The sequence below is a fragment of the Pseudomonas putida genome, from assembly GCF_028682175.1.
Lineage (GTDB): Bacteria > Pseudomonadota > Gammaproteobacteria > Pseudomonadales > Pseudomonadaceae > Aquipseudomonas > Aquipseudomonas putida_AD.
In genome coordinates this window covers 1-42,075 of sequence record NZ_JANHKS010000047.1, presented here as the reverse complement: position 1 = coordinate 42,075, position 42,075 = coordinate 1, and the positions used below count along the sequence as shown (strand labels likewise).

The 42,075-nt window shown below is 62.1% G+C and carries 37 protein-coding genes; 21 read left to right on the top strand and 16 right to left on the bottom strand.

Going from position 1 to position 42,075, the window contains the following annotated elements; translation table 11 throughout:
- Positions 1 to 36: 36 nt before the first annotated feature.
- The 4 genes from NPS29_RS23715 to NPS29_RS23700 all read right to left on the bottom strand — a co-directional run bounded on the left by NPS29_RS23715 (position 37) and on the right by NPS29_RS23700 (position 4,099).
- Complete coding sequence (locus NPS29_RS23715) at positions 37 to 1,068, bottom strand: AbrB family transcriptional regulator (RefSeq protein ID WP_274135542.1); 1,032 nt, start codon at positions 1,066 to 1,068, stop codon at positions 37 to 39.
- A complete protein-coding gene (locus NPS29_RS23710) occupies positions 1,061 to 2,575 on the bottom strand; it encodes a tripartite tricarboxylate transporter permease (protein ID WP_274135541.1) in 1,515 nt (504 codons plus the stop codon). The genes NPS29_RS23715 and NPS29_RS23710 overlap by 8 nt, the downstream gene beginning before the upstream one ends.
- 1 nt (position 2,576) lies before the next feature.
- Positions 2,577 to 3,035 carry a tripartite tricarboxylate transporter TctB family protein gene (locus NPS29_RS23705; RefSeq protein ID WP_274135540.1) on the bottom strand — a complete coding sequence of 153 codons (459 nt, stop codon included), beginning with the start codon at positions 3,033 to 3,035 and terminating at the stop codon, positions 2,577 to 2,579.
- A 77-nt stretch (positions 3,036 to 3,112) separates the two neighbouring features.
- Entirely contained in the window at positions 3,113 to 4,099 is a 987-nt protein-coding gene (locus NPS29_RS23700; RefSeq protein ID WP_274135544.1) for a Bug family tripartite tricarboxylate transporter substrate binding protein, read from the bottom strand.
- A 437-nt stretch (positions 4,100 to 4,536) separates the two neighbouring features.
- On the opposite strand from NPS29_RS23700, the gene NPS29_RS23695 reads away from it, so the two are divergent.
- Positions 4,537 to 5,208, top strand: coding sequence for a response regulator (locus NPS29_RS23695; protein ID WP_274135539.1), 672 nt, complete (start codon positions 4,537 to 4,539; stop codon positions 5,206 to 5,208).
- Positions 5,201 to 6,613, top strand: coding sequence for a sensor histidine kinase (locus NPS29_RS23690; RefSeq protein ID WP_274135538.1), 1,413 nt, complete (start codon positions 5,201 to 5,203; stop codon positions 6,611 to 6,613). Before NPS29_RS23695 ends, NPS29_RS23690 begins: the two co-directional genes overlap by 8 nt.
- 579 nt (positions 6,614 to 7,192) lie before the next feature.
- Here NPS29_RS23690 and NPS29_RS23685 read toward each other — a convergent pair.
- Complete coding sequence (locus tag NPS29_RS23685; RefSeq protein WP_274135537.1) at positions 7,193 to 8,014, bottom strand: HDOD domain-containing protein; 822 nt, start codon at positions 8,012 to 8,014, stop codon at positions 7,193 to 7,195.
- A 103-nt stretch (positions 8,015 to 8,117) separates the two neighbouring features.
- Positions 8,118 to 9,059, bottom strand: coding sequence for a YgfZ/GcvT domain-containing protein (locus tag NPS29_RS23680; protein WP_274135536.1), 942 nt, complete (start codon positions 9,057 to 9,059; stop codon positions 8,118 to 8,120).
- 134 nt (positions 9,060 to 9,193) lie between these two features.
- On the opposite strand from NPS29_RS23680, the gene NPS29_RS23675 reads away from it, so the two are divergent.
- Both NPS29_RS23675 and NPS29_RS23670 read left to right on the top strand, forming a co-directional pair.
- Complete coding sequence (locus NPS29_RS23675) at positions 9,194 to 9,448, top strand: succinate dehydrogenase assembly factor 2 (RefSeq protein ID WP_274135535.1); 255 nt, start codon at positions 9,194 to 9,196, stop codon at positions 9,446 to 9,448.
- The gene (locus NPS29_RS23670; RefSeq protein WP_274135533.1) at positions 9,432 to 9,899 is read left to right on the top strand and encodes a protein YgfX; all 468 of its coding nucleotides are present in this window, start codon (positions 9,432 to 9,434) and stop codon (positions 9,897 to 9,899) included. Before NPS29_RS23675 ends, NPS29_RS23670 begins: the two co-directional genes overlap by 17 nt.
- Here NPS29_RS23670 and nadB read toward each other — a convergent pair.
- Positions 9,868 to 11,484, bottom strand: a complete 1,617-nt coding sequence (gene nadB / locus NPS29_RS23665; RefSeq protein WP_274135531.1) for an L-aspartate oxidase — start codon at positions 11,482 to 11,484, stop codon at positions 9,868 to 9,870. The two genes, NPS29_RS23670 and nadB, sit on opposite strands and share 32 nt — an antisense overlap.
- Before the next feature lie 581 nt (positions 11,485 to 12,065).
- Here nadB and rpoE point away from each other — a divergent pair.
- From rpoE to pdxJ, 11 genes are all read left to right on the top strand, one after another.
- A complete protein-coding gene (gene rpoE / locus NPS29_RS23660) occupies positions 12,066 to 12,647 on the top strand; it encodes an RNA polymerase sigma factor RpoE (RefSeq protein ID WP_037014368.1) in 582 nt (193 codons plus the stop codon).
- 33 nt (positions 12,648 to 12,680) lie between these two features.
- Complete coding sequence (locus NPS29_RS23655) at positions 12,681 to 13,274, top strand: anti sigma-E factor RseA C-terminal domain-containing protein (RefSeq protein WP_274135527.1); 594 nt, start codon at positions 12,681 to 12,683, stop codon at positions 13,272 to 13,274.
- An 8-nt stretch (positions 13,275 to 13,282) separates the two neighbouring features.
- On the top strand, positions 13,283 to 14,251 hold the full coding sequence (locus NPS29_RS23650; RefSeq protein ID WP_274135526.1) for a MucB/RseB C-terminal domain-containing protein: 969 nt from the start codon (positions 13,283 to 13,285) through the stop codon (positions 14,249 to 14,251).
- A 347-nt stretch (positions 14,252 to 14,598) separates the two neighbouring features.
- Positions 14,599 to 15,999, top strand: a complete 1,401-nt coding sequence (locus tag NPS29_RS23645) for a DegQ family serine endoprotease (RefSeq protein WP_400605181.1) — start codon at positions 14,599 to 14,601, stop codon at positions 15,997 to 15,999.
- Between the two features lie 166 nt (positions 16,000 to 16,165).
- Positions 16,166 to 17,962 (top strand): translation elongation factor 4, encoded by a 1,797-nt coding sequence (lepA, locus tag NPS29_RS23640; protein WP_274135525.1) that lies wholly within the window; start codon positions 16,166 to 16,168, stop codon positions 17,960 to 17,962.
- A gap of 9 nt (positions 17,963 to 17,971) precedes the next feature.
- Complete coding sequence (gene lepB / locus NPS29_RS23635) at positions 17,972 to 18,826, top strand: signal peptidase I (RefSeq protein ID WP_274135523.1); 855 nt, start codon at positions 17,972 to 17,974, stop codon at positions 18,824 to 18,826.
- Between the two features lie 104 nt (positions 18,827 to 18,930).
- Positions 18,931 to 19,308, top strand: coding sequence for a DUF4845 domain-containing protein (locus tag NPS29_RS23630; RefSeq protein WP_274135521.1), 378 nt, complete (start codon positions 18,931 to 18,933; stop codon positions 19,306 to 19,308).
- On the top strand, positions 19,305 to 19,994 hold the full coding sequence (rnc, locus tag NPS29_RS23625; RefSeq protein ID WP_274135519.1) for a ribonuclease III: 690 nt from the start codon (positions 19,305 to 19,307) through the stop codon (positions 19,992 to 19,994). Before NPS29_RS23630 ends, rnc begins: the two co-directional genes overlap by 4 nt.
- Positions 19,987 to 20,889 (top strand): GTPase Era, encoded by a 903-nt coding sequence (gene era, locus NPS29_RS23620; RefSeq protein WP_274135518.1) that lies wholly within the window; start codon positions 19,987 to 19,989, stop codon positions 20,887 to 20,889. The genes rnc and era overlap by 8 nt, the downstream gene beginning before the upstream one ends.
- A gap of 153 nt (positions 20,890 to 21,042) precedes the next feature.
- On the top strand, positions 21,043 to 21,732 hold the full coding sequence (recO, locus tag NPS29_RS23615) for a DNA repair protein RecO (RefSeq protein WP_274135517.1): 690 nt from the start codon (positions 21,043 to 21,045) through the stop codon (positions 21,730 to 21,732).
- A 58-nt stretch (positions 21,733 to 21,790) separates the two neighbouring features.
- On the top strand, positions 21,791 to 22,537 hold the full coding sequence (gene pdxJ / locus NPS29_RS23610; RefSeq protein ID WP_274135515.1) for a pyridoxine 5'-phosphate synthase: 747 nt from the start codon (positions 21,791 to 21,793) through the stop codon (positions 22,535 to 22,537).
- 130 nt (positions 22,538 to 22,667) lie between these two features.
- On the opposite strand, the gene cmoB is transcribed toward pdxJ, so the two are convergent.
- From cmoB to lon, 4 genes are all read right to left on the bottom strand, one after another.
- On the bottom strand, positions 22,668 to 23,627 hold the full coding sequence (cmoB, locus tag NPS29_RS23605) for a tRNA 5-methoxyuridine(34)/uridine 5-oxyacetic acid(34) synthase CmoB (RefSeq protein ID WP_274135513.1): 960 nt from the start codon (positions 23,625 to 23,627) through the stop codon (positions 22,668 to 22,670).
- On the bottom strand, positions 23,624 to 24,367 hold the full coding sequence (cmoA, locus tag NPS29_RS23600) for a carboxy-S-adenosyl-L-methionine synthase CmoA (RefSeq protein WP_274135511.1): 744 nt from the start codon (positions 24,365 to 24,367) through the stop codon (positions 23,624 to 23,626). Before cmoA ends, cmoB begins: the two co-directional genes overlap by 4 nt.
- A gap of 92 nt (positions 24,368 to 24,459) precedes the next feature.
- Positions 24,460 to 24,852 (bottom strand): protease inhibitor I42 family protein, encoded by a 393-nt coding sequence (locus NPS29_RS23595; protein WP_274135509.1) that lies wholly within the window; start codon positions 24,850 to 24,852, stop codon positions 24,460 to 24,462.
- 199 nt (positions 24,853 to 25,051) lie between these two features.
- Positions 25,052 to 27,469: an endopeptidase La gene (gene lon / locus NPS29_RS23590; RefSeq protein ID WP_274135508.1), complete on the bottom strand. Its 2,418-nt coding sequence runs from the start codon at positions 27,467 to 27,469 to the stop codon at positions 25,052 to 25,054.
- Between the two features lie 268 nt (positions 27,470 to 27,737).
- Here lon and NPS29_RS23585 point away from each other — a divergent pair, with 268 nt between their 5' ends.
- The 4 genes from NPS29_RS23585 to NPS29_RS23570 are packed head-to-tail and all read left to right on the top strand — an operon-like array spanning position 27,738 to position 32,092.
- Entirely contained in the window at positions 27,738 to 28,409 is a 672-nt protein-coding gene (locus NPS29_RS23585) for a methylamine utilization protein (RefSeq protein ID WP_274135506.1), read from the top strand.
- Positions 28,406 to 30,757 carry a bifunctional diguanylate cyclase/phosphodiesterase gene (locus NPS29_RS23580; RefSeq protein WP_274135504.1) on the top strand — a complete coding sequence of 784 codons (2,352 nt, stop codon included), beginning with the start codon at positions 28,406 to 28,408 and terminating at the stop codon, positions 30,755 to 30,757. The genes NPS29_RS23585 and NPS29_RS23580 overlap by 4 nt, the downstream gene beginning before the upstream one ends.
- Positions 30,758 to 30,770: 13 nt before the next feature.
- The gene (locus NPS29_RS23575) at positions 30,771 to 31,661 is read left to right on the top strand and encodes a DUF3034 family protein (RefSeq protein WP_274135503.1); all 891 of its coding nucleotides are present in this window, start codon (positions 30,771 to 30,773) and stop codon (positions 31,659 to 31,661) included.
- The gene (locus NPS29_RS23570; RefSeq protein WP_274135501.1) at positions 31,661 to 32,092 is read left to right on the top strand and encodes a group I truncated hemoglobin; all 432 of its coding nucleotides are present in this window, start codon (positions 31,661 to 31,663) and stop codon (positions 32,090 to 32,092) included. The genes NPS29_RS23575 and NPS29_RS23570 overlap by 1 nt, the downstream gene beginning before the upstream one ends.
- An 881-nt stretch (positions 32,093 to 32,973) precedes the next feature.
- Here the strand turns inward: NPS29_RS23570 and NPS29_RS23565 are convergent.
- The 3 genes from NPS29_RS23565 to NPS29_RS23555 all read right to left on the bottom strand — a co-directional run bounded on the left by NPS29_RS23565 (position 32,974) and on the right by NPS29_RS23555 (position 39,325).
- Positions 32,974 to 35,391 (bottom strand): glucose/quinate/shikimate family membrane-bound PQQ-dependent dehydrogenase, encoded by a 2,418-nt coding sequence (locus NPS29_RS23565; protein WP_274135499.1) that lies wholly within the window; start codon positions 35,389 to 35,391, stop codon positions 32,974 to 32,976.
- Positions 35,392 to 35,508: 117 nt separating this feature from the next.
- Complete coding sequence (locus tag NPS29_RS23560; RefSeq protein ID WP_274135497.1) at positions 35,509 to 36,873, bottom strand: carbohydrate porin; 1,365 nt, start codon at positions 36,871 to 36,873, stop codon at positions 35,509 to 35,511.
- Positions 36,874 to 37,294: 421 nt separating this feature from the next.
- Entirely contained in the window at positions 37,295 to 39,325 is a 2,031-nt protein-coding gene (locus NPS29_RS23555; protein ID WP_274135495.1) for a TonB-dependent receptor, read from the bottom strand.
- Positions 39,326 to 39,483: 158 nt separating this feature from the next.
- On the opposite strand from NPS29_RS23555, the gene NPS29_RS23550 reads away from it, so the two are divergent.
- Both NPS29_RS23550 and NPS29_RS23545 read left to right on the top strand, forming a co-directional pair.
- Positions 39,484 to 39,711, top strand: a complete 228-nt coding sequence (locus NPS29_RS23550; protein ID WP_274135493.1) for a VF530 family protein — start codon at positions 39,484 to 39,486, stop codon at positions 39,709 to 39,711.
- 23 nt (positions 39,712 to 39,734) lie between these two features.
- Positions 39,735 to 40,397: a Pr6Pr family membrane protein gene (locus tag NPS29_RS23545; RefSeq protein WP_274135491.1), complete on the top strand. Its 663-nt coding sequence runs from the start codon at positions 39,735 to 39,737 to the stop codon at positions 40,395 to 40,397.
- Between the two features lie 177 nt (positions 40,398 to 40,574).
- Here the strand turns inward: NPS29_RS23545 and NPS29_RS23540 are convergent, their stop codons facing one another.
- Positions 40,575 to 41,345 (bottom strand): siderophore-interacting protein, encoded by a 771-nt coding sequence (locus NPS29_RS23540; protein WP_274135489.1) that lies wholly within the window; start codon positions 41,343 to 41,345, stop codon positions 40,575 to 40,577.
- On the bottom strand, positions 41,342 to 41,935 hold the full coding sequence (locus tag NPS29_RS23535; protein ID WP_274135487.1) for a PadR family transcriptional regulator: 594 nt from the start codon (positions 41,933 to 41,935) through the stop codon (positions 41,342 to 41,344). Before NPS29_RS23535 ends, NPS29_RS23540 begins: the two co-directional genes overlap by 4 nt.
- Positions 41,936 to 42,075: the final 140 nt, after the last annotated feature.

Here is a 42,075-nt window from a genome sequence, read left to right as displayed (position 1 = left end):
CGCCGGCAAGCCGTGCTGCTACGGGTGGGTATTTCGTCAGGTCGGCTGTTTGTTCCAGTACCTGAACAACGGCTCAGCCAGAAACAACACAAACAACAGCCGCATCACCTGCATCGCCGTCACCAACGGCACCGACAACTGCAACACCTCCGCCGTCAGGCTCATCTCGGCGATGCCACCGGGCATCATACCCAGGGTCAGCGAGCGTAGATCCAGGTGCGTTGCAGCGCTGAGGATCCAGGCGCACAGCGCGGCGATGCTCATGGTCAGCGCCGTGCCGATCAGCGTACGGCCCATGAACGACGGCGCGCGGCGAAAGAACGCGCGGTTAAAGTGGCAACCCAGGCCGCTGCCGATCAGCCACTGGCCGATCTGGCTGCCGCCGTTGGGCAGGCCGGTGTGCAGATCGAAACCGACGCTGACCACCGCACTCACCAGCAACGGCCCGAACAGCCACGGGTTGGGCTGTTTCAAGCGTTGCCAGCCCCAGGCAACCAGCGCGCCGAGGGGAAACAACACCGCCAGCCAGGTCCAGTCCACCACAACCGCGTGGGAGGGCGGGGCACCGTTGCCCATCAGGTATTTGAAGATCGCCGGAACGCACAGCACCACCGCCAGCACCCGCAGGCTTTGACCGGCGGCGACGTTGCTGAGGATCGCGCCATTGCGCGCGCCGAGGTTGACCATCTCCCCAGAGCCGCCGGGCATGCTGGAAAAGAACGCCGTGGCGCGGTCTTCGCCGGTGCGCAGCATCAGCCACACGCCGACCACGCTGGAGACGCTGGTCACCAGTGCGCCGATGAAAATCAGGCCAAAGTGCGAAAGGACTTGTTCGATGACGACCGGAGTGAAGTGCAGGCCGATGCCGATGCCGACCACCCATTGGCCGCATTTGCGGCCGCCGGGGATTTCAGCCAGCTGCCACGGGGTGAGGCAGCGGACCAGGATGATCGCCAGCAACGAGCCGACCATCCAGGGCAAGGGCCAGCCGACCTGGCTGGCGAGGTATCCCCCCAGCAGGCCGACCAGCGGTGTTCCCCACCACGTCTTGAAGGGCCGGTCAGACATCGGCCAGTGCGCGACGCTGGACGCTGCGCTTGCGCCAGATGCGGATCAGCGGCAGGACCAGCATGAACGCAGTCACCACCCACACGCCCAGGGTGATCGGGCTGGACCAGAGGATGTCCATCGAGCCGTTGGAGATCGACAGCGCGCGACGCAGGTTCTGTTCCATCAGACCGCCGAGAATGAAGCCCAGCAGGATCGGCGACAGCGGGAAGTCCAGCTTGCGCAGGATGTAACCGAAGATGCCGATGCCGACCATCAGGAATAGGTCGAAGGTGGTGGCGTGAACCGCGTAGACGCCGATCCCGGTGATGATCGCGATCACCGGCACCAGTGCCCAGTTTGGCACGGCGAGGATGCGGGTGAAGATGCGGATCATCGGGATGTTGAGGATCACCAGCATGATGTTGGCGATGAACAACGAGGCGATCAGGCCCCAGACGATGTCCGGTTGCTGTTGGAACAGCAGAGGGCCGGGGGTGATGTTGTACAGCGACAGCGCGCCGATCATCACCGCGGTGGTGCCCGAACCTGGAACGCCCAGGGTCAGCATTGGCACCAGTGCACCGCAGGCGGTCGCGCCGATGGCGGTTTCAGGAGCTGCCAGGCCGCGCATGTCGCCTTGTCCGAATTTTCCGCTCGCGCCTGCGATACGTTTCTCGGTCATGTAGGTCACGGCGCTGGCCAGCGTTGCACCGGCACCCGGCAGCACGCCCATGATGAAGCCCATCAGGCCGCAGCGGATGTTGACGATGAACACCGAGCTGGCTTCCTTGAAGTTGAACATCATGCGCCCGGTGGCTTTCACCGCTTCCTGGCCGCGATGAGTCTTCTCCAGCAACAGCAGGATTTCACTGACCGAGAACAGGCCCAGCACCAGCACCACGAACTGAATGCCGTCGGCCAAGTGGATGTTGTCGCCGGTGAAGCGGTACACGCCGCTGTTGGCGTCGATGCCGATGCTCGACAGGAACAGGCCGATCAGCGCCGCGACGAAGGTCTTGAGCGGTCGGTCACCGGCCATGCCGCCGAGGCAGACAATGGCGAAGACCATCAGCACGAAATACTCCGCCGGCCCGAAGGCAATCGCCCATTTGGCCAGCAGCGGGGCGAACATCACCATGCCGCAGGTGGCGATGAAGGCGCCGATGAACGAACTCCACGCCGACAGCGAAAGGGCCACGCCAGCCAGACCCTGACGAGCCATCGGGTAGCCGTCCAGTGCGGTCATTACAGTGGACGCTTCACCTGGAATGTTGAGCAGGATCGAGCTGATGCGCCCGCCGTACTCGCAGCCCAGGTACACCGCCGCCAGCAGGATCAGCGCCGATTCAGGCGGCAGGCCAAGGGCGAAGGCAATCGGAATCAGCAGCGCCACGCCGTTGATCGGGCCCAGACCCGGCAACAGACCGACGATGGTGCCGATCAGGGTGCCCGAAAGGGCGGTGACCAGGTTGTACGGGGTCAATGCGACGCCGAAGCCCTGGCCGAGGTAACCGAGCGTATCCATATCAGTTCTCCAGAACGTCGAGCAGGCCCAGGGGCAGAGGCACATCCATCACTTTGTCGAAGAGCACGTACAAAAGGATGCTCATCAAGGTGGTGATGACGATGCTCGGTAGCCAGCGGCCGCCGTACAGGCGGGCCATCGGAATGCCGATCAGGATGCTGCTGAGCACGAAGCCCAGAGGTTCGAAGCAACCCGCGAAGATCAGCAGCAGGGCGGTGCAGGCGGCGATCTTGATCAGGGTTTCACGATCCAGCGGCGGCTCGTCTTCGGAGTGCTTGATCGGTGCCGGACGAAACACCATGTACAACAGCGAAATGCCCATAAGCCCCAGCATCAGCAGCGGAAACGCGCGGGGGCCAACAGGTTCGTAGGAAAACGGGGCCTGATAAGGCCAGGCCATCAGTGCCAGGCCGATACAGGCCAGCAGCAGCACGAAGGCGAACAGTCGTTGCAAGACCATAGGAAGCTCCTGGGCAGCGCCTGTTTCAGAGGCGCTGCACCTAGTCGATCAATCGAGAACCGGTTAAGAGGGTTCAATCACTGAATCAGGCCGAATTCCTTGGCCAGCATCTTGTAGTCCGCGACCTGCTTCTTCACGTAGGTGTCCAGCTCAGGGCCGGTCATGGCGAAGGGGAACAGCTCGCGCTGGTCACGCAGCTTGGCGAAATCCTCGGAGGCCAGCAGTTTGTCGAACGAGGCTTTCCACCAGTTGTATTCCTCGTCGGTCACTTTTGGTCCCAGGTAGAAGCCACGCACCACCGGCCAGACGATGTCGTAGCCTTGCTCTTTGGCGGTCGGGATGTTCTTCATTTCCGGCTCGTCCAGGCGCTCCTCGGAGAACACCGCCAGCAGGCGCATGTCGCCGCTGAGGATGTGCGGCATGGAGTCGGAAATGTCGGTGGAACCTACCTGGATGTGGCCGCCGAGCAGGGCCGTGGCGATTTCACCACCGCCTTCCAGGGCCACGTATCGCAGGTCGCGCGGGTTGATACTGGCGGCCTTGGCGATCAGCGCGGTCTGCATCCAGTCCTGGCTGCCGACGGTGCCGCCGGAACCGATCACCACTTTGCTCGGGTCGGCTTTGAGCGCCTTGACCAGATCGTCGAGGCTCTTGTAAGGCGAATCTGCTTTCACAGCGATGGCGCCGTAGCTGGTGCCGACGGCTGCCAGCCAGCGCACCGCGTTTTCATCGAAGCGACCGAACTTGCCTTGCGCCAGGTTCAGCAGCGAGCCGCTGGACCACGCCACCAGGGTGCCTGCATCGGCCGGACGCTGAGCGACCACCGCGTTGTACGCCACCGCGCCCACGCCGCCTGGCATGTAGGTAACGCGCATCGGCTTGCTCAACAGCTTCTCGTTGACCAGCGCGCTCTGCGCCAGCTTGCAGGTCAGGTCGAAGCCGCCGCCGGGGGAGGCCGGGGCGATGCATTCAGGACGGTTGGGTTCTGCGGCCCACAATTGAGTGGCCACCAGCATGCAACTGGCAGCGACGCTGATACGGCGCAACGATAGGTTCATGGTCAGTCTCCGACGGAGTTGTTGTTTTTAAAGGGCGTACGGTCAGGCAGATACGGACGGGAATGCAGACGTGACGACACATCGCGCGCGCAAGCGGCGAAGCGAACTCAAAACAGGACGGGATTCAGACGGCACAAGGGCCTGTGATTGCAGTGATGGCATCACCGATGACTCCGATATTGTTTTTATTGTTGAAAACGCATCGAGGCGTTTTTCGTCACGACCCTGGGGCGTTACGCAGGCCGTGAATGGCGCAATCGTAACGAGTCGTGACCGGATCCTAATCAGTGAAGCTTTCATCAACCTTTCAACTACCTTTCATGAACCTTTCGTCAGCCGCACAGCCGTCGGTTCTGTCTATTCTTTAAATGTTTCAGCCCTTCACAGACGGCGGCGCGTCTGTAAACTCCGCCCCCACCAAACGCCTCAATCGGGAGAAACCGATGCGTGTCCTGCTCGTCGAAGATCATCTGCAACTGGCCGAAAGTGTCGCGCTGGCGCTCAAGGGCAGCGGCCTGACCGTGGACGTGCTGCATGATGGCGTTGCCGCTGACCTGGCTTTGAGCAGCGAAGAATACGCGGTCGCGATTCTTGATGTCGGCCTGCCGCGCATGGACGGTTTCGAGGTGCTGGCGCGTTTGCGTTCCCGGGGCAAGAACACCCCGGTGCTGATGCTCACTGCCCGCAGCGACGTCAAGGACCGGGTCCACGGCCTCAACCTGGGCGCCGACGATTATCTGGCCAAGCCGTTCGAGCTGTCCGAGCTGGAGGCGCGGGTCAAGGCCCTGCTGCGGCGCAGCGTGCTGGGGGGCGAGCGCCAGCAGCGCTGCGGGGCGCTGGTCTATGACCTGGACACCCGCCGCTTCACCTTGGGCGATGACACGCTGACCCTGACGTCCCGCGAGCAGTCGGTGCTTGAAGCGCTGATCGCCCGCCCCGGCCGGGTGATGAGCAAGGAGCAACTGGCCTCGCAGGTGTTCGGCCTGGATGAGGAAGCCAGCGCCGACGCCATCGAGATCTATGTCCACCGCCTGCGCAAGAAGCTCGACGGGCATCCGATCGCCATCGTCACTTTCCGTGGTTTGGGTTACCTCTTGGAAAGCCGGGATGTTTAACCCGTTCCGCGCAGCCGAAAACAGCCTGCGCTGGCGCCTGCTGTGGAATCTGGGCTTGTTGTTGGTGGTGTTGATGATCGCCAGTGGCATGAGCGCCTACTGGAATGGCCGGGAAGCGGCCGATACGGCCTATGACCGCACGCTGCTGGCCTCGGCGCGCACGATTGCCGCAGGCCTGTCCGAGCGCGACGGCACCCTGAGCGCCGACGTGCCCTATGTGGCTCTGGACACCTTTGCTTACGACAGCGCCGGGCGGATCTACTACCAGGTCAACGACATCGACCAGAAGCTGATTTCCGGTTACGAAAATCTTCCCGCGCCGCCATCCGGCACTCCGCGCACTGACGATTACCCCGCGCTGGCCAAGTTCTACAGTGGCCGCTACCTGGGGCAGGACGTGCGGGTGGTCAGCCTGCTCAAGCCGGTGAGCGAGCCGAACATGAACGGCATGGCCGAGATTCGCGTGGCCGAGACCGAAGAGCAACGGGTGAGCATGGCCCGGGCGCTGATGGCCGATACCCTGCTGCGGCTGGGGATGCTGGGTGGCGGCGCGTTGCTGTTGGTGTGGTTCACGGTCAGCGCGGCGCTGCGCCCGCTGGATCGCCTCAGTGCGGCAGTGGAGGAGCGCGAGCCCGATGACCTGCGCTCGCTGCCGTTGGTGGAAGTGCAGCATGAACTGCGTCCGCTGGTGAGTTCGCTCAACCACTTCACCGAGCGCCTGCGCATGCAGTTCGAGCGGCAGGCGCAGTTCATCGCCGATGCGTCCCATGAACTACGCACTCCGCTGGCGGCCCTCAAGGCGCGGGTGGAACTGGGGCTGCGCGATCAGGAACCGGCCGCGTGGCGCAGCACCCTTGAAAGTGCCGCAACGGGTACTGACAAATTGACCCATCTGGCCAACCAGTTGCTGTCTCTGGCGCGTATTGAAAACGGCGCGAGGGCGATTGCCGAAGGCGGCGCCGAATTGCTCGATCTCAGCCAGTTGGCGCGGGAGTTGGGCATGGCCATGGCGCCGTTGGCCCATGCCCGTGGCGTGTCGCTGGCGCTTGAAGCCGACCAGCCGGTGTGGATGCGCGGTGAACCCACCTTGCTTAACGAATTGCTCAGCAACCTGGTGGACAACGCCCTGGCCCACACGCCCAAGGGCGGCAACGTGGTGTTGCGGGTGCATGCGCCTTGCGTGCTGGAAGTCGAAGACGACGGCCCGGGCATCCCGATGCACGAGCGTGACCGGGTGTTTGAACGGTTCTATCGCCGTCAGCAGCAGGGCAATGGGGCAGGGTTGGGATTGGCCATCGTCGGAGAAATCTGCCGCGCGCACCTGGCAAAAATCACCTTGCACGACGGCGCAGAGCGGGGCCTGAAAGTCCGCGTGACCTTCCCGGCCCCCGAAACCGCCTCGTAGCAGCACGGCTTGCCGGCGGGACATCTTGAAGATCGCTGACGCCGGCAAGCCGGACTGCTACGGGTCAAGGTGTGTCAGGACTTGTCGGAACGAACACCGCGTCCCGACGTAGCAGTCCGGCTTGCCGGCGTCGGCGGCCTCGGCATCGCCCCGCCGGCAAGCCGTGCTGCTACGGGGAGTGGTGCATCGACAGCCGTGGGACCTGGCTTGCCCGCGAAGGCGTCCGGCCAGTGCTTCGATGGTGCCTGATCCGCCGCCTTCGCGGGCGAGCCCGCTCCCACAGATCGGGGCCAGACGAAGGTCGCAGCATCTCAACAAACCCCGTAGCAGTCCGGCTTGCCGGCGTCGGCGGCCTCGGCATCGCCCCGCCGGCAAGCCGTGCTGCTACGGGGGGAGCGGTGCATCGACACCCGTGGAACCTGGCTTGCCCGCGAAAGCGTCCGGCCAGAAGCTTCGATGGTGCCTGATCCGCCGCCTTCGCGGGCGAGCCCGCTCCACAGGTCGAGGTCAGACGAATGTCGCAGCATCTCAACAAACCCCGTAGCAGCCGGGCTTGCCCGCGGGAGCGGTCTCTCAGGCTCAGTAGAGCAGCGTCATCGCCTCGTTCATTTCGTTGATCAGCGCCCCGTCGGCCATGTTCAGGCCCAACTGGTTGACCGCCGGCATCGCCATCACATCCAGATTCGGATACGGCCTGCCCGTTGCTTCGTGCACATGCACGGACGCTACCTGCACCAGATCCACATAATCAGCCTGGGTCGAAACGCGGGTGAAGTTCTGAAACTGCCGGGGAACGATGGCCAGCGCTTCGGGGAAGTCCCACGAGCGCAACAAACGCTCACCAATGATCGGGTGAATGCGCTCGATCACATGGTTCAGGCTCACCGGATCGGCCAGCAATTCGAAGTTGTCCTCGGCGTAGGTCAGGATAGGCAGCACACCAATCAGATGCACCAGGCCCGCCAGCGTCGCCTTGTCGGCCTTGAGCATTCCACGGCGCTGGCTCAGCGCGCTGCTGACCCCGGCCACCTGCAGGCTGAGCTTCCAGATGTCGCGCATCTTGGTTTCGATGACCTCGGACTTGGCGTGGAACATCTGCTCCACCACCAGCCCGATCGCCAGGTTGCAGCTGTAGTTCACGCCCAGCCGGCGCACCGCAGTCAGCACGTCGCTGACCTCGAAGTTAGGCCGCAGCAATGGGCTGTTGACCACCTTGATCAGGCGGGCGGACAGCGCAGTGTCGCTGCCGATCACCTTGGAGAGGTCGGCGATGGTGATTTCCGAGTCTTCGGCCGCCAGACGGATTTTCATTGCCACTTCAGGAAGCGTAGGCAGAAACAAGGCGTCCTTGTCGATCGCCTTGATCAGGTCCCTCTGCACCTTGTCAGCCATGCTACTCATACGGAATCTCTGGATATTGCATTACGACCAGCGCCGCGTGCCGTGCGATGGCAGGGGCGCAGACCACTGCGCTGACGTCTGACACGGTTGTTATCGCTGCGGTTCAACGCTGGGTTTCAAGCTTGGCATCCAGAGTGTAGGGCAGCTCTGCCAGTTGCAGCGGCTGGCCTTCAGGTGCGCCCAGATGAATCTGACCGTTCTCCACGGCGTCGGCCTGCAACACCGCCAGCAGTTCTACAGCGTTGCCGCTGCGCGCTGCAATCACCACGTTGCCAGCAGAACTTGTGTGAACGGGAGAGAACAGCTCGGTGCCAGGTTCAGGAAGGTCGGTGCCCTCCAGAGTCAAGCGATACAGGCGACGCTTGAGCTTGCCCAGGTACTGCATGCGCGCGACGATTTCCTGACCGGTGTAGCAGCCTTTCTTGAAGCTGACGCCACCAACGGCCTGCAGGTTGATCATCTGCGGGATGAATTCTTCACGGGTCTGGCCGAACACCTGACCGATACCGGCGCGGATCTGGCCCAGCAGCCAGTCGTTCAGCGAGCCTTCCGGCAACTGCGCGGCCAAACGATTGCGCACATCGGCTGCTGCCTCGGCACGAACCCAGAGTTCTGCGCGGGCAGGGGAGACGCGAATGGCGACCAGATCATTGGCGCGGGCGACCGAATCGGTCTCATCCGCCAGCTCGAGGCCCAGGCTGGCCAGTGCGGCCTGACCGTCGTTCACGCCGAATCGCACCCAGGCCGGACTTTCGTCGGTCAGCTTGGACTTGGAGAAGACAGCGTATTTTTTCAGGTCCGCCAGTTGGGCTTCGATCAGCTCGCCGGCCATGGCCATCACCACGCCATCACCTTCCAGCAGAATGCGGAAACTGGATTGCATGCGGCCTTTTTGCGTGCAGCGGGCACCGAGCGTGGCCTTGGCATCGCTCAGGTAATCCATGTTGCAGGTCAGTTGGCCTTGAAGAAACTTGCTGGCGTCCACGCCGCGAACGGCAAGCACACCTTCGTGGGACAGCGGGCAGAAGAAAGCTGAATCGGCCATGGGTCATCGCAGGGAAGAAGTCTGGGGCACCATCATAGTGCCGTGCTTCGTTTATGCAATCCATTGCGACTAATCGCGGGTACGCCAACCGGATTCGCCCCTGTATACTCGCCGTCAAATTCGAGGAGCGCCCCATGGTCGAAGATGTTGAACTCAACCGTCTCTTTTGGCACAGCCGCCGCGGCATGCTCGAGCTGGATGTCCTGCTGGTGCCGTTTGTCAGAGAAGTCTATCCATCGCTCAATGACGTGGACCGTGCACTCTATGTGCGCCTGCTGACCTGCGAAGACCAGGACATGTTCGTCTGGTTCATGCAGCGCGGCGAGTCGCAGGATCCGGAATTGCAGCGCATGGTTCGCATGATTCTGGACCGTGTCCAGCCGAAATGACCGGTTCGAATGCCGCTGGCGGGGTTCCAGAATCCTGCTGACGGCATATCTGGGCTGCCTGTCGCTGGCCCTTGTGTCGACTTTCCTTCTAGCCGTCCCGGCGTGGGCCAAGGCCCTCGGCGTAGCGCTGTGCCTGTTGCACGGGGCTCGCTACCTGCGCCGGTCGATCCTGCTCGACGCCCCAGACGCGCAGACTGCATTGCGTCGGGATACCAGCGGTTGGCAGCTGTGGAGCCGCCGTCATGGCTGGCGGCCGGTGCAACTGCGCCCGGACAGCGTGGCGTTGCCGTTCCTTATATTGCTCAGGTATCGCCCCGCGACGGGGCACTGGCTGGAGCGACGCTGGGTGCGCAGCCTGTGCATCGCGGCTGACGCAATGGTGCCGGACGATCACCGGCGCCTGCGTCTGCGGCTCAAGTTCAGCCGTCGAAGGTGGGCGGTGCCAGAATAGTGTCCACCGCTTCTGGCAGCATCTCTGGATAGTCCAGCGTGTAGTGCAGCCCACGGCTTTCCTTGCGGGCCATGGCCGAAGCGATCATCAGCTCTGCCACCTGGGCTAGGTTACGCAGCTCGATCAAATCGCGGCTGACCTTGTAGTTGCTGTAGAACTCGTCGATCTCGTCCAGCAGCAGGCGCACCCGGTGCTGGGCGCGTTGCAGCCGCTTGTTGGTGCGCACGATGCCCACGTAGTCCCACATGAAGCGCCGCAGCTCGTCCCAGTTGTGGGCGATGATCACGTCTTCGTCCGAATCGGTCACCTGGCTGGCGTCCCACTGGGGCAGCCCTTGTGGCTGGGGGATTTGCGGCAGCTGCGCGACGATGTCGGCGGCGGCCGACCGGGCGTAGACGAAGCATTCCAGCAACGAGTTGCTGGCCATGCGGTTGGCGCCGTGCAGCCCGGTGAAGCTGGTCTCGCCGATGGCATAAAGCCCCGGTACGTCGGTGCGGCCGTGCTGGTCAACCACCACGCCACCGCAGGTGTAGTGCGCAGCAGGCACCACGGGAATCGGCTGGCGGGTGATGTCGATGCCGAATTCCAGGCAGCGTTCATAAACAGTGGGGAAGTGGCTTTTGACGAATTCTTCTGGTTTGTGGCTGATGTCCAGGTAAACGCAGTCCACCCCCAGGCGCTTCATTTCATGGTCGATGGCCCGGGCGACGATGTCTCGCGGGGCCAGTTCGGCGCGGGAATCAAAGCGCTGCATGAAGCGTTCGCCGTTGGGCAGCTTCAGATAGGCACCTTCACCACGCAGGGCCTCGGTCACCAGGAAGCTCTTGGCCTGCGGGTGATACAGGCAGGTGGGGTGAAACTGGTTGAATTCCAGATTGCCGACCCGGCAGCCCGCCCGCCAGGCCATGGCGATGCCGTCGCCGCAGGCGCCGTCGGGGTTGCTGGTGTAGAGGTAGACTTTCGCTGCGCCACCGGACGCCAGAATCGTGAAGCGGGCGCTGTGGGTATCGACCTCGCCGGTGCTGCGGTCCAGCACGTAGGCGCCCAGGCAGCGCTGGCCGTCCAGGCCCAGGCGGCGTTCGGTAAGCAGGTCGACCGCGACGCGCTGCTCCAGCAGCTCGATGTTCGGGCGTGACTTGGCCTGGGCCAGCAGCGTGCGGAAGATCGCCGCCCCGGTGGCGTCGGCAGCATGAATGATACGCCGATGGCTGTGCCCGCCTTCGCGGGTCAGGTGGAATTCGAAACCGCCGTCCACCACTGCCGAGGTGTCGTCGCGGGTGAACGGCACGCCCATGTCGATCAGCCACTGAATCGCTTCGCGGCTGTGCTCCACCGTGAATCGCACGGCGTCTTCATTGCACAGGCCTCCGCCGGCATTGAGCGTGTCTTCAACATGGGATTGCACGGTGTCGGCGTTGTCCAGCACCGCCGCTACGCCGCCCTGGGCCCAGAAGGTCGAGCCATTGGCCAGATCGCCCTTGCTTAGCACCGCAATGCGCAGGTGGGAGGGGAGGGTCAGCGCCAGGCTCAGGCCGGCAGCACCGCTGCCGATCACCAGTACGTCATGTTGAAAGTGTCGACTCATTGTTCTCTCGGCTTCTATATGGCCTGTGGCTGCGTACGAAATGTCCCGACGCTCGGTGATTGTGCAGTGAAAACCGCATCACCTTCGCATCAAAACATTTCCAACGGAGCCTAGTATGTAAGGTGTAGTGGCGGCACAATGGCCAGGATTTTATGGCAATTGTGAATCGCAGCGGGGGCGGATTGTGCGCTACTGCGCGGTATTGTGCATACCGTCCGGCGGGCTATTTCGATCAGGCACTCATGATCGGATTGGATCCGTCTGACACGGCGGTGTGCGTCTCACGCTCTAGAACAAATAGTGGGAACTTTTCATAAAGCCCTACGTTCAATAGAGGGTTGCCGATAAAGGGACAGCGTCGGCGTTCTGCAAGGGTGGCTTGATCACCTGCGCAAGCGCTTTCGACGACAAGATTATTCACGCAGCCGACCTGGTTCGAGCTGCGTTTTTCGTGCGGGCTACCGACGCTCGCCGGAAACTTGCTTGAAGGGGGGAGAACTTTTGCGTAAAGCCCGAGTCTATGTTTGCAAGCCTGTGAGCCAGCCTCTGCAACACTCCTTTGAGCTCTATGAGGAGTGTTCATGCTAACCCAGGAAGAGGATCAGCAACTGGTCGAACGCGTACAGCGCGGCGACAAGCGAGCCTTTGATCTGCTAGTGGTGAAATATCAGCACAAGATTCTTGGGTTGATCGTGAGATTCGTCCACGACACCCACGAAGCCCAGGATGTTGCGCAAGAGGCCTTTATCAAGGCCTACCGCGCGCTTGGAAACTTTCGCGGCGACAGTGCGTTCTATACGTGGCTGTACCGTATCGCCATCAACACGGCGAAAAACTATCTGGTGTCGCGAGGTCGGCGGCCGCCGGACAGCGATGTGAGATCTGAAGACGCGGAGTTCTACGATGGCGATCACGGCCTCAAGGACATCGAGTCGCCGGAACGGGCATTGTTGAGGGATGAGATCGAGGGCACCGTCCATCGGACCATCCAGCTACTGCCAGAAGATTTACGTACTGCTCTAACTTTGCGTGAGTTTGACGGTCTGAGTTACGAGGACATTGCGAGCGTTATGCAATGCCCGGTTGGTACCGTGCGCTCTCGCATCTTCCGCGCTCGGGAAGCCATTGATAAAGCCCTGCAACCTTTGTTGCAGGAAACCTGAGACAGCGGCGATAGCCATATGAGAGGAACCGCCATGAGTCGTGAAGCCCTGCAGGAATCGCTGTCCGCGGTAATGGATAACGAAGCGGACGAATTGGAATTACGTCGAGTGCTCAATGCAATCGACGATGCGGATACACGTGCCACATGGTCGCGTTATCAGATTGCTCGTGCAGCGATGCACAAAGAACTGCTGATGCCTCATCTGGATATTTCGGCCGCTGTATCCGCCGCCATCGCCGACGAAGTCAGCCCACTCAAGGCCGGTCGTGGTCCTTGGCGTACGCTGGGTCGCCTGGCTGTAGCTGCGTCGGTCACCGTCGCCGTTCTGGCCGGTGTGCGCCTGTACAACCAGGATGAAATCGCCGGTGCCCAACTGGCACAGCAATCGGCACAGCCTGCCAACATCGCCATGCCTCAGGTAAAAGGCCCGGCAGTGCTGGCTGGCTACACCGAGAGCAACGACCAGACCCCAGGCCCGATGGCCAGTGGCGTATTGCAGAACCAGGCCGGCTGGCATGACCAGCGTCTGCCAGGCTATCTGCGTCAACACGCCCAACAAGCTGCGTTGAAAGGCACTGAAAGCGCTCTGCCGTACGCACGTGCTGCCAGTCTGGAAAACCGTTAAGGAGGATCATGCGCGCCATCCGTCTATTGCCGCTTCTGCTTGGTGGATGGCTGGTCCTTCCAGCTCATGCCGATGACGCGCAAGACCAGCTCAAGCGTCTTGCGCAGGCAGAGCAACAGCAAAGCTTCCAGGGCACGTTCGTCTACGAGCGAAATGGGAGCTTTTCAACTCACCGAATCTGGCATCGCGTTGCCGATGGCAAGGTTCGTGAACATCTCCTACAGCTCGATGGCTCCGCCCAGGAAGTGCTGCGCGTTGACGGCATGACTCAATGCGTCAGCGGTACTCTGGTTGCGGGGGTCTCGAACATCCCGGATTCGCCGGGCCATGGCTTCGACGCTGCCAAGCTGTCGTCCTGGTATGACATCAAGGTCGCCGGGGATTCCCGCGTGGCCGGTCGTCCTGCCGTGGTCGTGACGCTGACGCCCCGCGATCAGCATCGCTTCGGCATCGAACTGCATCTGGACAAGGAAACCGGGTTGCCCCTCAAGTCGCTGCTGTTGAGCGATAAAGGGCAGTTGCTCGAGCGTTTCCAGTTCACCGAGTTCAACACCGCCGCACCGACTGACCAGGCGCTTGAGCCCAGTGGCGACTGCAAGCAGGTCGAAGTGGCCAAGGCCAAGCCCGAGGCGCAGAAGCCTGCGGTGGCCTGGCATTCCGACTGGCTGCCGCCCGGCTTTGAGCTCAGCGGCGCTGCAGCACGCAAGGACCCCGACTCCAAGGCGCTGGTCACCAGCCTCATGTATGACGATGGCCTGGCGCGCTTCTCCGTGTTCATCGAGCCTGTGAGCGGGGCCGCCGTGACTGACATTCGCACCCAGCTCGGCCCGACCGTCGCCGTTTCCCGGCGCCTGACAACGCCCAAGGGCGATGCGATGGTGACTGTGGTCGGCGAGATCCCGATCGGCACGGCTGAACGCATCGCGCTGTCTATGCGTAATGGCGACGCCGCGCCGCCGGCCGCTGCCAAGAAGTAATCTGCCTGAACCGGTACGCTCACTATGAAAAAGGTTTCATATTGGGCGTTCCGGGCCTCTAGCCTAGCAATCGCGGGCTCTGCACGAGATGCTGAAATGTTTGGTCAGCTTTGCAGGTTGCAATCACACTCTTTTTTTTCTATAGGTCACAGCTTCGCAGCTCTGGCCTTTGTCGTTTCAGCTTTTAGAAAGCTGACCTGGAGTAAAACACTGGTTAAGAGCCCAACACTGAGCAAGACTGCACTGTGTGAATGCTCCTCGAACCTGTCGGTTCGTACCGCTTATCCATGCTCGTTGTGAACGGGAGCCGTATGTCGATACCACGCTTGAAAACCTACCTGTCCTGGATGGCCGCCGTGCTCATGCTCGGGCAGGTCCTCACTGCCCAGGCAGAAGCCCTGCCTGACTTCACCACCCTCGTGGAGCAGGCGTCGCCTGCCGTCGTGAACATCAGTACGCGGCAGAAAATGCCGGAACGTTCGGTGGCCCAGGGCCAGGTGCCCGATCTGGAAGGCCTGCCGCCGATGCTGCGCGAGTTTCTCGAGCGCAGCATGCCGCCAGGATCGCGTCCGCCAGGGTCTGGAAAGGGCGATCGCCAGCGTGAAGCGCAGTCCCTGGGCTCGGGTTTCATCATCTCGGCCGACGGTTTCATCCTGACCAACAACCACGTGATCGACGGCGCCGACGAGATCCTCGTCCGCCTGTCCGACCGCAGCGAAATGAAAGCCAAGCTGATCGGCACCGACCCGCGCACCGACGTTGCGGTCCTGAAGATCGACGGCAAGGACCTGCCCACCGTCAAGCTGGGCAACTCCGACAAGCTCAAGGTGGGTGAGTGGGTGCTGGCCATCGGCTCGCCGTTCGGCTTCGATCACTCGGTGACCAAAGGTATCGTCAGCGCCAAGGGCCGCAGCCTGCCGAACGACACCTATGTGCCGTTCATCCAGACTGACGTCGCGATCAACCCGGGCAACTCCGGTGGTCCGCTGTTCAACATGGCGGGCGAAGTGGTGGGTATCAACTCGCAGATCTTCACCCGTTCCGGCGGCTTCATGGGTCTGTCGTTCGCCATCCCGATCGATGTGGCGATGGACGTGGCCAACCAGCTCAAGGCCAACGGCAAGGTCAACCGCGGCTGGCTGGGTGTCGTGATCCAGGAAGTGAACAAGGACCTGGCCGAGTCGTTCGGTCTCGATAAACCGGCCGGTGCGCTCGTCGCCCAGGTTCTGGAAGACGGTCCGGCGGCCAAGGGTGGCCTGCAGGTCGGCGACGTGATTCTCAGCGCCAACGGCACGCCAATCGTCATGTCGGCAGACCTGCCGCACCTGATCGGCAACCTGAAGGACGGCAGCAAGGCCGAACTGGACGTGATCCGCGACGGCAAGCGCCAGAAAGTGACGGTCACCGTCGGCGCATTGCCTGCCGAAGGCGAGGAAATGGGCGCCGCCGATGCGGGTGTCGAGCGCAGCAGCAACCGTCTGGGTGTTTCGGTCACCGACCTGACCGCCGAGCAGATGAAGTCGCTGGACCTCAAGGGCGGCGTGGTCATCAAGGACGTGCAGGACGGTCCTGCCTCGATGATCGGCCTGCAGACGGGCGATGTGATCACTCACCTGAACAACCAGGCGATCACCACCGCCAAGCAGTTCACTGAAGTGGCCAAGGGCCTGCCGAAGAACCGTTCGGTGTCGATGCGAGTGCTTCGCCAGGGGCGCGCCACCTTCATCACCTTCAAACTGGCCGAATAATCAGCCATGACGGAAAAGGAGCGGCAGGATCGCTCCTTTTTTGTGCCAGAAGGGCGCCCGGATTTGCCGCTGCACGTGCGCAGTGACGCCCGAGCGTTCCTTCAGGTACAATTCCCGGCTATTTTCGGCGGGCAGTCTGCCTGCAATATTTTTCGAGTGTTGATCCGTGAGTGATTTGAGTCATATCCGCAATTTCTCCATCATCGCCCACATTGACCATGGCAAGTCGACGCTGGCTGACCGTTTCATCCAGATGTGCGGCGGCCTGTCCGAGCGCGAAATGGAAGCTCAGGTGCTTGATTCCATGGACCTGGAGCGTGAGCGCGGGATCACGATCAAGGCCCACAGCGTTACCCTCTATTACAAGGCGCGGGACGGCAAGACCTACCAGCTGAACTTCATCGACACCCCGGGCCACGTGGACTTCACCTATGAAGTCAGCCGCTCGCTGGCCGCCTGCGAGGGCGCGCTGCTGGTGGTCGATGCCGGTCAGGGCGTGGAAGCGCAGTCCGTCGCCAACTGCTACACCGCCATCGAACAGGGCCTGGAAGTCATGCCGGTCCTGAACAAGATGGACTTGCCCCAGGCCGATCCGGATCGCGTCAAGGACGAGATCGAGAAGGTCATCGGTATCGATGCCACCGACGCCGTGGCGTGCAGCGCCAAGAGCGGCATGGGCGTTGACGAAGTGCTGGAGCGTCTGGTCCAGACCATCCCGGCGCCGACCGGCGACATCGAAGCGCCGTTGCAAGCGCTGATCATCGACTCCTGGTTCGACAACTACCTGGGCGTCGTCTCCCTGGTGCGCGTGCGTCACGGCCGCGTCAAGAAGGGCGACAAGATCCTGGTCAAGTCCACCGGCAAGATCCACCTGGTGGACAGCGTCGGTGTGTTCAACCCCAAGCACACGGCAACAGTGGACCTGAAAGCGGGCGAAGTAGGCTTCATCATCGCCGGCATCAAGGACATCCACGGTGCGCCGGTGGGTGACACCCTGACCCTGAGTTCCACCCCGGACGTCGAAGTGCTGCCAGGCTTCAAACGCATCCAGCCTCAGGTCTACGCCGGCCTGTTCCCGGTCAGCTCCGACGATTTCGAAGACTTCCGCGATGCGCTGTCGAAGCTGACGCTCAATGACTCGTCGCTGCAATACCTGCCGGAAAGCTCCGACGCGCTGGGCTTCGGCTTCCGTTGCGGCTTCCTGGGCATGCTGCACATGGAAATCATCCAGGAGCGCCTCGAGCGCGAGTACGACCTGGACCTGATCACCACGGCGCCAACCGTAATCTTCGAGCTGTTGCTCAAGACCGGTGAAACCATTTACGTCGACAACCCGTCGAAGCTGCCGGATCTCTCCAGCATCGAAGACATGCGCGAGCCGATCGTGCGGGCGAACATCCTTGTGCCTCAAGAGCACCTGGGCAACGTCATTACGCTGTGCATCGAGAAGCGCGGTATCCAGCACGACATGCTGTTCCTCGGCACCCAGGTCCAGGTGACCTACGACTTGCCGATGAACGAAGTGGTCCTGGACTTCTTCGACCGTCTGAAGTCGACCAGTCGCGGTTATGCGTCGCTGGACTATCATTTCGATCGTTATCAGTCGGCGAACCTGGTCAAGCTCGATGTCCTAATCAACGGCGACAAGGTCGATGCGCTGGCGCTGATCGTGCACCGCGACAACGCTGCCTACAAAGGCCGTGCGTTGACCGAGAAGATGAAAGAACTGATTCCTCGTCAGATGTTCGACGTGGCAATCCAGGCAGCCATCGGCGGCCAGGTTATCGCGCGTACAACCGTCAAGGCACTCAGAAAGAACGTACTGGCTAAGTGCTACGGTGGCGACGTGAGCCGTAAGCGCAAGCTGCTTGAAAAGCAGAAGGCCGGTAAGAAACGCATGAAGCAGGTCGGCAACGTGGAAATTCCACAGGAAGCCTTCCTTGCAGTGCTCAGGTTGGAATAATCAGGCCCTATGTCACTAAATTTCCCGCTGTTGTTGGTCATTGCCGTTTTTGTCTGCGGTTTGCTGGCGCTGATCGATCTGATCGTGTTGGCGCCGCGTCGGCGTTCGGCCATTGCGAATTATCAGGGCAGCGTGAGCCAGCCGGATGTCGCCGTCGTCGAGCAACTGAACAAGGAACCGCTGCTGGTTGAATACGGCAAGTCGTTCTTCCCGGTCCTGTTCATCGTGCTGGTGTTGCGTTCGTTCCTGGTCGAGCCGTTCCAGATTCCTTCGGGATCGATGAAGCCGACGCTGGATGTGGGCGATTTCATCCTGGTCAACAAGTTCTCCTACGGTATCCGTCTGCCGGTGATCGACATGAAAGTCATCCCGGTAGGTGATCCGCAGCGCGGGGATGTGATGGTGTTCCGCTACCCAAGCGATCCGAACGTCAACTACATCAAGCGCGTTGTCGGCCTGCCGGGCGATAGCGTGCGCTATACCAACGACAAGCAGCTGTTCGTCAACGGCCAGTTGGTCGCCAAGCAGCTGATCGGTTCGGAGCCCGGGACCCTGGGCAGCGCCGAGCTGTACAACGAGAAACTGGGCGAGGTCGAGCACCAGATTCGTCAGGAGATGAGCCGCTACCGCGCGCCGCCTGACCACGAGTGGAAAGTCCCGGCCGGCCATTACTTCATGATGGGCGACAACCGCGACAATTCCAATGACAGCCGCTACTGGGATGACCCCAACATTCCCAAGGAAGAGCTGGGCATGGTTCCCGACAAGAACATCGTCGGCAAGGCCTTTGCCGTGTGGATGAGCTGGCCGGAGCCGAAGCTGAGCCACCTGCCCAACTTCTCGCGAGTCGGGTTGATCAAGTAACCGCTGCGGCGCTGTGTGACACAGCGCCGTATGTCATTTCAGCGGTCTAAGCTTGCGGGGTTTGCCCTGCATGCCGCAGGGACAGACTATTCTTGAGGGCACACATGACATCTGCCGGTTCGCAAAAAGGCTTGTCGTTCATTGGGTGGCTGGTTTTGCTGGCCGTCCTTGCATTTGCAGCAAGTACCGCAGCCAAGGTAGTGCCGCATTACCTCGATTACATGTCGATGAAGAAAATCATCGAAGCCGCCGGCACCGACAACGCCGCGGAGATCAACAGCAGCAGTGATTTCCATGACTATGTGGCCAAAGGCATGCAGGTCAATAACATTCGGGATTTGGATTTGAACAAGGCGTTAACAGTGACGACGGAGAACAACAGGTTCCTCGCCCATTTGAAATACGAACAACGAGAGCCACTGATCCAGAACATCGATCTGGTGGTCAAGTTCGACCACGAATTCAGCGTGGGTAAACCGTGAGCGTGTCATTGAGTCGCCTGGAGCGTCAGCTCGGCTATACCTTCAAAGACCAGGAACTGATGGTTCTGGCCTTGACCCACCGCAGCTTTGCCGGACGCAACAACGAGCGTCTGGAATTCCTCGGTGATGCCATCCTCAACTTCGTGGCCGGTGAAGCGCTGTTCGAGCGTTTCCCTCAGGCCCGTGAAGGCCAGTTGTCGCGCTTGCGCGCCCGCCTGGTGAAAGGCGAAACCCTCGCGCTGCTGGCCCGCGGATTCGATCTGGGTGAGTACCTGCGCCTGGGCTCCGGCGAATTGAAGAGCGGCGGCTTCCGTCGCGAGTCGATTCTGGCCGATGCCCTGGAAGCGCTGATCGGTGCGATCTACCTGGATTCGGGCATGGAAATGGCGCGCGAGCGCGTGCTGTCCTGGCTGGCCAGCGAGTTCGACAGCCTGACGCTGGTCGACACCAACAAGGACCCGAAAACCCGGCTGCAGGAATTCCTGCAGTCCCGCGCCTGTGAACTGCCGCGCTATGAAGTGGTGGACATCCAGGGCGAGCCGCATTGCCGGACCTTCTTCGTCGAATGCGAAGTTACCTTACTGAATGAAAAAAGCCGGGGACAGGGTGTCAGCCGTCGCATTGCCGAACAGGTAGCCGCGGCCGCAGCACTTATCGCCCTTGGTGTGGAGAATGGCAATGACTGATACAACTGCAACACGCTGTGGCTATGTCGCCATCGTTGGCCGGCCAAACGTGGGCAAGTCGACGCTGCTCAACCACATCCTCGGCCAGAAGCTGGCGATCACCTCGCGCAAGCCGCAGACCACCCGCCACAACATGCTGGGCATCAAGACCGAAGGCGACGTGCAAGCCATCTACGTCGACACCCCCGGCATGCACAAGGGCAGCGACAAGGCGCTCAACCGGTACATGAACAAGACCGCTTCGGCGGCGTTGAAAGACGTCGACGTGGTGATCTTCGTCGTGGACCGCACCAAGTGGACCGACGAGGACCAGATGGTTCTGGAGCGCGTGCAGTATGTGACCGGCCCCCTGATCGTCGCGCTGAACAAGACCGACCGCATCGAAGACAAGGCCGACATGATGCCGCACCTGGCCTGGTTGCAGGAGCAGTTGCCCAACGCCCAGATCATCCCGATTTCCGCGCAGCAGGGGCACAACCTGGAAGCGCTGGAGAAGGTGATCGCCGAGCAGTTGCCGGAAAACGATCACTTCTTCCCGGAAGACCAGATCACCGACCGCAGCAGCCGCTTCCTGGCCGCCGAACTGGTGCGCGAGAAGATCATGCGCCAGCTGGGTGCGGAGCTGCCGTACCAGATCACTGTCGAGATCGAAGAATTCAAGCAGCAGGGCAAGACCCTGCACATCCATGCGCTGATCCTCGTCGAACGTGACGGCCAGAAGAAGATCATCATTGGCGACAAGGGCGAGCGCATCAAGCGCATCGGCTCCGACGCCCGCCGCGACATGGAAGTGCTGTTCGATTCCAAGGTCATGCTCAACCTGTGGGTCAAGGTCAAGGGCGGCTGGTCCGACGACGAACGCGCCCTGCGTTCGCTGGGTTACGGCGACCTGTAAGCACTTGTTGCTTCACTTGTGGGAGCGAGCTTGCTCGCGAAGAGGGTGTAACGTTCAACATCAATGTTGACTGGCACATCGCTTTCGCGAGCAAGCTCGCTCCCACAGTGGTTTCAGTTGACCATGAGTCCATGTTCGTTCATCGAGAAGTGCATGTCCCCAAACGCTCCCGCCAGCCAACTCGCCTACGTGCTGCACAGCCGGCCCTACCGGGAAAACAGCGCGTTGGTGGATTTCGTCACGCCTCAGGGCCGGCTGCGTGCCGTGCTGCGCAGCGCCCGTGGCAAGGCAGGCTCGCTGGCGCGGCCGTTCGTGCCGCTGGACGTCGAGTTTCGCGGGCGCGGTGAACTGAAGAACGTCGGACGCATGGAGAGCGCAGGCATCGCCGCCTGGCTTGAAGGCGATGCGCTGTTCAGCGGCCTGTACCTCAATGAGCTGCTGATTCGCCTGCTCCCCGCCGAAGATCCCCACCCCGGTGTGTTCGAACACTACGCCGCGACCCTGGCAGCCCTGGCCGAAGGGCGCGCGCTGGAACCCTTGCTGCGATCTTTCGAGTGGCGTCTGCTGGACGACCTGGGTTACGGTTTCGCCCTCGATGCGGACGTCAACGGCGATCCGCTTTCGAGCGACGGCATGTATCGCCTCCAGGTGGACGCCGGCCTTGAACGGGTGTATCTGTTGCAGCCCGGCCTGTTCCAGGGTGCCGAACTGTTGGCCATGTCCGAGGCCGACTGGGATGCGCCGGGCGCGTTGTCGGCGGCCAAGCGCCTGATGCGCCAGGCCCTGGCGGTGCACCTGGGTGGCCGCCCGCTGGTCAGCCGTGAACTGTTTCGCAAGCCCTAACCAACAAGACCCAGGCAGGCGCGATTCGCCTGTCCAGATGAAGTTTCAGGAGAACAAAGTGACCCACAGCACCCGCATCCTGCTCGGCGTGAACATCGACCACGTCGCCACTCTGCGTCAGGCCCGTGGTACCCGTTATCCCGATCCGGTCAAGGCGGCACTGGACGCCGAAGAAGCCGGGGCCGATGGCATCACCGTGCACCTGCGTGAGGACCGTCGTCACATTCAGGAGCGCGATGTGCTGCTGCTCAAAGACGTGCTGCAGACGCGCATGAACTTCGAAATGGGTGTGACCGAAGAGATGATGGCGTTCGCCGAGCGTATTCGTCCGGCGCACATTTGCCTGGTGCCGGAAACCCGTCAGGAACTGACCACCGAAGGCGGCCTGGACGTCGCAGGCCAGGAAGCGCGGATCAAGGCCGCGGTTGAGCGTCTGTCGGCCATCGGCAGCGAAGTGTCGCTGTTCATCGACGCCGACGAGCGCCAGATCGAGGCCTCGGCGCGGGTCGGTGCACCGGCCATCGAGTTGCACACCGGGCGCTACGCCGACGCCGAGACCCCGACCGAGGTGGCCGAGGAACTCAAGCGCATCGCTGACGGCGTGGCCTTTGGCTTGAAGCAGGGACTGATCGTCAACGCCGGCCACGGCCTGCATTACCACAACGTCGAAGCGGTGGCGGCGATCAAGGGCATCAACGAACTGAACATCGGCCACGCCCTGGTAGCCCATGCGCTGTTCGTGGGCTTCAAGTCGGCGGTGTCGGAGATGAAGGGGTTGATTCTGGCGGCTGCCAGCAAGGCTTGATCCACCGAAAGACCTGTAGGAGTGAGCTTGCTCGCGATCAGCGGTGTGTCAAATATGGAGACGTCGTCTGACACACCGCATCGCGAGCAAGCTCACTCCTACAGGGGAGCGGTGTGGCGCATGTCTGGAATTAGGCCTTGCGCCCGACGATCACCGCTCTGCGCGGCGCAGGCAGGCCTTCCACGGTCTTGCTGTGGTCGTTCGGGTCGAGGAAGTCGTCGAGCGACTGATACTTCATCCATTCGGTACTGCGCTGTTCTTCGACCGTGGTAGTGCTGACATCCACGCAGCGCACATCGACGAACCCCGCCCGGCGCAACCACAATTCCAGCGCAGGCACCGACGGCAGGAACCAGACGTTGCGCATCTGCGAGTAGCGGTCCTCTGGCACCAGCACCTGGTGCACGTCGCCTTCGACGACCATGGTTTCCAGCACCAGTTCACCGCCCTTGACCAGGCAATCCTTCAACGCCAGCAAGTGATCGATCGGCGACTTGCGGTGGTACAGCACGCCCATGGAAAACACCGTGTCGAACCCTTCAAGCCGAGCAGGCAGGTCTTCCAGCGCGAACGGCAGGTGCCAAGCGGGCAGGTCGGGCAGGTAGCGCTGCATGGCCTGGAACTGGCAGAAGAACAGCCAGTTCGGATCGACACCGATCACGCTGTCGGCACCGGCGCCCAGCATGCGCCACTGGTAGTAGCCGTTGCCGCACCCCACGTCCAGCACGCGCTTGCCCACCAGATCCAGATGGGGCGCGACCCGCGACCATTTCCAGTCCGAGCGCCATTCGGTATCGACATGCACGCCAAACACATCGAACGGCCCCTTGCGCCAGGGCGACAGGCCCATGAGCGCGGCACGGGTCTGTTCGCGGGTGGCGTCGTCGCAGTCGGTGTCGAGGATGAACGCATCCTTGAGTTCGACCCGGCTCGGCGTCAGTGCGGGCAGGGCGTTCAGCGCGCCTTGCCAGCGCTCCAGATCGCCATGGCCTTTTTCCATCTTGGCGTCGAGTTGCGCTTGCAGGCCTTGGGCCCAGTTGGACAGCGGAGTGCCCGCCAGGCGGCGGACCAGTGGGGCGAGATCAATCATGGCAGGGCAATCAGAGAGGCGAAATTGAGGCACTGGAACCAGGGCACGACTTTACTGAAACCTGCGGCCAGCAGGCGTTCGCGATGCTGTTCGAGGCTGTCGGGTTTCATCACGTTTTCGATGGCGCTGCGCTTCTGGGCAATCTCCAGCTCGCTGTAGCCGTTTGCGCGCTTGAAGGCTACGTGCAGGTCGGTGAGCAGGGCGTGTTCTTCGTTGTCGTCGAAACGCAGCTTCTCCGAGAGGATCAATGCACCGCCGGGCAGCAGCGACTGACGAATGCGCGTCAGCAAGGCCAGGCGTTGTTCAGGAGCGATGAACTGCAGGGTGAAGTTCAGGGCCACCACCGAAGCAGGCTGGAATTCGAGGGCGAGAATGTCGCCCTCGATGACGTCCACCGGCAGCAGTTCCTGGAACATCGAATCCTGTGCATTGAGGTACTCGCGGCAGCGCTCGACCATGGCCGCAGAATTGTCGATGGCGATCACCCGGCAATCGTCGGTGCGCACGTGGCGGCGCAGGGCCTGGGTCACCGCGCCCAGGGAACTGCCCAGGTCGTAGAGCACGCTGTGGGGCTGGGCGAACTGCGCCGCGAGCACGCCAAGGTTCTCGACGATGGTCGGGTAACCGGGCACCGAACGCTTGATCATGTCCGGGAACACCCGCACCACGTCCTCGTTGAAGGCGAAGTCAGGCACCTGGCCCAGCGGCTGGGCGAATATGCGGTCGGGTTCTTGGCTCACGGCGATTCCGAAGGATGAGGCGAAAAGTGCGGCATTTTAGCCAAATGTGCCGCGATGCTGAAACCTCATCTCATCGTTCGGGCGTTTGCCACTCAGTTGACCGTGATCGCGCAATCGAACGTGCGCTCGGGGCGGACCTCCGGTGCCCAGGGTTGTTGATAGACCATCATCAGATGCCCCGTGCCTGCACTGGCGGCCTTGTAGCGCCACACCGACTGCCCGGATGTGCCGACCATGCCGATGTCCTGCGGGCTGTTGAACACTTCCGGCCCCATGGCGTTGAGGATCGAGGGCGCAGGGTTCTGCATCAGCCAGCGGTGCCCGGTGGTGGGGTTGCTCGGCAGCATGAGCATCAGGGTCTGGCCGGTCTTGAGGGTGATGGGGCAGTCTTTCTGATCTTCCAGGGACACGATCTGTTTCGGTTGCTGGGCACAGGCGGCCAGCAGGGCGAGGCTGAACGGGACGAGCAGACGGGCAGGGGACATGGAGGCTCCGGACGTGGGCTACTTGGGTCGGAGCATAACTGAAGACTGAAACGCTGAAACCTGGAAAACGCTGAAACCCTGTAGGAGTGAGCTTGCTCGCGATGACGGTGGGTCAGTCAGTGTAGATGGGGCTGACCCACCGCAATCGCGAGCAAGCTCACTCCTACAGGTTTAGCGTTTGCCTGCAAGAGCTGCGTTTTTAGAACAACACCTTCGAAACATCCGAAAAACGCTTGGCGAAGTGCACGGTGATGCCTTCCTTGAGGTAGTCCGGCAGTTCTTCGAAGTTGCCGCGGTTGGCTTCCGGCAGGATCAGTTCGAAGATCTTCTGCCGCCGCGCCGCGATGACCTTCTCGCGCACGCCGCCAATCGGCAGGACATGCCCGGTCAGGGTCAGCTCGCCAGTCATGGCCACGCCTTTCTTCGGCGCCTGGTTGCGCGCCAGGGAAAGCAGCGCGCTTGCCATGGTCACGCCGGCGCTAGGGCCGTCTTTTGGCGTGGCCCCTTCAGGCACGTGCAGGTGAACGAAGGCCTCATCGAAGAAACCCTTGTCGCCGCCAAACTTGGCCAGATTGGAGCTGACGTAGCTGTAGGCGATTTCCGCAGACTCCTTCATCACATCCCCCAGTTGCCCCGTCAGCTTGAAACCACGGTTGTGGGTGTGGATGCGCGTGGCCTCGATCGGCAAGGTGGCGCCGCCCATGCTGGTCCAGGCCAGGCCAGTAATCACGCCGGTGCCGGACAGCACCTGCTCGTTGCGGAACACTGCCATGCCCAGGGAGGCTTCGAGGTCTTTCGGCCCGATCTTGACCACGGTGTCCGGGTTGTCCAGCAGCTTGACTACGGCCTTGCGCACCAGTTTGCCCAGCTGTTTCTCCAGTTGACGCACCCCGGCTTCACGGGCATAGCCGTCGATCACTGCCCGCAGGGCGCTGTCGCTGATGGTCAGGCTGGACTTGGACACACCGGCCTTTTCCAGCTGCTTGGGCCACAGGTGGCGCTTGGCGATGGCCAGTTTTTCTTCGGTGATGTAACCGGACAGGCGAATCACTTCCATGCGGTCCAGCAACGGGCCGGGAATCGAATCCAGGGTGTTGGCGGTGCAGACGAACAGCACTTTGGACAGATCCAGGCGCAGGTCCAGGTAGTGGTCGAGGAATTCGACGTTCTGCTCCGGATCCAGCGTTTCCAGCAGCGCCGAGGCCGGGTCGCCCTGGTAGCTCTGGCCCATCTTGTCGATCTCGTCGAGCATGATGACCGGGTTCATCACTTCCATGTCCTTCAACGCCTGCACCAGCTTGCCCGGCTGGGCGCCGATGTAGGTGCGACGGTGGCCCTTGATTTCAGCTTCGTCGCGCATGCCGCCGACGCTGAACCGATAGAACGGACGACCAAGGGATTCGGCGATGGACTTGCCGACGCTGGTCTTGCCCACACCGGGCGGGCCCACCAGCAGCACGATGGAACCGGCGATCTCGCCCTTGTAGGCGCCCACCGCGAGGAATTCGAGAATGCGGCTCTTGATGTCATCAAGGCCTGCGTGGTGCTGGTCGAGCACCTTGCGCGCGTGTTTGAGGTCCAGCTTGTCTTCGCCGTAGACGCCCCACGGCACTGAGCTGGCCCAGTCCAGATAGTTGCGGGTGACGGCGTATTCCGGCGAGCCGGTTTCCAGCACCGAGAGCTTGTTGATCTCCTCATCGATGCGTTTGCGCGCCTGGGGCGGCAGGGTCTTGCCTGCCAGGCGTTCTTCGAACTGTTCGATGTCGGCGCTGCGGTCGTCCTTGGTCAGGCCCAGCTCCTGCTGGATGACCTTGAGCTGTTCCTTGAGGAAGAATTCGCGCTGATGTTCGCCGATCTTGCGGTTTACTTCGGCAGAAATCTCTTTTTGCAGCCGCGCGACTTCGACTTCCTTGCGCAGCATCGGCAAGACTTTTTCCATGCGCTTGAGCACGGGGACGCAATCGAGCACTTCCTGCAGCTCAACGCCGGTGGCGGAGGTGAGGGCGGCGGCGAAGTCGGTCAGCGGCGAAGGATCATTGGGGCTGAAGCGGTTGAGGTAGTTCTTCAGCTCTTCGCTGTACAGCGGGTTGAGCGGCAGCAGCTCCTTGATCGCGTTGATCAGCGCCATGCCGTAGGCCTTCACCTCATCGGTGGGCTCGTTGGGCTGGTGCGGGTATTCGACTTCCACCAGGAATGGCGGGCGATGGTGCTTGAGCCAGGTCTTGATGCGCACGCGGCTCAGGCCCTGGGCGACGAACTGCAGCTTGCCGTTCTCGCGGCTGGCGTGGTGCACCTTCACCAGGGTGCCGTACTCGGGGAGTGCCTTGGTGTCGAAGTGGCGCGGGTCTTCTGGCGGCGTGTCCATGAAGAACAGCGCAAGGGAGTGGTGATCGGATTTGCTCACCAGCTCCAGAGTCTCAGCCCAGGGCTCTTCATTGACGATGACGGGCAGGACCTGGGCCGGGAAGAAGGGGCGGTTGTGAATCGGGATGATGTACACCTGGTCCGGCAGATTCTGGCCGGGCAGGGCGAGGCTTTTGCTGTCCGAATGAAGAATTTCGTGCTCGTGATCGACGTCGTCTGAGGCGTGGTTCGAGTCGCTTTGCTGGTCGCTCATGGGGCACCTGCATAAATGGAGTTGAGGCTTAGATGGGGCAGTCTTGCTCAGGTTTCAATAGTTGAGGCCGATAGCATTGAATACGGACGTCGATAGAGAAATATAGGTGGCTTGTGCCATTCGTCGGCGACCGTTGAGTGATGGCTTTATAGTGGCCTTTATTGCATGATCTTTCTGCAGGGTGAGGTTACTCTGCGCGCGACGCTGCAACACAAAGCCAAGGCCGGCGCTATTCTTTTATCGACCACGCCGTTTTTGGATCCCACGTATGAATCCGGTTGTATCTACGTTCCTGCTGGCAGCGACCCTTCTGGGCGCCTGCGCCAGCCATGCTGCAGGTCTCACGGCTGACTTCGTCGATGCTCAGGGCAAGCCCCTGAACGATGTCGTGCTGACGCTGCAAGGTCCGGCGGGCAAGCCGGACCCTGCGCCCAAGGCCGACATGGACCAGCGCGACCAGCGTTTTGCGCCTCACGTGCTCGCAGTGCGCACTGGCACACAAATCAAGTTTCCCAACAGCGACAACATCCGCCATCAGGTGTACTCCTTTTCTGCGGCAAAACGTTTCGAACTGCGCCTGTATGGCGGTACGCCATCGGATCCGGTGCTGTTCGACAAGCCCGGCGTGGTGGTGCTTGGCTGCAACATCCATGACTGGATGCTCGGCTACGTGTACGTCACGGACGATCCATGGTTTGGCGTGAGCGATGAAAAAGGCACGCTGACCCTCGACCAGATGCCAGCCGGCCACTACGTGGCTACGCTCTGGCATCCCCAGGCGGTGGACATGCAACCGGTATCGGGCGGTGAAATCGACATTCCGGCCACAGGCCTGCACCAGCACTTCAAGCTGGCGGTGCAGCCCAAGGCCGACGACATGCCCGCAGCGCCGCCGTCCAGCGCATTCGGCGATGCCTTTCACAAAGCAGCCCACGAATGAAATTGCGTATCGGCTTCCAGGCCCGCATCGCCAGCGTGCTGATTTTGCTGCTGCTGATCGTGGTCGTCGCGGTGTTCGTGGCCGTCAAGGCCGCGACCCAGGATGCCGTGCGCAAACAGGCCCAGGTGCAGTTGGAGGTGGGTACCCGGGTGTTCGAGGGCTTGCTGGAGATTCGTGGCAAACGGTTACGCGATGCCGTGCAATTGTTGTCCAGTGATTTCGGCTTTCGCGATGCGGTAGCCTCCGCCGACTCGGCGACCATTCGCTCGGTGCTGCTCAATCACGGTGCCCGCATCGACGCCTCGGACATGTTCCTGCTGGGCATGGACGGCAAGGTCCTGGCCAGCACCGTGGCGCAGATTCCCGAGGGCTCGCCGTTTCCGTACATCCAGGCGCTGCGCGAGCTCAAGAGCAAGAACCAGTCGATGCTGATCGTGCCGCTGCAAGGCAAGCCGCACCTGCTGGTGGAAAGCACGGTCATGGCGCCCTTGCCCATCGCCCGGGTGGTGATGGGGTTCAGCATGGATGACGACCTGGCCCGGGAGTTGCGCTCGCTCAGCGGTTTGCAGGTATCGTTTCTTTCCATCGTGCATCAGGCCCCGGGGCAGATCATCAGCACCCAGCCAGAGGCCCTGTACGACAGCCTGCAAGGGCTGATGCTCACACCCGCCAGCGACCAGATGCAGATGACCACGCACCAGGATCAGAGCTTTCTGAGCAAGACCCTGCACCTGGGCACCATCAGCGACACCGACGGCGAGGTCGTGGCGCTGCTGCAGAGCCCGCTGGACACCGCCATGAAGGCGTTCGCGCCGCTGGACGAAAAACTCTACTGGATCACTCTGGTGGCGCTGGCCGGTTCCCTGGTGGGCACGCTGTTGCTGGCGCGCAGTGTGTCGCTGCCGGTGCGTGCCCTGGCCCGGGCCGCCAAGCGGATCGAGGAGGGTGACTACCTGACGCCGGTCATCCTGGCCCGCAGTGACGAACTGGGACTGCTGGCCGGTGCACTCAATTCCATGCAGACAGGCATCGCAGAGCGCGAGCAGCAACTGGCTCACAACGCCCTGCACGACGGCCTCACCGGGCTGCCCAACCGGGCATTGGTAATGGAGCGGCTGGGCAGCGCAATTGCCGCTCAAAGGCCGGTGGCGCTGCTGTATCTGGGCCTGGAAAACTTCCGCGCAATCAATGACAGCATCGGGCCTGAGGGCGTCGAGCAGCTGTTGCAGGTCATCGGCGAGCAACTGCAACTGCCGCTGCGGCCGGGCGATACCGTGGCGCGGCTTTCCGGTCATGAGTTCCTGTTGCTGGTGCACCACGCCGAGACCGATTCTGCGGTGGCGGTGGCCGACCGCTTGCAGCGCTTGCTGCTCAAGCCCCAGCGCATCGCCGACCACGATATTTCCCTGGACGCCTGCATCGGCATCGCGGCCTACCCGCTCAACGGCGATTCGCCGTCGGAGCTGGTGCGCCGCGCCTCCATTGCCCACCAGGATGCGACGCAGATGCCGGGGCGCCTGCAAGTGTACGAAGACGGCCGCGACCTGGCCCACCAGCGGCAGATCTGCCTGATTCGCGATCTGCGCCACGCCGCCCGCAATGGCGAACTGGCGCTGCATTACCAACCCAAGCTGGATATCCGCAACGGCCGCGTGCGTCAGGCCGAAGCGCTGCTGCGCTGGCAACATCCGCAGTTCGGCAATGTTTCGCCGGCCGAATTCATCGTACTGGCCGAGCGCACCGGCAGCATCCAGATTCTCACCGGCTGGGTGATCGAAGAAGCCATGCGCCAGTTGGCCGAATGGGGGCGCCGCGGCCTGCACGTGCAGCTGTCGGTGAACATCTCGGCGGACGATCTGCTCAGCGGCGATCTGGCCCACCGCGTCTCTAGCCTGCTCAAGCTGTACCGCGTGCCTGCCGAACAACTGGTCTTCGAGATCACCGAAAGCGCCGTGATGCGCGAGCCCGAGCATGCCCTCAAGGTGCTCAATGGCCTGCGCGAGTGCGGCATCAGCCTGTCGGTGGATGACTTCGGCACTGGCTACTCTTCCCTGGCGCACCTCAAGCGGCTGCCGGTGCAGGAGCTCAAGATCGACCAGTCGTTCGTGCGCAACCTGGACGAAACCAGCGAGGATGCGGTGATCGTGCGTTCCACCATCGAAATGAGCCATAACCTGGGGCTCAAAGTGGTCGCCGAGGGCGTCGAGTACGAACACAGTTTGCGCCTGCTGGAGCGCTGGCATTGCGACACGGCGCAGGGCTATCTGATCAGCCGGCCACTCACGGCGGTCGCGTTTGAAGCATGGATCGCCAAATCCCACCATTCCCCGAGCATGATGGTTCACTGATTGGTTCACGTTTATGGCACGTAGTCTCTCGGCTGTTTTCAGCCCTGTGGTGTTGGCAAGTCTGGTGGGCGGTTGCGTGACAGCAACAGCGCCTTTTGTTGCGGCCGATCAGGGGCGCCTGATCGCGACCGGTGGCGCCAGCAGTATCGAAGGCGCCGCCGGTGGCGGGATCATCCCGTGGGCGGTGCTGGCCAATTACGACGAAAAGGGCGAGTGGGGCGCAAATGCCTTCGCCACTCACGTCAATTTGCCGGACTACACCCTGGACGTGGTCGGGATGGCTGCTTCCTACGGTAACCGCGTGGAAGTGTCCTACGCCCATCAGCGGTTCGACCTTGGGTCACTGGTCAACAAATTCAGCTTGCCGGAAGATAACCTCACCCAGGATGTCTTTGGCGTCAAAGTGCGCCTGTTCGGTGACTTGATCTACGATCAGTTGCCGCAAGTTTCCTTGGGCGTCGAGTACAAGCATCAGAACGATTTCCTGATCCCGAGCCTGGTGGGTGCCCGGCGCGATTCGGACGTCGAAGGCTACCTCACCGCCAGCCGCCTGTTCATGGGCGCAGCCTTTGGCTACAACCTGGTGGTCAACGGTGGCGTGCGTTACAGCCGGGCCAACGAAACCGGCCTGCTGGGCTTCGGCGGTGATCGCCGCGACACGCGCAGCGTTTTGAAAGAAGGCTCGGTGGCGCTGCTGTTCAACCCGCGCTGGGCGGTGGGCGTCGAGTACCGTGAGAAACCCGACAACCTGTCATTTGCCGGGGAGAGCGATTGGGCCGATATGTTTGTCGGCTGGTTCCCCAACAAGCATGTATCCGTGGTACTGGCCTACGCACGGCTGGGAGAAATCGCCACGCTGGATAACCAGAACGGCACGTATCTGTCTGTGCAGGGGAGTTTCTGATGGGTTGGCCGCTACGTTGGTTCGGTGCGCTGGGCCTGGCGCTGCTCGTCGGCTGCGCCCAGCAGCCGCCCAGGGATGACAGCCTGTATCAGGCCCTTGGGCAGCGCGCCGGGATCCAGAAGATCGTCGAAGGTATGTTGCTGCACATCGCGAAAGACGAGCGCATCGTCGAGCATTTTCGCAAGATCGACATCGTCCGCCTGCGCGACAAGCTGGTGGAGCAGTTCTGTGTCGAGGCGGGCGGCCCTTGCCGCTACACCGGCGACAGCATGGCCGAAACCCACAAGGGTCAGAACCTGACCCGCAGTGATTTCAATGCGCTGGTGGAGGATCTGATCGATGCGATGGATGAGCAGAACATCCCGGTAGCGACCCAGAACCGTCTGCTCGCGCGGCTCGCGCCGATGCGTGGGGATGTGATCGAGAAGTAACCACCGCACCACAACCCCGTAGCAGTCCGGCTTTCCGGCGGGGGCGATCGTGAGGACGCCATCGCGGGCAAGCCGTGCTGCTACGGGACGGTGTAAAACCAAAGCTCTTGCTTCTGCTTTTGATCTTCATGCGCAATGGCACAGACACCGCCGAACGCGACGTCAAGGCGCCAGGCCGAGCGCAGGTGTCGTGTAGGGGGATGAGCGGCAGGAGCCGCGAAAGCCGTGCGGGCCATGGATGGCCCATCACGGCGTGCCCCCGGAACGACGCCGGAGTCGAGGGAAGTCCGAAGGACCCCAGCCTGTCGCAGGGCTTTTTTGGTTACTTTTTCAGCTCTTGGAAAAAGTGACCCGCCGTAAGGGCGGAAAGGTGAATCAGCGTCACCCTCGTCAAAGGATATGCTCACCAAATTCTGAACCACTGTGGCGCTCGCATTCGGAACATATCCATTGTCGTGTTGGCTGGACTTATGGGTTTCGCCCCTTACGGGCGACCTACTTTCTTTCGGGAAAGTAGGCAAACCATTTGCTCCTGGCTGGGCCTCGACTTCGTCTCGGTTCCCTCGCTCCGGCGCCGTTCCGGGGGCACGCCATGATGGGCCATCCATGGCCCGCACGGCTTTCGCGGCTTCCTGCCGCTCATCCCCCTCCACGACACCTGCGCTCGGCCTGGCGCCTTTACGTCGCGATCTGTGGCGCCTGCACCATCGCGCATGAAGATCAAAAGCATTGCACCGACCCGTAGCAGCACGGCTTGCCGGCGGGAGCGATCTTGCGGACACCCCCGCCGGCAAGCCGTGCTGCTACGGGATTGGCGGCGGCAATGAAAAAGGCGGTCACCTTTCGATGACCGCCTTTTTCATTGCCGCGCTACCGAATCACTACGGCAGTTTGTAGGCAATGATGTAATCGCCCATGCGGGTGCCCAGCGAGCCGTGGCCGCCTGCGACGATCAGCACGTATTGCTTGCCGTCCTTGCCGGTGTAGGTCATCGGGGTGGCCTGGCCACCTGCTGGCAGACGTCCGGCGAACAGCTCCTTGCCGGTTTTCACGTCATAGGCACGCAGGTACTGGTCCAGGGTGCCGGCCAGGAAGCCGACGCCGCCTGCGGTGACCATCGAACCGCCCATGCTTGGCACGCCCACTGGCAGGCCAATCGGCACTGGCGTGTTGTCGCGGCTGGTGCCGTTCTTGTGCTTCCACACCACCTGGTTGGTGGTCAGGTCGACAGCGGCCACGTTACCCCAAGAAGGTGCCTGGCACGGCATGCCGAACGGCGACATCAGCGGATGCATGATGACCGCGTAAGGCGCGCCGGTGTTCGGCTGCACGCCGCTGGTTTCGCTTTCACGCTTGCTGCCGGCTTCCACTTTGGCACGCGGCACCAGCTTGGAGACGAAGGCCATGTAGTTGGGGCTGGTGAACATCAACTGACGCACCGGATCGACCGACACGGCGCCCCAGTTGAACACACCCACGTTACCCGGATAGATGATGCTGCCCTGCTCGGACGGAGGCGTGTACTGGCCCTCGTAACGCAGTTCCTTGAACTGGATGCGGCACAGCATCTGGTCGAAGGCGCTGCCGCCCCACATGTCTTTCTCTTTAAGCTCCGGCGGCAGCATGTTCAGCTGCGAACGCGCTTGAGTCGGCGAGGTGTGGTCGCCTTGTGCGGCACCAGTCGGCGCAGGCACTTCGTCGATCGGCACGATCGGCGTACCGTCGCGGCGGTCCAGTACGTACAGGCTGCCTTGCTTGGTCGGCTGAATCACGGCCGGCTTCACGCCGTCCTTGGTTTTCAGGTTGATCAGGGTTGGCTGGCTCGGTACGTCCATGTCCCACAGGTCGTGGTGAGTGAACTGGTAGTTCCAGCGCACCTTGCCGGTGTTGACGTCCAGCGCGACCAGGCCTGCGCTGAATTTCTCGGCGCCAGGGGTACGGTCGCCGCCGTACTGGTCAGGCATCTGGTTGCCCAGAGGCAGGTAGACCAGGCCCAGTTTCTCGTCGACGCTGGCCAGCGACCACATGTTCGGCGCGTTGCGCGAATAGAACTGGTCCGCCGCGATAGGAGCGGTGGCATCCGGGTTGTTCGGGTCCCAGTTCCACACCAGCTTGCCGTCGTGCACGTCATAGGCGCGAATCACGCCGGAAGGCTCGTTGGTGGACTCGTTGTCGGTCACATGGCCACCGATGATCACCAGGTTACGGGTGATCGCGGCAGGCGAGGTGGAGTAGTAGCCACCGGCAGTGAACGGACCGATGTTGGCGCGCAGATCGACCGCGCCCTTGTTGGCGAAGTCTTCACAGACTTTGCCGGTGTCGGCGTTCAGGGCGATCAGGCGGGCGTCGGCGGTCGGCAGGTACAGGCGACGCGGGCAGGACGTGGCAACGGCCTTGCCGGCGTCCGATAGCTCGGCAGCCGGGGCGCCTACGTCGGTCTTGGCGTAGGCATCTTCGTCGTAGTACGAAACACCACGGCAGGTCATGTGCGCCCAGCCGGTGAAGTTTTTCGCGCCTTCCTTGGAGATCTGCGGGTCGTAGCTCCAGATCGTCTTGCCGGTGTCAGGGTCCAGCGCCAGCACCTTGCTGTGCGGGGTGCAGGCATAGACCATGCCGTTGACCTTGAGCGGGGTGTTTTCGTTGGTCAGCTCGACCGGGTCTTCGGCCGTTGGCAGGTCGCCGGTGCGGATGCGCCAGGCTTCCTGCAACTTGCCGACGTTTTCAGGGGTGATCTGCTTGAGCGGCGAGTAGCGGTTGCCGTGTTCGGAGCGGCCATAGGCCTGCCAGTCGCCTTCAGGCATCGGCTGCGGGTCGTAGGCGACGCCTGCGTCGTCACGATCCAGCGTGCCCTTGATTTCACCGGGGTTGGTGAACTGGCTGGCCAGTGCGGTCAGGCCTGCCAGCACCACGGCGATGCTCAGTGCAGTGCTCGGCATGCCGCCAGGCTGGCCACGCAGCAGCGGGCGGCGGAACCATGGCAGCAGCATCACCAGGCCCAGCACGAACCACAGCGACAGGCGCGGTACCAGTTGCCACCAGTCCAGGCCCACTTCCCACAAGGCCCAGACGGTGCTTGCGAACAGCACCAGCGCGAACAGGCCCAGCGCCGAGCGACGGCCCATCACCAGCAACACGCCGGTGCCGATAAAGCCGATGCCGGCCAGCAGGTAGTACAGCGACCCGCCCAGTGTCAGCAGTTTGATACCCCCGGCCAGCAAGGCCAGGCCCATGACCAGAATCACCAGTCCGAGCAAGCTCGGCAACAGGCGACCCTTACTGAAAGCACCGTCAGTGCTCATAGTGTCGTACTCCGTAACGATTAATTGGTTGACGCCAAGTCCCTTTGCAGCGTGGGGCTGAAGCTTTGAAGCCACAGCCTTCACGCTAGTTCCTCAAATGCGGTATAGAAAGGTGGATCAGAACGAGGACTGAATCTTCAGGCCCGCCACCAGTGCGTCATCGACCTGGCTCACGCCGCCCGGATGACGAATGAATTGCAGGTTGGGGCGCACGGTCAGCCAGTTGGTGACGTGCACGCCGTAGTAAAGCTCGGCGTTGTATTCGGTGTCCTGCACGGGCAGGAAAGACGAATCGTTGTAGTCGCTGAGGTTTTTGGCCTGGTTCTGCAGGTTGATGTTCTTGCGGTAGGCCGGGTTTACGTGGATGCGGCCGACTGCCAGGCCGATGTCATCCTTGGGACGCGCGTCGAACGGGCCGGTGTAGGTGGCGCCCAGTGCGACGTAGTTGTCGATCATGTTGGTTTTCTTGTCGTGCAGGGTGCCGTTGGCGAACAGGCTCAGGCCGCGGCTGTTGTCGCTGGCCTGGCTCGTCACCTGCTGGCGCAGGGTCAGCCACATGCCGTGCTTGCTGGACGACGGCGCATGCTCTTCACCACTCAGCGCTGCGTAACCGCCATTGCTGTCCTTGTACACGTCCGTGCTGTCGGCGGTGCTGTAGTAGTAACCCAGGCGGTATTCGCCCGGCAGGTCATTGACCTTCGGCGCCCAGACCAGCTCCACCGGCAATACGGCGCCCTGGGTGCCGCTGCCGCTGAGCTTGAAGTTGTTGTCGTTTTCCAGGTTCGACGGGTTCTGCTCGAACGCACCGACCTGCACGAACAGCTCGGGAGTGAGCTGGTATTTGACGCGCATGGCCCACTGGCTGATCGGCCAGTTGTACCAGATGCCGCCGCCCCAGTTGCCCACTTGCGAACCGCAGAACGACAGGTTCTGGAAGTCGCAGGGGAAGGTGTTGAAGTCTTCGCCTTCGTTGAAACGACCGACCTTGACGCTGAGCTTCTGGTCGAAAAACTTCTGCTGGTACCACAGGTCGGTCAGGCGCGTGACGTTGCCACGGCCCCAGACTTCCTGGGCCGAGGAGATAGTGCCCACGCGCGGGTCGCCGATGCGGTCATTGCTGATGTTGTCGCCGTTGCGGTTGGTCAGCGTCACCTGGAACTCGGCGTCATGCCAGCCGAGGATCTTCTGCAGGTCCATGTGCGCGCCGAGGGCGAACTGGTCGGCGTAGCGGGTGGCCTTGTCATGGTTGTAGCCGCCGTGCAGGTTGGAACCCACTTCCACGACCGTGTCGAGCTTGAAGTCATAGCCCTGCTGCGAAAGCTCCGTGCGCTTGCCGCCCCAGTCGCCCAGCATCCAGGGAGATTCACTGTCGAACGCGGGTGTGGCCTGGGCGCAGGTGGCCAGGGTCAGCGTGGCGAGCCCCAGGAGGTGGCGATGACGAATCGGGCGAAGGTGGGTGCAGCGTTTCGAATGGAAAGGCATAGGGCGATGAATTCTTTTTGGTGATCTGGGTACGGCGCAGGCGCGTGCTGCGTCGATAAGCCGCGTGACAAAACTTGACAGATTGCGAAGAGAAACGATTCAGCCCTCAACGCGGCGCGATGATAGGGGGCTAATCATTTTTTAAAAAGACGATTTTGCGACATGAATAGTTACATATCGCGCAACAGTGTTGAAAAGGTGGGGTAGCGCTGTCCCTTAGTGTGGGTAAGGGTTGGGCAGAGCGACAGATGTAATGGGGGATGGATAACCTTTACAAAGGCTGGCACCAATCCCCGTAGCAGCACGGCTTGCCGGCGGGGGCGGTGTGTCAGTGACGAATGTTCTGTCTGACACACCGCCCCCGCCGGCAAGCGGAGCGCCGCCCGGCCGGGCTGCTACGGGGCCGAGGTGAATTCGCGAATCAGAACGTTGTGCGCAACCCCACTTCAATGCTGCGCCCCTGCGCCGGGGCGATGTCGCGCAGGATGGAGCTGGCGTAGCGCACGGTCTGGTTGGTCAAGTTCTCGCCGTTGACGAACGCCAGCCACTGACTCTCACCCACGTTGAATTTGTAACCGGCGCTGGCCCCCAGCGTTGTATAGCCGTCGGTGCCGCTCTCGTTGTCCGGCACCCGGCCCTGGGAGGCGGCGTGTTCGACGTCGATCCGCGCCTGCCATTTGTCCAGTTCCCACACCAGCCCGCTGTTCAGACGCAGCGGGGCGATGCGCGGCAAGGCTTCGCCAGTGTCCAGATTGGTGGCGCGGGTGTAGTCGCCCGAGAGCTCCAGCGCGAATTTTCCGTACTGGCTTTCGCCCAGTTTCCAGCGATCTTGCGCCTCGAATCCGACAAAGCGCGCCTTCACGCCCGAGTAGGTGTATTCCGGAATGCCGTCCGCGTCCTCCTCGCCGTCATCATTGAGCGTACGACCTGTCCCCAACAGCCCGATGTAATTGGAGAAGCGGCTGTAGAACACGCCGAAGCTGCCTTTGTGCGTGCCGTTGTCGAAGCGCAGCGCCAGGTCGCTGGAGACGGCCTTTTCCTTCGACAGGTTGGCATTGCCGACTTCGTAGGTGCCGGTCGCGACGTGGGCGCCGTTGGCGTACAGCTCGTAGAAGGTCGGGGCGCGCTCGGTGTAGCCCAGGGTGGCGGCCAGCGACCACACCGGGGTCAGGGTGTAGACCGCACCGGTGGAAAGGCTGCCAGCGGTGAAACTGCTGGAGCTGTCGGCGTTGGCGAAGCGTTCCTTGCCTTGGGCGTCCGGATCCACCGTGGTGTGTTCCAGGCGACCGCCCAGGCTCAGTTTCAGGCGGTCGGTGGCTTGCAGTTCTTCGAGAATGAACAGGGCGCCGGTCTCGGTATCGGTCTGCGGCACGAAGGCTTCTTCGCCCAGCGCCGAGAATTCGCTGCGGCTGACCTGTGCGCCGATCACCCCGTTCAACGGACCGATGGGCTGGTGGCGCGCTTCGACACGGGCCTCGTAACCCTTGTTCTTGAAGGTGGTGCCCACTTCGCCGTCCTCGATCTCCATGTGCTTGTATTCGGTGTAACCGGCGTCGAGTTTCACCGAGCTGAAGGGGCCCGCCAGGTTGCGGATTTCCGAAGCGAACGCGTAGTGATCCTGCTTCATGCGGATGCGCACGTCCTGCTCGGCGGGCGATCCGTAGTTGGCGTCGTAGTTGCTGTAGGACAGGCCCGCGTAGCCGTCGTCCCAGGTGTAGGAACCACCGATGGCACCGCCGTCCTGACGCCCGTCGCTGTTGCCCAGACGGTGCTTCTTGTCGTCGCCATCGGGATCGCGGGCGCGTTCGTCGGCGGTGCGTGCGTAACCGGGAATCTTTAGATCGTTAAATTCCCGGGCATTGGCGTCCAGGTGCAAGGCAAAGGTGCCGTTGCCCGCTTCCAGCTTGCCTGCGGTGCTGCGAGTGGTGTCGGCGCCGCCGTAGCGCAGCTCGCCGGCACCCTGAATGCCTTCGATCGCCTCGGTGGGGATGCGGTTGTCGAAAGTGTTGACCACGCCGCCGATGGCGCTGCCGCCGTAGAGCAACGCAGCCGGGCCACGAACGATCTCAATGCGGTCGACGTTGACCGGGTCCAGCGGCACCGCGTGATCGTAGGACAGCGACGAAGCATCCAGAGCACCTACGCCGTTGCGCAGCAGGCGAATGCGGTCGCCGTCCAGTCCGCGAATGATCGGCCGGCTCGCGCCGGGTCCGAAGTACGACGAAGACACACCCGGCTGCTTGTTCAGGGTTTCACCCAGGCTGCCTTTCTGTTGCAGGGTCAGATCGTCACCTGTGAGCACGGTGCTGGGTGAGGCCAGTTGGTCGCTGCCTAATGGGTTGGCGGTGATGGTTTGCTGTTCAAGCTCGATGGCGAATGCGGGGGAGGCGACCAGCAGGGCGGTGGCCAGTGGCGTGAGGCGCCAGAGCCGGGATTTCGAGGGGCGGGACATGCAGCGGTTCCTTGGCGGGGGTGAGACTCAATGGTTAGCTTTTTATTGTTATAACATAACATTAAAAATGCAATCATTTTGGAATCGTGCTGTATGCAGCTACGCTTTCGGCTAAGGTGCGCACCTCAAGATTTCATGAATGCAAACAGGCCCCTGCCATGACTACACCCAATACCGACCCGCTGCACGGCGTGACCCTCGAGCAGATTCTCAACGCGCTGGTCGAGCACTACGAGTGGTCGGGCCTGGCCGAGCGCATCGACATTCGCTGCTTCAAGAGCGACCCCAGCATCAAGTCGAGCCTGACCTTTCTGCGCAAGACGCCCTGGGCGCGGGAGAAGGTCGAGGCGTTGTACGTGAAACTGGCGCGCACCAAGCGTTGGTGATGCCTGTACAGGGATCGCCCGTGATGCACAGCCAGACACTGCAACTGAGGCCAGGACAACGCACCTACGCCACCGCCGCCATGCTGCTTGGCTGGTTCGCGCTGGCGGTGCAGTTGTATCTGGTGTTGTGGGGGCGCTGGACCGATCAGGCCAGCCTGCTCGGCGGGCTGGTGAAATTCTTCAGCTATTTCACGGTGCTGACCAATACCCTGGTCGCGACCGCGCTGACCTGCGCCATCACCGATCGGCACTCGGCGGGCCATCGTTTTTTCAGATCACCTGCCGTGTGCAGCGGCATCACCGCAAGCATTGTGGTGGTCGGCATTGCCTACAGCCTGCTGCTGCGCCATTTGTGGAGCCCGCAGGGCTGGCAGTGGCTGGCCGATGAACTGCTGCACGACGTCATGCCGCTGGTGTTTCTGGGGTATTGGTGGCTGTTCGTGCGCAAGGGCACGCTCAGGTTCAAACACGTCCTGGCGTGGATGCTGTACCCGGTTATGTATTTCGGTTATTTGCTGGTCCGGGGCGACATGATTGGCGATTATGTCTACCCGTTCCTGGACATTGGCACGCTGGGCCTTGCGGCAGCCATGACCAATGCGCTGGGTGTGCTGGCGGGCTTCGTGGGGGTCGGTTTGCTGATCTGGCTGGTAGATAAAGCAAGATCGCCCCACCCAGCCCCGTAGGAGCGCGCTTGCCCGCGATGCGGTGAGTCAGACGACACACACCTCCCTGAACTGACTCGTCCGTAGCAGCACGGCTTGCCGGCGGGAGCGGTGTGTCAGTCAACTTATTCATCGCTGACACACCGCCCCCGCCGGCAAGCCGTGCTGCTACGAGATGGCGCTGAGTTCAAGGGCGGTTTATTCCTCCTCGGAACCCGCGATACGCCAATAGCCCGCCGCCTTCACCGCCGCTTCATCGAGCTTGAACTCATCAAGCAACACCCGGCGTACCTTGCGCGACAGCGACGACTCAGTCGCCACCCAGGCGTAAAGATCCCCCTCAGGCAGCGTCAGTTGGCGCGTCACCTCCAGCAGGTCCCGCTCACCGCGCACCACCCAGATCACCTCCACCTGGGCCTGGCTTTCCAGCGTCTGGCGCTCGGCATTGTCTTCGATTTCCACCACCACCAGCGCACGGCGATTGCCTGGCAATTCCTCCAGGCGGCGGGCGATGGCGGGCAGGGCGGTTTCGTCGCCGATCAACAGGTAGCTGTCGAACATGTCCGGCACGATCATCGACCCGCGGGGACCTGCGATGAACAGAAACTGACCGACCGCAGCCTGCGACGCCCAGGTAGCGGCAGGCCCGTCACCGTGCAGCACGAAATCGATGTCCAGCTCGCCCGATTGCGCATCGTAGCGGCGCGGCGTGTAGTCGCGCATGGCAGGACGAGGGCCGTCGTTGTTCGAACCGGGCATGAAGTCTTCCAGCGCGGCCTGTTCTTCTGGCGTGGTCGCGAACAGCAGTTTGACGTGATCGTCGCTGCCCAGGCTGATGAAGCCTTGCAGTTGCGGACCGTGCAGGGTGATGCGGCGCATGCGTGGCGTGATATCAGTGACGCGCAACACTTGAAGTTTGCGCCGCTTGATTTCATGGCTGACGCGATGGATCGATTGCTGTGAATTCATACCGGCTTCTCCGAACGGGTGTGGGGGCCGTCGACAACGGCTTTGGCGGTTTCGTTGAGCAGGTCGCGCACGCGGATGATTTCGTCCGGTGTCCAGCGACCGTGATGCATTTGCAGGGCGTGGCGCAGGTTGTGCACCGCCTCGTGGATCTCCGGCGGACGGTCATGGCCGCGCAGTGAGCGTTTGCTGACCTCGATGCGCATCTTCACGCCATCCAGCGCCACGGCCTGTTCCACCAGGAATTGCTGGCCGGCTGCGGTGACCTGGTAGCGCTTTTTGCCGCCTTCGGCGTCGCCGGTGATCAGCTCGCTTTCTTCAAGAAAGGTCAGGGTCGGGTAGATCACGCCGGGGCTTGGGCTGTAGGCGCCGTCGAACAGGCCTTCGATCTGGCGGATCAGGTCATAGCCGTGGCAGGGCTGGTCGGCAATCAATGCCAACAGCAGCAGCTTCAGGTCGCCGGGCGCGAAGACCCGGGGGCCGCGTCCACCGCGCTCGCGGCCGGTACGTTTCTCGAATCCATCACGCCCGTCGCCGTGATCGCCGAAGTGAGGGCGGTGGTGATGGGGGTGGTCGTGTGAGTGGTCTCTCATCGTCTTTCATCTCTCTCTCGTTACGTTAGATATACCTTAAGATATATCTTAAGAAAGATGCAAGATGCCTCAAGACGAACGGTTCTCATTTGTGCGGGTGATTTTGTAGCAGCACGGCTTGCCGGCGGGGGCGGTGTGTC

Excerpts from the sequence above, each read along its gene's own strand:
- NPS29_RS23715 (WP_274135542.1), bottom strand. The coding sequence starts at position 1,068 with ATGTCTGACCGGCCCTTCAAGACGTGGTGGGGAACACCGCTGGTCGGC.
- NPS29_RS23710 (WP_274135541.1), bottom strand. The coding sequence starts at position 2,575 with ATGGATACGCTCGGTTACCTCGGCCAGGGCTTCGGCGTCGCATTGACC.
- NPS29_RS23705 (WP_274135540.1), bottom strand. The coding sequence starts at position 3,035 with ATGGTCTTGCAACGACTGTTCGCCTTCGTGCTGCTGCTGGCCTGTATC.
- NPS29_RS23695 (WP_274135539.1), top strand. The coding sequence starts at position 4,537 with ATGCGTGTCCTGCTCGTCGAAGATCATCTGCAACTGGCCGAAAGTGTC.
- NPS29_RS23690 (WP_274135538.1), top strand. The coding sequence starts at position 5,201 with ATGTTTAACCCGTTCCGCGCAGCCGAAAACAGCCTGCGCTGGCGCCTG.
- NPS29_RS23685 (WP_274135537.1), bottom strand. The coding sequence starts at position 8,014 with ATGAGTAGCATGGCTGACAAGGTGCAGAGGGACCTGATCAAGGCGATC.
- NPS29_RS23680 (WP_274135536.1), bottom strand. The coding sequence starts at position 9,059 with ATGGCCGATTCAGCTTTCTTCTGCCCGCTGTCCCACGAAGGTGTGCTT.
- NPS29_RS23675 (WP_274135535.1), top strand. The coding sequence starts at position 9,194 with ATGGTCGAAGATGTTGAACTCAACCGTCTCTTTTGGCACAGCCGCCGC.
- nadB (WP_274135531.1), bottom strand. The coding sequence starts at position 11,484 with ATGAGTCGACACTTTCAACATGACGTACTGGTGATCGGCAGCGGTGCT.
- rpoE (WP_037014368.1), top strand. The coding sequence starts at position 12,066 with ATGCTAACCCAGGAAGAGGATCAGCAACTGGTCGAACGCGTACAGCGC.
- NPS29_RS23655 (WP_274135527.1), top strand. The coding sequence starts at position 12,681 with ATGAGTCGTGAAGCCCTGCAGGAATCGCTGTCCGCGGTAATGGATAAC.
- NPS29_RS23650 (WP_274135526.1), top strand. The coding sequence starts at position 13,283 with ATGCGCGCCATCCGTCTATTGCCGCTTCTGCTTGGTGGATGGCTGGTC.
- NPS29_RS23645 (WP_400605181.1), top strand. The coding sequence starts at position 14,599 with ATGGCCGCCGTGCTCATGCTCGGGCAGGTCCTCACTGCCCAGGCAGAA.
- lepB (WP_274135523.1), top strand. The coding sequence starts at position 17,972 with ATGTCACTAAATTTCCCGCTGTTGTTGGTCATTGCCGTTTTTGTCTGC.
- NPS29_RS23630 (WP_274135521.1), top strand. The coding sequence starts at position 18,931 with ATGACATCTGCCGGTTCGCAAAAAGGCTTGTCGTTCATTGGGTGGCTG.
- era (WP_274135518.1), top strand. The coding sequence starts at position 19,987 with ATGACTGATACAACTGCAACACGCTGTGGCTATGTCGCCATCGTTGGC.
- recO (WP_274135517.1), top strand. The coding sequence starts at position 21,043 with ATGTCCCCAAACGCTCCCGCCAGCCAACTCGCCTACGTGCTGCACAGC.
- cmoB (WP_274135513.1), bottom strand. The coding sequence starts at position 23,627 with ATGATTGATCTCGCCCCACTGGTCCGCCGCCTGGCGGGCACTCCGCTG.
- NPS29_RS23595 (WP_274135509.1), bottom strand. The coding sequence starts at position 24,852 with ATGTCCCCTGCCCGTCTGCTCGTCCCGTTCAGCCTCGCCCTGCTGGCC.
- lon (WP_274135508.1), bottom strand. The coding sequence starts at position 27,469 with ATGAGCGACCAGCAAAGCGACTCGAACCACGCCTCAGACGACGTCGAT.
- NPS29_RS23585 (WP_274135506.1), top strand. The coding sequence starts at position 27,738 with ATGAATCCGGTTGTATCTACGTTCCTGCTGGCAGCGACCCTTCTGGGC.
- NPS29_RS23580 (WP_274135504.1), top strand. The coding sequence starts at position 28,406 with ATGAAATTGCGTATCGGCTTCCAGGCCCGCATCGCCAGCGTGCTGATT.
- NPS29_RS23575 (WP_274135503.1), top strand. The coding sequence starts at position 30,771 with ATGGCACGTAGTCTCTCGGCTGTTTTCAGCCCTGTGGTGTTGGCAAGT.
- NPS29_RS23570 (WP_274135501.1), top strand. The coding sequence starts at position 31,661 with ATGGGTTGGCCGCTACGTTGGTTCGGTGCGCTGGGCCTGGCGCTGCTC.
- NPS29_RS23565 (WP_274135499.1), bottom strand. The coding sequence starts at position 35,391 with ATGAGCACTGACGGTGCTTTCAGTAAGGGTCGCCTGTTGCCGAGCTTG.
- NPS29_RS23560 (WP_274135497.1), bottom strand. The coding sequence starts at position 36,873 with ATGCCTTTCCATTCGAAACGCTGCACCCACCTTCGCCCGATTCGTCAT.
- NPS29_RS23555 (WP_274135495.1), bottom strand. The coding sequence starts at position 39,325 with ATGTCCCGCCCCTCGAAATCCCGGCTCTGGCGCCTCACGCCACTGGCC.
- NPS29_RS23550 (WP_274135493.1), top strand. The coding sequence starts at position 39,484 with ATGACTACACCCAATACCGACCCGCTGCACGGCGTGACCCTCGAGCAG.
- NPS29_RS23545 (WP_274135491.1), top strand. The coding sequence starts at position 39,735 with ATGCACAGCCAGACACTGCAACTGAGGCCAGGACAACGCACCTACGCC.
- NPS29_RS23540 (WP_274135489.1), bottom strand. The coding sequence starts at position 41,345 with ATGAATTCACAGCAATCGATCCATCGCGTCAGCCATGAAATCAAGCGG.
- NPS29_RS23535 (WP_274135487.1), bottom strand. The coding sequence starts at position 41,935 with ATGAGAGACCACTCACACGACCACCCCCATCACCACCGCCCTCACTTC.